The organism is Microbacterium halotolerans, from assembly GCF_003569805.1.
Taxonomy (GTDB): Bacteria; Actinomycetota; Actinomycetes; order Actinomycetales; family Microbacteriaceae; genus Microbacterium; species Microbacterium halotolerans.
Genome location: NZ_KZ984051.1, coordinates 1,931,895 through 1,988,942 on the forward strand (window position 1 = coordinate 1,931,895; position 57,048 = coordinate 1,988,942).

Here is a 57,048-nt window from a genome sequence, read left to right on the forward strand (position 1 = left end):
CGCCCTCAGTCCGCTGCTCGCTCTGCTCACCGGCTCCGGATGACCCAGGGCGGCGGCGACGGCGCGAGGACTGGCCGTCCTGACCGGCGGGGCGATCGGAGCCGCCCTGCGAACGGCCGCGGTTCTCACCGCTGCGGCGTCGAGGCTTGTCCGACTTCGGCGCGGACGAGATGCGGCCCTTCGTACCCTCGGGGATGTCGAGGTCCGTGTACAGGTGCGGGCTCGACGAGTACGTCTCGACCGGCTCCGGCTGGCCGAAGTCGAGCGCGCGGTTGATGAGTGCCCACTTGTGCAGATCGTCCCAGTCGACGAACGTGACGGCGATGCCCTCGTTGCCGGCACGACCCGTGCGGCCCGCCCTGTGTAGGTACGTCATATCGTCATCAGGGATCGTGTGATTGATCACGTGGGTGACGTCGTTGACGTCGATGCCGCGGGCGGCGACGTCGGTTGCGACCATGACGTCCTTCTTGCCCGCCTTGAACGCCGCCATCGAGCGCTCGCGCTGCTCCTGACCCATGTCGCCGTGCACGCCGCCCGTGCTGAAACCGCGGTCGCTCAGCTCATCGACGAGCCGCTGCGCCGCACGTTTCGTGCGAGTGAAGATGATCGTCTTGCCTCGACCGCGCGACTGCAGGATGCGGCCGATGACCTCGTCCTTGTCGAGCGAGTGTGCGCGGTAGATGACGTGCTTGATGTTCGCCTGCGTGAGTCCCTCATCCGGATCCGTCGCGCGGATGTGGATCGGCGACGACATGAATCTGCGAGCCAGCGACAGGATGGGGCCCGGCATCGTCGCGCTGAACAGCTGCGTGTGGCGCTTGGCCGACACCATCTGGAAGATCTTCTCGATGTCGGGCAGGAAGCCGAGATCGAGCATCTTGTCCGCCTCGTCGAGCACGACTTCGGTGGCGTTCGACAGGTTCAGAAGGCGCTGGTTCGCGAGGTCGATGAGGCGACCCGGCGTGCCGACGACGATCTGTGCGCCGGCCTTGAGCTGGTCGATCTGCCCCTCGTACGCCTTGCCGCCGTAGATCGCGACGACGCTCGTGGGCCGGTTCGAGGTGAGCATGTCCATGTCTTCGTACACCTGCACCGCGAGCTCGCGGGTCGGGACGACGATGAGGGCCTTCACACCGGGCTCCGGGTTCTCGCCGAGACGCTGCACGACGGGGATGCCGAAGCCGAAAGTCTTGCCGGTGCCCGTCTTGGCCTGGCCGATCACGTCCTGGCCTGGGAGCGAGAGCGGGATCGTCTGCTCCTGAATCGGGAAGGAATCCTCGATGCCCTTGGTGGTCAGGGCATCGAGGATGTCCTGATCGACGTTGAGATCTGCGAAACGTGTCACGTATGTACTGCCTGTCCGGCGGCCTCTGCCGCCTCGAAGTAAGGTTCCACGCCCTTGCTTCCCCAGGCGCGGTGGCCCGAACACTTCGCCAGGGCCGCCACCCAGACTACGGCACCTGCTGCGCCGGCCGCTGAGCGACCGTCCGCGGCGTTCTCCTCGTCGGAGTGCAGAGCATGCGATTGAGCAAGAGGCGAGAATGCTCCCATTCTTGAGGCGAACGATCGAGCGTCGCAGGGGCGCGGCCCTGAGCACGTCTCCTCTTCGGCCTTGCGGCCGGACGCTCATCGCCGATGCTCGCAGCTGAACCGCGTCTGCACCGGCCTCTGCGCCGGGCCCGTATGCTTGCGACGTGGTGAATTGGTTCTGGAGGCGACGGCCGCCGGCTCGCGTGCTGCGGCTGCGGTCCAGGGGCGAGCTCAGCGACGCCCGCCGGGTCGACTTCGCCGAGCTGGCGCCCGATGTGTCGACGTTCCTCGGCCAGGCGGCGTATCTGCAGCTGGGGTACTTCGAGACGCTCGGCCGTCTCGTCAGGGCCACTCCCGGTCTCGGCGAGAAGGAAGCGATCTCGCTCGCTGCGGGACGCGCGCTCGCCAAGCATCGCCAGCTGGTCGACCTGATCCGGGATCGCGTCGGCGACCCCACGGATGCGATGGAACCGTTCCGAGAGCAGCTCGACGAGTTCCGAGGCAAGACGATCGGTGCGCGCCCCCGAGAGACGATGCTCGCCGTGCACATCACGGCAGGGATGCTCGACGACTTCTACCTCGCGCTCTCGTCCGGCTACGGCGAGGTCGGGCGCCGCGTCGAGCGGATCCTGGGGGAGAGCAGCGATCGCGAACAGATCGAGGAGATTCTGGGCGAGACGATCTCGAGCGACGAGGAGTGGCGCGACCTGCTCTCGATGTGGGCGAGACGGCTGGTGGGCGACACGCTTCTGGTGGCGCGCAGTGCGCTGGTTCCGGAGCGGCTCGCCACCGACGAGAAACGCATCGAGCCCGTGTTCACAGCGCTCATGGCCGCGCACTCGCGCCGGATGGACGAACTCGGCCTCAACTCCTGAACGACCCGATGCCCCAGGCGCCGGATGCCGTCGGCGTCGGACAGCGGGCCGAGGCGATCAGGCGATGCCGAGTCGCTCCCGCTCTGCGGCGTCGAAGCGCGCTCGCCTGACACCGACGACGACGGTGACGGTGATCGAGGCGATGATCGCGGCCGCGAACGTCACGAGCCACAGCCACACGTTGCCCTCGCCCCATTGCAGCCAGGTCAGGAGCGCGTAGGCGGCAGCCGCCGTGGCAACAGCGACGCCGGGCGTCAGGACGACGCCCCGGTCGCTCCGGTGCGGGAGCAGGAAGTGCAGCCCGATGCCGAACGCGGCCGCGGTGATGAGAGCAAGCAGGATGTACATGATCGGTTACGAGACGAAGCCGACGGGGTTCTTCGTCTCCGCGCCCACCTCGACGTAGGCGATGTTCGCGGTCGGGACGAGGTAGCTGGCGCCCTTGGCATCGGTGAAGTCGATGTGCACGGTGCCCTTCGTCAGCGCGTCTGCGACGGTCTTCTTCACCTGCTCAGCAGTCTGAGTGGACTCGAAGCTGAGCTCGCGGGCGGTGTTCGTGAGGCCGATGCGGATGTCCACGGGGCTACCTTTCGTCACGTCGGGGCCGGCGCCTGCCGGTCCTCTCCTCAGCCTATGGCACGCCTCGGACACCGCGGCCCCGTGCACGCTGACGGCGAACGCCGAGGGAGTGTCCGAGGGTGCGGATAGCGTGGTCGCGTGATGAGATTTCAGCCGAGCGGCGATCAGCGCGAGGTGCTCGACCTGCCGACAGCAGCATCGGGAACGGTGATCGGGGCGTCCGGCACCGGCAAGACCTCGGTGCTGGTCGAACGCGTGGGCCGGATGCTCGGGGCCGGCGCGGTGGAGCCGGGCGAGATCGTCGTGCTCACGCCGACCCGAACGTCGGCGACCCGGCTGCGCGACGAGCTGGGGGTGCGCGTCGACGTCGCCACCCCTGGTCCGCTGGCGCGGTCGGTGGGCTCGCTGGCGTTCCAGATCGTGCGCGGAGACGCCGTGCGCCGCGGCGAGGCGCCGCCGCGGCTGCTGACGGGAGCCGACCAGGACCGCATCATCGCTGAGATTCTCGCGGGCGATGAGAACGACGAAGAGCGGGGGCTCGTCCGTTGGCCGTCACACCTGGGCCCGCTGGTGCGGCGTTCGGCGGGCTTCCGCTCCGAGCTGCGGGCTTTCCTCAGCGAGCTCACCGAAATGGGTGTCGAGCCGATGGAGCTCGAGTCGCTTGGCGACGAGACGTGGGCGGCGGTGGCGGGGTTCGTCCGCGACTATCGCAACGTGCTCGCAGGTATGCGCGAGGCGCATCGCGACAGCTCGGAGCTGTACGGCGAGGCCGCGGCGGCGCTCGGCGCCGACGGGCACGGTCCGCTCGGTGACATCGATCGGCTGCGCGTGGTCATGATCGATGACGCGCAGGAGCTCACCCGCGGTGGGATCGCCCTGGTCGAGGCGCTGCGTGCCCGCGGCGTCGCGGTGCTCGCCTTCGGCGACCCCGACATCGGGTCCGGCGCGTTCCGGGGCGTCACACCCGAGCTGTTCGCTCGGCTGGCAGGCGTTCTCGGCGGCGTGCAGGTTCTCGGCGAGGATCACCGCGGCCATCCGGCGATCTCGCGCCTCGCCCGCGTCGTCACGCAGCAGATCGGCGCCGCAGGTCGCGTCGACCATCGACGCCCGCCCGGCCAGGAGATCGACGCGCCCGCGGCAGTCGGGCGCCTCATCGCCGGTTCACCGCACGAGGAGATCGATCGCATCGCGTGGGCACTGCGCTCGTGGCATCTCGACGACGGGGTGCCATGGCAGAACATGGCGGTGATCGCGCACGACACCAGCCAGATCACGGTGCTCGAAGCGGAGCTCGCCGCCCGTGAGGTGCCGACGCGGGCGGCCGGAGTGCAGAAGCCGCTCGGCGAGGAGCGCGCGGTGCGAGAGCTCGTCGAGATCGTGCGCCTCGGGCTGCAGCATGCTCCGGCGCGCGACCCCGATGCGCTGGTCGCCGCTCTGCGCTCACCATACGGCGGTTTCGACGGGGTGGCCCTGCGCAGGCTGCGCGCGAGGCTGCGTCACCGCGAACTCGCGGACGGCGGCACGCGCTCGGCGAAGCAGCTTCTCGCTGAGGCGCTGAACGAGCCCGACCTGTTCGACGCGATCGACACCTCGGAGGCACGCGCGGCGAAGCGATTCGGCGCAACGCTGCGCAGAGTGGCCGAACTCGGCGAGGCGGGAGCAACGATCCACGAGCTTCTCTGGGAGGCATGGAGCGGCGCGCGCACCCTCGATGGTCGCACGCTGTCGAGGGCATGGCAGGAGCTGGCGACATCGTCGCGTCCCCTCGCGGCGGAGACGGGGCGCGCGCTCGACGGGCTCGTCGCGCTGTTCGCGGCCGCCAAGCGCTTCGTCGAGCGCTCACCGGGGGAGGGGCCGACCCCTTTCATCCACGGAATCCTCGACAGCGACGTTCCGGAGGACTCGCTGAACGCACCGGAGCGGCCGGGCACCGTGACGCTTCTCACTCCGGCGTCCGCCCTCGGGCGGGAGTTCGACGCCGTCGTCGTCGCCGGCCTGCAGGACGGCGTGTGGCCGAACGTGCGCCTGCGCGGAGGGATGCTCGACGCATGGCGTCTCGCAGATGCGGTCGGCTCTGCGCGGGCGGGCGGCACCGAACCGGAGCCGCCCAGCTCCCTCGACCGGCGCAGGTCGGCGCTGCACGACGAGCTCAGGCTGTTCGTGCGAGCGGTCGCCCGCGCCCGCTCGCGCGTGCTGCTCACTGCCGTGAGCGATGACGATCAGTCGCCGAGTCCGCTGCTCGACCTCGTACCGGAGCCGCCGACACAGGAGACGGCGCAGCCGGGTGGAGAGACGGGGCTCGATCATCCGCTCACCCTGCGCGGCCTGGTCGCCAGGCACCGCCGCGCACTGACGAGTTCGACCGCCGGGGCGACCGGACGACGGCACGCGGCGGAGCAGATCGCGGTGCTCGCGCGGGAGGGCGTCGCGGGCGCCGACCCCGCAGAATGGTACGGCGCGGCGGAGCCGACGACCCTCGAACCGCTGATCGACGCGCACGAACGGCCGGTGAGGGTCTCGCCGTCGATGATGCAGACTTTCGAAGACTGCGGGCTGGACTGGGCCATTCGGATGCTCGGCGGCGACACGTCGAAGTCGGCTTCGACGGGCATCGGCACCATCCTGCACGCCGCTCTCGAGGCCTCGCCCGGCGGCGACATCGACGAGATGCGCCGCGTCGTCGACGAGCGGTGGGGCGAGCTCGAGTTCGAAGCGGGCTGGCTCGAGAAGCAGAGTCGAGACCGCGTCGAACTCTCGCTGCAGAACCTGCACCGCTATGCCAGCGCCACAGCGTCAGACGGCGGGCGCGTGCTCCAGGTCGAGGCGCCGTTCGAGGTCGTGATCCCCTTCGACCCAGATGCCGAGACCTCCGATGGTTCGGAGCACACAGTGATCGGCGTACCGGAGGGTGGACGCCGCCCCGATGATGCGGGGCCGCTCGCCCTGATCAGGGGTGTGATCGACCGTGTGGAGGCCTACCCGCCAGGGCACGGTGACCACGGCGGTGCGCGCGGCCGCGCATGGGAACCCATCGCCCCGCGCGACCCCGCGGCGAGCGAGCAGATCGTGATCGCCGACCTGAAGACCGGGACTTTCGAGGACCGCCTGGGCGACGGCAAGGTGGCCGAAGACGCTCAGCTGGCCGCGTACCAGCTCGCCGTCGAGGCAGGGCTGATCCCTGACGCGTCTCCTGCGTCGCTGGCGGGGGCGAGGCTCGTGGTCGTCTCCAAAGCCACGGGCAAGGCGGCATACCGCGTAGCGCACCAGCGCGCGCACGGCACGGAGGAGCGGGCCGCCTTCCTTCAACGCGTGGTCGACGCCGCGCGGGGCATGTCGGCCGCGGGCTTCACCGCGAGCGTCGACGCGCACTGCCAGGGGTCGCATCGCCCCACCCTCTGCCGACTCCACACAGTGAAGGCGGTGAGCGCATCGTGAGCGCGCCGGAATGGTCGGGCCCGCTGCGGCTCGATGCAAGGACGATCGCGGCCGCCCTCGGGCTGCCGTCGCCGACGGACGCGCAGAGGGCCGTGATCGAGGCTCCCCCTGCGCCGGCGCTCGTCGTGGCCGGGGCGGGCAGCGGCAAGACGGAGACGATGTCCGGCAGGGTCGTGTGGCTCGTCGCCAACGGACATGTCGCGCCGAGCGAGATCCTCGGCCTCACCTTCACGCGCAAGGCCGCAGGCGAGCTGGCGGAGCGCATCGCCGCACGTCTCGAGCGCATCGGCGAGATCGCTGACCGCGGCCTGCTGCCTCATCTGACCAGTATCGTCGAATCCGGCGAACTGATGCGCGCGCACGCGGCGACGGAGCGCGGCGCCCACGCCGCGCGACGGGCGATGCTCGACGAACTGGCCGAACGGTACCGGACCGGATGGGATCCGACCACGGGGCAGCAGATGCGGGGTGTGCTCGATCGCCCGCGCGTGTCGACCTACAACGCCTTCGCCGACCAGATCGTGCGCGAGCACGCCGCACGGATCGGGCGCGACCCCGAGGCGGCGCTGCTGAGCGACTCCGCGTCGTGGCTGATCGTGCGCGATATCGTGATGGGCGCGGACGAGGCGGGCCTCGACGAGATCGACAACGGTCTGAACACGATCATCGAGCGCGTGAAGTCGCTCGCAGGCGACGTGCTCGACCACCGCGCGGACCTCGCCGCCGTGGCAGAGTACGCCGCCGGTCTCGGCGACGCTGTGGCGACGATCGCGACGAACGAGGATGCCCGCAGCGCCGCTGGCAACCTGCGCTCGCTCGGCCGGCTGCTGCAGCTCGTCGAGGAGTACGGAACGGAGAAGCAGCGCCGCGGCGTGCTCGACTTCGCCGATCAGGTGACAGGAGCGATCGAGGTCATCGAGCGAGCACCGCAGGTCGGCGTGGAACTCGCGCAGCAGTACCCCGTGGTGCTGCTCGACGAGTACCAGGATACCTCGGTGACGCAGACGGAGCTGCTCGCGATGGTGTTCCGCGATACGGCGGTGATGGCCGTCGGCGACCCGAACCAGTCGATCTACGGCTGGCGAGGCGCGAGCGCCGACAACCTGCCCGCCTTCTCCGGCGCGTTCTCACGCGGGGTGCCCGCCAGCCGCTACGACCTGATGACGAGCTGGCGCAATGATCGCAGGGTGCTGTCCGCGGCGAACCGCCTGCTGGCGCCCTTCCGTGCAGACGGCGGCTTCCGTGTCGAACCGCTCGAGGACCGCCCGGGCGTGGGCGAAGGGCACGTCGACGTGCGCTTCGAACTCACCATCGACGATGAGGCCGCCGCAGTCGCAGAATGGTTCGCCGACGCGCGCGCGGCGCATGCCGAGTCGAAGCCGCACACCGGGGCGATCCTGTTCCGCGCGAAGAAGCACATGCAGAAGTTCGCCGACGCGCTCGACCGGCTGGGCATCCCTCACCGCATCCTCGGCCTCGGCGGCCTGCTGGCCACCCCCGAGGTCGTCGACGTGATCTCGGCGCTCCGCGTGGTGCACGACCCCACCCAGGGCTCCGCCCTCATCCGGCTGCTGGTGGGTCCGCGCTTCGGCATCGGGGTGGCCGACATGGGTGCGCTCTACGATCTCGCCACGACGCTCTCGCAGCGCGACGAGACCCTTGCACCGCTGAGCGACGAGATGCGCGCGAAGATCCGCTCGTCCACAGGCGCCGACGAGCAGGTGTCGATCATCGACGCGCTGGACTTCCTGCGCCAGATGCCTGATGACTACCGATTGTTCGAGCAGATCAGCTCCGCCGGCAGAACCCGGATGCGCGAAGCCGCCGCGATGTTCGACCGACTCAGGGCCGCCGCAGGGCAGCCGGTGCCCGAGCTGATCCGGCTGATCGAGTCGGAGCTTCGGCTCGACATCGAGCTCGCGGCCAACGAGAGCCGCGGCCCGGCCCGCACCGCCGCGACGCAGCTGCGCGCTTTCTCCGACGAGGTGCGGAGGTTCCTCTCGGCCGACGAGCACGGCACAATCGGCAGTCTGCTGGCGTGGCTGAAGCACGCAGAGGACACCGACGAGCTGAAGCCGCGCAGCGAGCCTCCGGAGCCCGGTGTCGTACAGCTGCTCACGATCCACGGATCGAAGGGGCTGGAATGGGACGCCGTCGCTGTCGTCCGGATGGTCGAGGATGAGGTTCCCAAGAAGCCCCGCAGCACGCTGGGATGGCTCGGCTTCGGGCAGCTTCCGTACGCGTTCCGGGGCGACAGCAGGGCGCTGCCGCTGCTGGACTGGGAACCGGGCGAGGACGGCAGGACGCTCGCCAGGCAGATCAAAGCGTTCAAAGAGCTGAACAAGGAGCACGACCTCGCCGAGGAGCGAAGGCTCGCGTACGTGGCCGTCACCCGTGCGAAGTCGCATCTGCTGCTCACCGGCTCGTCCTGGTCTGGAGGGAAACGACCGCGCGCGGTCAGCGACTACCTGATCGACATCATCGACGAACTCGGGCTGGATGACATCGAACTCGACCCGGGAGAGGAGAACCCGTATGACGGTGAAGGGCGCACCGTGACCTGGCCGTTGGACCCGCTCGGCGCGCGCCGAGCGGTCGTCGACGGCGCCGTCCGCCTCGCCGGTGACGCGCTCGCCGCGGACCGAACCGCGCCGTTCGAGCCGAGCCCGCAGCTGCGCCGACTGCTGGAGGAGCGCCGCCTGCGTGAGGGAGGCCAGCCGCCGGCGCCCCCCACGCGACTGCCGGCATCGCGGTTCAAGGACTATGTCACCGACTATGCGGGCACCGTGAGCGAGATCGGGCGCCCGATGCCGGAGAAACCGTATCGCCAGACCCGGCTGGGAACCCTGTTCCATCAGTGGGTCGAGCAGCGCTCCGGCCTGGTGGGGAGCGGCCCCGCGCTCGACGACCCGCTCTGGGAGGAGGACGAGCTCATCGTCGCCTCACCCGCAGCGCCGGCGGAGCACCAGAACGGCGCTGAGGATGCATCCGCCGCCGATGAGGCAGATCTCGCCCGGCTTCGCGCGATCTTCGAACGCAGCGAGTGGGCGGAGCTGCAGCCGATCGAGGTCGAGACCGAGATCGACTTCGCCCTGCCGACGGCCGAGGGCGAGCCGCCTCACATCGTGATCTGCAAACTCGATGCCGTGTACGAGCGAGACGGGCGCGTCGAGATCGTCGACTGGAAGACGGGTCGCGCGCCCCGGACAGCCGCTGAGCGCGAAGACCGGATGATCCAGCTCGCGCTGTACCGGCTGGCCTATCACCGGCGGCACGGAATCCCGCTGGACAAGATCGACGTCGCACTGTTCTACGTCGCCGACGACCTCGTGCTGCGCGACGACACCGACGTGCCGGGCGAGGCGGACATCATCTCCCGTTGGAACGCGGCACGGGAGGGGTAGCGGTCGGCGCAGACCGCTCTCTACGAGCGGCCGGCGTCTTCCCGGTCGTCTGAATCGTGTTCGGCGTCGTCGGCGAGCACATCGCGCTCGAAGCCAGAGAACTCCACCGGCTCCGTCTGCTGGAACTCCTGCTGACGGCGATGCTCCGCGTCGTCCGCGTCATCGTCGTCCGTGTCGTCCCAGTTCGAGCCCTCGGCGAACGCGAGATCCTCGGGAGAATAAGCGTCGGTCTCCATCGCCGTCGGGGTGTGCTGCTGCTCGGCGCGCTCCGGCACGCGCCCGATGAGCGCAATCGCTTCGTTGACGTCGACTTCGCCGTCGCGGGGAAGGTCGTCGAGCAGGCCGTAGTCCCGGATGTCGTCGGCCAGCGTCTCGAGCAGGCCGGCGGCGTCGCTGACGACGTCATCGCGCCGCGCGTCCGCGCCGTGCAGCAGCCAGCGGGCGAACTCCATCTCGGCGTGCAGCCGAGCCCGCACGCGCAGCGCCGGGTCGGGAGCGCGGTGCGCGGCTTCCGTATAGGCGTCGATGACGTCGTCCTCCGCCGTCTGCGCCGTCGACAACCAGCGCAGATCGATGGCGGGATCGTCGACGGCGAGCCCGTGCCAGTCGTACACACCGGTCACGATGGGCGCGCCGCGCTCATCGTCGCCGAACAGGAACGCCGAGGCTCCGACCCCGCCGAGCACGATGGTCGGCTCGAACGACCAGAGCCTGTCATCGTCGATCGCCTCGCGCCAACGCACCGTGAGGCGCACAGGCACGTGGCCGCTGGCAGCCGCCCTGTCGAGCACATGCGCGGCATCGGCGCGTGCCTCCGCTGCACCGTGCTCCCGCAGGCCTGCGGCACGGACGACGGATGCGGGCAATGCGTGGATGGCGGCCAGCGCGCGGCCGATGGAGCGGGCAGCGCCCTCACCCGGTGGGATCTCACCGGCATCGATCTGATAGCCGGGAAGCATCGTGGTCACGACGGCGCGAGTGCCGTCGATCGAAGCCTGCCCGAGGAACTCCGGTCCGTCGATGCCGAGCAGGCCTCGCACACCGGGAGTCAGGGCTCGAAGCGCGACGACCTGCGAGGCGAGCTCATGCTCCGCCTCTTCGTCGACGGGAACCCGGATGACGACCTCGCGCCCGTCGCCGAGCGTGGCGATCGCCGAGTCGTAGCGCTCATCGCCCCCCGCGCTGAGCCGGCGCGCGCCGGCGATTCTCACGCCGGGAACTGCCGCCGTGACAGCCGCCGCTAGAGTGAGGGGAGAGCGTGCCATGCGATTCAGATTAGGTCGACCGGCCGCATTTGCTTCACGCCACGCCCGCAAGGAGAGGCACCGCATGTTCCAACCCGCCCCTGCAGGAATCGTCGATCGAGCGGCAGAGGAACGGGAGCAGGGCGACCTTCTCGAGAAGGCGCTGGCTGATCCGCGCACTCGCGTGCTGCTCATCCACGGCGACTCCGCCCCGCGAGCGACGGATGGACTGGGCTGGCTGTCGCCCGACGACGTCGCAGAGCTCGTGGGCTCGCCCGTCGATTGGGCGTTCCTCGGACGCGACGATGAGGGGAGCGCGGTGCTCCTCGCCGCAGCCCGTGGGCGAGAACGGCCGATCCCCGATCTCGGCGACGGCTGGGCATCGCTGCGCGAGACCGCCACGAGCCTGCCTGCACCGATCGCCGACCTGTTCACCGTCGCCGTCAGCCTGGGTCGATTCCTGGGCGAGCGGTTCTGCTCGCGATGCGGAACTCAGTCCCCGCTCGCGACGTCGGGCTGGTCGCGGTCCTGCCCGGAGTGCGGCGCCGAGCACTTCCCCCGAACCGATCCCGCCGTCATCGTCGCGACCGAGAGCCGCGACGGAGAACGACTGCTGCTCGGGGCGAACGCCGTCTGGAAGGGCCGGATGTACTCATGCTTCGCAGGTTTCGTCGAGGCCGGTGAGTCGCTCGAGACGGCGGTGCATCGCGAGCTGCTCGAGGAAGCGGGCGTGCGTCTGAAGGACGTGCGCTATGTCGCATCGCAGCCGTGGCCGTATCCGCGCTCGCTGATGCTGGGCTATCGTGCGACGGCGGCAGCCGAGCACGAGGTGCGTCCCGACGGCACCGAGATCATCGACGTGCGCTGGTTCACCCGGGACGAGATCCGCTCCGGCTTGGCGGGACGCGCCGATTTCGGCCTGCCGGGCCCGGTGTCGATCGCTCACCGACTCATCGCCGAATGGGCGCAGGAAGGTCGCGCGACCGACGAGGTCGGTGGCGCGTGAGCGCACTCGATGCGCTCGACGAGCAGCAGCGCGAGGCGGCGTCCATCCTGCGCGGCCCCGTCGCGATCCTCGCAGGAGCCGGCACGGGCAAGACCCGTGCGATCACGCATCGCATCGCGCACGGCGTCGACACCGGCGCGTACACGCCGAGTCGGCTGCTCGCGCTCACCTTCACGACGAAGGCGGCGGGAGAGCTGCGAGGGCGGCTGCGGGACCTCGGTGTGCAGGGCGTGGTCGCACGGACGTTCCACGCCGCCGCACTGAGCCAGCTGAACTACTTCTGGCCGACTGTCGCCGGCGACGTCGCACCGAAGATCATCGACAACAAGGTGCGTCTGCTTGCGCACGCCGCCGACGGCGTCGGTCTCAGACCCGACACTGCGACGCTGCGCGACGTCGCATCGCAGATCGAATGGCGCAAGGTCACGATGCGATCGATAGACGCATACGCCGGGCTCGGACGCCGAGTCGGGCAGCTCAGCCCGGATGCGCTGGTCGCGATGATGAAGTCGTACGAGGAGCTGAAGGACCAGCGTCGCCAGCTCGACTTCGAGGACGTGCTGCTGGCATGCGCCGGGATGCTCGAGGGCGAACCGAAGGTCGCCGCCGCGGTGCGAGAGCAGTACCGGCACTTCACGGTCGACGAGTACCAGGACGTCTCTCCGCTGCAGAACCGGCTGCTCGAACTGTGGCTCGGCAACCGCCGCGACCTGTGCGTCGTCGGCGATGCCAGCCAGACCATCTACTCGTTCACCGGCGCCGACGCGAAGTTCCTGCTCGACTTCTCTCGGCGCTACCCCGACGCGAAGGTGGTCCGACTCGAGCGCAACTACCGCTCCGATCGCACGATCGTCGATGTCGCCAACGCGCTGGTGAAAGGGCGCCCGGGCGCGCTCAGACTCGTCGCCCGTGACACGGATGCCCACGCCCCGACACCGATGGTCTCGGCGTACGACGACGAACGGCGCGAGGCGGAGGGGATCGCCGAGGCGATCGAACGGCAGCTGACAGCGGGCGCCGCACCGGACGCGATCGCGGTGCTGTATCGCGTGCACGCGCAATCGGCGGCGATCCAGCAGGCCATCGCGGCACGGGGCATCGCCACGACCGTGCTCGGCGGCAAGCGCTTCTTCGATCTCCCCGAGGTGCGCCAGGCGATCCTCGGTCTGCGTGCCGCGGCCGTCGCCCCATCGACGGCGTCGATCGCCGGGGACTTCGAGTCGGGGCGCACGCGAGAGGATGCGGTGCGCATCGCCAACGTCCGCGACGTGCTGCGCAGTCTCGGCCACAGCGAGGATCCGCCGGAGGCGGGTGGTGCGCTGCGCGACACATGGGAGGCGCGTCAGGCCATCATGCGGCTCGCCGAAGAGGCGCCCAGCGGCACGACGGTGCGTGCGTTCGCCGACGCGATGCTGGCCAGGGCCAAGGACCAGCATGAGCCGGCGCTGAAGACGGTGACGCTCGCGACCGTGCACGCCGCCAAGGGCCTCGAATGGGCGCACGTGCACCTCGCAGGCGTCGCCGAGGGACTGATGCCGATCTCCTATGCGACGACTCTCGAGCAGATCGACGAGGAGCGTCGTCTCGCCTATGTCGCCATCACCCGCGCGGCGCGCACGCTGTCGGTGACGTGGGCACGGGGAACGGGGAGGAACGAGCGCACGCCATCGCGGTTCATCGGCGAGATCGTCGGTCCCAAAGCCCTGCGCGCGGGGTCGGGGTCCGTCGCGCTGCGCCCGCTCGAGGACTGACAGCTGCGCACGAACGCTTCGGTCGCGAGAAGCGGAAGCCGGATCTCTCAGGCTGCGTGCACCGGCACGGTGACCGCCGTGCGCTCGGCCGAGCGGCAGAGGCATTCGGGGTGCGGGCGATGCGTCAGCCATCGGCGGGGCAGGCCCCACTCCGGTGCGGCCGGGCCCGTCGGTGCGTGTTCGATCATCGCCGAGCGGGTGGCGAGCGGTTCGTCAGCGGCGGGCTCGGGCTGCTCGGCGACGAGGCCGTCATGGAGCAGGCGGGCGGTGAGACTCGCCGCTCCGACGGCGAGCGACAGCGGGACGGTGGGAGCGGATCGCAGCAGCAGCTGAGAGGCGAGAACGGGCCACGCGGAATCCGCGGCGGTGCGATGCGCGTCGAGGCACGCCAGGCACGCCGATCGACCAGGCAGCACGAGAGGGCCGACCTCGGCGCCGGACGTGGTGAACACGAGCGGGAGATGCGGTGCGTCGTCGCGGGCGCACCGTGCACCGAGATGGGGCGGGACGACATGCGCGGCCAGGAGCACGACGGGTGTGGCAGGGTCGACGGGCTCCTCATCGGGGGCCAGCCAGGCGGCGGGCCAGCCGTCGTCCGTCAGCGCGTCGATCACCGCCGTTGCGACGACGGGTGAGACGGCGTCGGTCGCGCGGACGACCACGCCGTGCTCGTCAGGCACGATCGTCTCGAGAACCGGCGTCAGCATGCGCAGCAGCTCGCCGACCGCGGCGGCCGGACCGTCTGCGCTGCGGGCGAGCGGCGCAGGGTCGGCGGCGAGCTGCTCCGCACCCGCGCCAGGGAAGCCGAGCTCGAGCTGCGCGATCGCACGCTCCTGCCACGGCGCGGGGTCGCGCAGGGACAGGGCTCCGTCGAGCCCGAACTGCATCGTGTGCGCGTCGCGCCACAGCGGACCATGGCGGGGATCGATGCGAACGAGGCTCATGAGCCGATTCTCGCGGCTGCGCCCCCGGCACGGCGCCTTGTCCACAGACCGGTCCGACAGATCCGGTCATCTCGCGCCCTGTGGAGGGCGCCGCGCGAGGCGCGCGCTACTCCTTCTCTTCTCCCGAGCCCGGTTCGTCGCCCGTGCCGTCGTCGGGTGCATCAGCCGTATCGCCCGACTCTTCCGACAGCAGCTGCGCCAGCGCCTGATCGAAATCGTCCGGCGCCGGCTCTTCGCCGCGGGCCCGCGCCTGGAGCCTCGAGATGAGCCCGCTCGGGTCGTCGATGTCGGCGGAATCCGGCATCAGGTCGGGGTAGTCCCACAGTGAATCACGAGCGGACATACCGACGGCATCCGTCACGGCCCGCCACATGTCGGCGGCCTCGCGCAGTCGGCGCGGTCTCAGCCGCAGCCCGACGAGCGCTTCCAGCGCGTCCTCCGCAGGTCCTCCCGCCGCGCGCCTGCGTCTGATCACCTCGGCGATCCGGTCGCCGCCAGGCATCCGGTTCGTCGCATCGGACGTGACGACGTCGACCCAGCCCTCGATCAGCGCGAGCAGTGTCTCGAGCCGCTCCAGAGCACGTCGCTGCGCCTCCGACTGCTCGGGCAGCAGCGATCCGGACTCGAGAGCCGCGCGCAGCTCATCCGGGTTCTGCGGATCGAAGCGGCTCGCGAGGTCTTCCAGCCGCTCGACATCGATGTCCACGCCGCGGGCGAAGTCGGTGACCTGTCCGATCGCCTGCAGCCTCAGCCATTTCGCGTGGCGGAACAGGCGTGCGTGCGCCAGTTCCCGTGCCGCGATGTACAGCGCAAGCTGATCATCCGGAATCTCCAGCCCGCGGCCCAGATCCTCGAAGTTCTGCGGCACGATCGCCGCAGCTCCCGCAGGCATCACGGGAATGCCGACGTCGCCGCCGGACACCACCTCGCGTGAGAGCTTGCCGATCACATGGCCCAGCTGGCCGGCGAACATCTGCCCGCCGATTCCGCGCAGCATCCTGCCCGCGCCGTCGAGCATCTGCTGCATGTCGTCGGGCGACTGTGCGCGCAGCGCGTCGATCAGCCCGTCCGCCATGCTCGTGGCGACCGGTTCGGCGAGCTCCTGCCACACGGGCAGTGTCAGTTCGACCCACTCACCGCGCGTGATCGGGCGTGCGGGCTCCGCGAGCTCGGAGATCGTCGTCGCCTCGCTCAGCCACAGATCGGCGAGTGCGAACGCCTGTTCGTGGTCGGTCTTCTCACCGGTCGTGATCGCGTGGCCGTCCTGATTGGCGAGATGCAAGGCCTGTTGCTTCGCCGCGTCCCACGAGATGCCGCCGTCACCGGCGGTCGCGAACGCCTGCTGCATGCTCTGCATCAGCGGCTGCAGCATGGCGGGGTCGATGCCGGCCGCGCCCATCTGCTCCGACAGTCGCTTCAGCTGCTCGGGGTCGAGTCCGCCGCCGGCGAGCGGGTTGCCGCCGGAGCCCGCGTCCTCGAACAGCTTGCGCAGGAACTCGGGGAAGTCGTCGTCGGGGCGGGGGGAGTCATCGCTGGTCACGTCAGCCGCCTTTCGTGCGCCGCTGTCAGCGTGCGGAGAGGTTGTCACGTTCTACGCTAGTGCTCGCGGCACGTCGACCGGCCGGCGATCCGTACGCCGCCCGCGAACGGGCTGCAGCGGCGAGACGGGAATGCCTCGCGGGGCGAGTGCGACAGGAGACTGAGTGAACACGAGCAAGCGGACCACGGTCGGCACTGCTGCGCTGGCGGTCGCGCTCGTCGGCCTGTTCGGCATGTCGTTCCTGCCGACCTCGTTCGTGGTGCAGCAGCCGGGCCCGGTCTACAACACCATCGGCACAGCAGAATCGGCGGACGGCGAGGAGATGCCGCTCATCGAGGTGCATGACGCCGAGTCGTACGAGACCACCGGCAGCCTCGACCTCACCACCGTCCAGGTGCTCGGCGACCGCGAGCGCACACCGAGCTGGTTCGAGTTGGCGATGGCCTGGTTCGACCGGTCCAAGGCGGTCGTGCCGCTGGACTCCGTGTATCCGGAGGGCGTCACGACAGAGGACCGCGAAGAGCAGAACGCCGCGATGATGGTCGATTCGCAGGCCGAGGCGACCGCCGCCGCGCTGACGGAGCTCGGCTACGACGTCGGTGGTGAGACGGAGATCTCCGTCGTCGACGTCACAGAAGGCGCGCCCGCAACGGGCAGGCTCGAACCCGGCGACATCGTGCTGACCGCCGACGGGGAGCCGATCGCCGACACCGACGACCTCCGGCTCGCCATCGCCGCGGGCGACGGCGAGTCCGTCGAGATCACCTACGAGCGCGACGGCGAGCAGGGCACGACGTCGATCACGCCCACCCGCGCATCGATCGACGGTGAGGACAGCTGGGCGATCGGTGTGCTCCTGACGCCGATGACGACGTTCGACTTCCCGATCGACGTGACGATCCAGCTCGACGACGTCGGCGGCCCCAGCGCCGGCACGATGTTCGCGTTGGGCATCATCGATACGCTCACCGAGGAGGACATGACGGGCGGCGAGAATATCGCGGGGACCGGCACGATCGATGCGGAGGGCACTGTCGGCGCGATCGGCGGCATCCGACAGAAGCTATACGGCGCGCGTGACGCGGGCGCCGAGTGGTTCCTCGCTCCCGCCGACAACTGCGAAGACGTCGTCGGGCACGTTCCGGATGGCCTGAGCGTCTTCGCCGTCGCGACTCTGTCGCAGGCAGAGGACGCAGTGCAGGCGATCGCATCCGGTCAGACCGATGAGCTGGCCACCTGCGAAAGCCCCTGATTCGGGGCGTTGTCAGCCCAGTCATTGATTCCACTCATAGGATGGACAGGTGACCTCGACGACAGCGCCGACGCCCAAATCACCGCCCAGCCCGATGCGGAGAGTGATCACGATCGCGGTGATCGTGATCGCAGCCCTTGTCGCGGCCTTCTTCCTGTTCGCGAATCTGTACGCGGACTTCCTCTGGTACGACCAGCTCGGCTTCGACAGCGTGCTGCTCACCCAGTGGGGCGCGCGGGGGCTGATGTTCGTCATCGGCTTCGTCGCGATGGCGGTGCCGCTCTGGCTGTCGATCCACCTGGCGCACCGGTTGCGACCGGTGTACGCGCAGCTGAGCTCGCAGCTGGACCGCTACCAGGAGGTCATCGAGCCGCTGAGGCGTCTGGCCACCTGGGGCATCCCGATCTTCTTCGGCTTCTTCGCCGGCTTCTCGGCTGCGACGAACTGGGAGACGGCGGCCCTGTGGCTGAACGGCGGCGCGGTCGGTGAAGCCGACCCCGAGTTCGGCCTCGACCTCGGCTTCTACATGTTCAGTCTGCCGTTCTTCCAGGGAGTGCTCGCGTTCGCGTCCGCCGTGGTGCTGCTCGGCCTCGTGCTCACGCTCGTCGTGTCGTACCTGTACGGTTCGGTGCGCATCGGGCAGGGCGAGCTGCGCATCTCGAAAGCCGCGCGCTTCCAGATCGCGATCACCGCAGCGGTGTACATCCTGCTGCAGGCCGTGAGCCTGTGGCTCGATCGCTACAGCAAGCTCGTCGAGCCCGGCGATCGGATCACGGGCCCCGGTTACGTGGGCACGCACGCCGAGATCCCCGGCCTGACGATTCTGTCGATCGCCGCCGTGCTCGTCGCGGTGCTCTTCCTCATCACCGCGTTCATCGGGCGCTGGCGCCTGCCGCTGGTCGGCACCGGCCTGCTGCTGGTCACGGCGATCGTGGTGAACCTCGCGTACCCGGCCATCATCAACACCCTGCAGGTGCAGCCGAACCAGTTCGCCTACGAGAGCGACTACTATCAGCGCAACGTCGACGGCACGCGCACCGCATACGACATCGACAACATCGAGGTGGAGTCGTACTCTCCCTCGACCGCCACGGAGGCCGGTCAGCTCCGCGACGACGCTGCGACGACCGCGTCGCTGCGCCTGATGGACCCCGCGGTGATCAGCCCGACGATGCGTCAGCTGCAGCAGCACTTCCCGTACTACAGCTTCGAGCAGACGCTCGACGTCGACCGCTACGAGATCGACGGCGAGACGCAGGACACCGTCGTGGCGGTGCGCGAGCTGAACCAGGAGAATCTGGAGAGCCAGTCCTGGCAGAACACCGCCGTGGTCTACACCCACGGCTACGGCCTCGTCGCCGCCAAGGGCAACGAGCGCACGACCGACGGATGGCCGGTGTTCCTCGAGAGCGGCATCCCGACCAGCGGCATCTTCAGCGAGATGGACTACGAGCCGCGGATCTACTTCGGCGAGAACTCACCGGAGTACTCGGTGGTGGGGCAGCCGGAGGGTGCAGATCCGCTCGAGCTCGACTACGCCCGCGGCGAGGATGGTGCGAGCGAGACCCGCACCACGTTCACCGGCGACGGCGGTCCGAGCGTCGGCAGCTTCCTCAACAAACTGGTCTACTCGCTGAAGTTCCAGTCGGAGCAGATCTTCCTGTCGCAGTACGTGAACGAGGAATCGCAGATCCTCTACGACCGCAACCCGGTCGATCGCGTGCAGAAGGCGGCGCCGTACCTGACCATCGACAGCGACCCGTACCCCACGGTCGTCGACGGGAAGGTGAAGTGGGTCGTCGACGGCTACACGACCAGCGCGACGTACCCGTACTCGACGCCCGTCGGCCTGGGAGATGCGATCAGCGACTCCAACGTGCCTCAGCCGCAGGTGCGTCTGGACGAGATCAACTACATCCGGAACTCGGTCAAGGCCACCGTCGACGCCTACGACGGATCGGTCACGCTCTACGCGTGGGACGACGAGGACCCGGTGCTGAAGGCGTGGCAGAACGTGTACCCGTCGACCATCGAGCCGATCAGTGAGATGTCAGGCGAGCTGATGAGTCACGTGCGCTACCCGACGGACCTGTTCAAGGTGCAGCGCGAGATGCTCGGCGTCTACCACGTCGATGACGCCAACAGCTTCTACCAGCGCGACAACGTATGGAACACACCGGACGACCCGCAGAACTCGAGCGTCAAGCAGCCGCCGTACTACCTCACGATGCAGATGCCGAATCAGGATGATCCGTCGTACTCGCTGTACACGACCTTCATCCCGCCGGGGGAGGGCGAGGACAGCCGCAACGTGCTGCTCGGCTATCTCTCCGCCGACGCGGACGCAGGGTCGACCGATGGCGAAGTGCGCGACGACTACGGCACGCTGAGGCTGTTGCAGATCTCGTCGAATACCACGGTTGCCGGCCCCGGACAGGTGCAGAACACCTTCGACTCCGATCCGTCGATCGCCGACGAGAGGAACGTCCTGCAGCTGGGCGATTCGGAGCTGGAACTCGGAAACCTGCTCACCGTGCCGGTCGGCGGCGGATTCCTCTACGTACAGCCCGTGTACGTGCAGTCGACCGCAGGCACCTCATACCCGCTGCTCCAGCGTGTGTTCGTCTCGTTCGGCGACCAGCTCGCATTCACTGACACGCTCGCCGAAGGCCTTGACGAGATCTTCGGCGGCGACTCGGGCACCGAGACCGGTGACTCCGAGGTGGCGGAGAACCCGGACGAGGCGGAGGACGTGCCGACGCCGGATACTCCGGACGCTCCGGATGACTCCGAAGGGAGCGGTGACGAGGACCCAGGCGACGAGGGCACCGAAGACGGAGCCGACACGGGCGGCAGCGACGCCGGGTCGGCCGAACGGCAGCAGGCCCTCGCCGACGCCCAGGACGCCATTGCGGAGCGCAACGAGGCTCTTGAAAGCGGCGACCAGGTTGCGATCGCCGAAGCCAACGAGCGGCTCGGCGAGGCCGTTCAGAAGCTCCTCGAGCTGGAGGGCGACACGCCATAGGGCGTGTCGGAAGGGGCTCGATTCGACGGCTGTTCACCCGCGTGTTAGGCTATTACATGTGCCGCGGGGTGGAGCAGTTCGGTAGCTCGCCGGGCTCATAACCCGGAGGCCGCAGGTTCAAATCCTGCCCCCGCAACAAAACAAAGAACGAAGGCCCGGATCTCAGTCGAGATCCGGGCCTTCGTCGTTCTCATGCAACCCCGTCCGGCTCGACGCAGTTCTTGCCGGACATTCGCCGGGTCAAGGGTGTGGCGGGGCGGTCCCCAAGTGGATACGGGGAATCTGGTTCAGGGCTCGATCACGATCTTGCCGCGGGCGGCGCCCGCCGCCATGCGGGCGAGCATCTCCGGCGCCGCGTCGAGACGGTGCACGCCGTCGGGGATCCGTCGCAGCGCCGTCGCAGGGACGACGACGCGTTCGGCGAGCGCCGAATGCCCGTAGCTGAACAGGTCGGCCCATACCCGGTCCCGCGGGCGGAGATCCTGTACCCCGGAGCCCGTCTCGACCACCTCGCCGGCCAGGTCCACCCCCAGGCCGGGGAACTTCGGAGCGGACATGCCGTAGTAGGCACGCGCGATCCGGGGTCGCCCGAAGAGGACGTCGAGGTCGGCCATGTTGAGCGAGCTGGCGCGCACCCGCACGATGACCTCGCCCGGGCCCGGCGACGGATCCGGAACCTCGTCGACTCGCAGAACCTCGGGGCCGCCGTACCCGTCTCGCACGAGAGCTCTCATGCGCTCGCCGTCGGCGCGTCCTCGAGGAGGAGGCACTCGTCGACTCCGAAGAGGTGCGCGACGACCCGATCACCCGTGCCGAGGAGGTGCATCACGTCGTGGCGGGGGACGACACGCGGCGCCGTGACGGCGCGGACCTCGCCTTCCGTCTCGACCTCGGCTGACCCGGCGGCGAGGAGATTCTTCAGCCAATCGGGCGTCGTCCCGTACGGCAGCGTCACGATCCATCCGCTCTGCGTCCGCCGCAGCCCGATGGGTGTGCGATAAGGGCGGCCGGATCGTCGACCGACCGTGCGGATCACCTGCGCGGACGCCCCGGGCGTTCCGGCCGTGCGCATCGCCCCACGGTTGAAGCGGTCGCGTCCGAGACGCCGCACCAACGCCACGCCGGGCTCCCACTTCGTGCGCAGCGCGAGGACGAGCGCGGCGAGAGGAGCCACGACGATGACGATGGTCGTACCCAGTGCGATGAGGGCCCTGCGCCGCATTGTTCCCCTTACGTTGTAAGTCGTACGTTGTAAGGTAACGTAGCGCCACGTTCCCGTCAACAGATGAGTCGGAGAGTCAAGAGGAGATGCCGAATCTCGATGCCGCCGCTCCGAGCGCTCGCGGATCCCTGTCTCGTGAGCGGGTGCTCGAGGTCGCGCTCGCGCTTGCGGACCGCAAGGGGATCGATGCGCTGACGATGCGTGCGCTTGCCAAGGAACTCGGCATCGAGGCGATGTCGCTCTATCACTACGTCGCAGGCAAGAACGACCTGCTCGATGGGTTGGCCGAGGCTGTCGCAATGGAGGTCGAGTCCGCGGTCGCGGACCAGAATCCGGGATCCCCCAGAGAATGGAAGCGCACGCTGCGCCGACGGATCCTCACGTCCCGCGAGGTGATGCTGCGCCACCGCTGGGCCCCCGGCGTGTTCGAGGGGCGCGCGAGCCCCAGCGCCGCCATCGTCCGCTACTTCGACGCATCGATCGCGCTCATGCGCTTCGGCGGCCTGTCGTACGACCTCGTGCACCATGCTCTGCACGCTCTCGGAAGTCGCCTCCTCGGCTTCTCTCAAGAGCTGTTCGACCCGGCCGGATCCGCGGACGAGGACGCGTCGCAGGGGATGCCTGCGCAGATGGTGGCGGATGCTCCCCACATCGTCGAGATGGTCGCGAATATCGCTCACGATGACGGGGAGACGACCCTCGGGCGGTGCGACGATCAGGCTGAGTTCGAGTTCGGGCTCGATCTTGTGCTCGACGGGCTGGAGCGTGTGGCCGCGGGCCGCTGAGCTGACGAGTCGACGAGTCCGACTGCGACGACGTGGATTGCGAACCCGGACTCAGCGATGTGCCGGATGACGGCATCCTGCGGGCAGCCACCATCCAGCATGCTCACCGACCTAGTGGACGGGCAGCGGGGCCCTGTTGTTCCAACCGGACCTTTGCGGAGCACGGACGGTTCCGCGGCCAGGTCGTTCTGGCTACAACCAGCCCAGCAGCGACGCGATCAGCATCGCGACGGGGACGAACAGCGCGGCCAGGGCGAGGCCGAGCGCCGATGACGCGCCCGTCGTCTTTCCGAGCTCCATCGCACGTGCGGTGCCGATCGCGTGGGCCGACAGCCCGATCGCGAGCCCCTGCGACACGGGATCCCTTCGGCGCAGCAGACGGAGCATCGGCGGCCCTGCGACGGCGCCGAGGATCCCGGTGAGGATCGAGAACACCGCCGCGAGTGAGACGTCGACGCCGAGCACACCCGCGACGGCCGCTGAGACCGCCGAAGTCGCGTGCTTGGGGGCGAGTGCCAGCAGAACGTCATGCGGAACGCCGAGCAGCCACGCCACGAGCGTGGTGGCCGCGATGCCGACGATCGTGCCGACCAGGCCGGCGATCAGCAGCGGGGGCATCAGCCGTCCGAGCTCACGCCCGTGGCGCCGGATGGGCAGTGCCAGCGCGACGATCGCGGGGGCGAGCAGCGCTGTCAGGGGCACAGTTCCCTCCTGGTATTCGGCCAGCGGCGTCCGCGTGATCAGCAGCACCGCCGCGATCACGATCGTGCTCACGAGCACGGGGTTGACCCACCCGTGTCCGAATCGCGCCAGCCATGCCGCGCCGGTCCAGACCAGCAGTGTGAGCGCGAGAGCCCACATCATGAGCGGCGCACCCGTCGCATCAGCAGGTCCGCGGTGAACGCCGCGGCGAGGAACGTTGCGAGCCAGCCGACCACGAGCGCCGCAATGATCGCCATGGCGTGCTCCGCGAGCGGTCCGAAGGCAGCGATCACACCGACCGCCAACGGCACCAGCAGAAGCGGCAGCACCGCGATGAGTGTGTCTGCAGCAGGTGCGACGATGAGCGTCAGGCGGCGGCCGAGGGGAAGCAACAGCACCGCCAGCAGCAGAATCATGCCCAGCGTCGATCCGGGGACGGGCAGGTGGGCCAGCGCGCGGAGCGCCTCGCCTGCGGCGGCGAAGCCCACCAGGACTCCCGCCCCCAGCAGCCATCGGGCCAGCCTCGGCACGCTTCCCGGCGCCGGCGTACGTTCTGCGTCTGCTTCGTCCACGGTCGTCTCCTTCGGCGTCACCTGGGAGCATTCTGTCAGCCGAACGGCATGAACCTGCTCAGCTGCGACCGGGACATCCGGATGATCCGGAGCCGGCCCGCGAGATGCGCACCTATTCGCCGAAACCACGTCAGAAGCGGCGCATCTCGGCGATAGGTGCGCATCTCGGCAGCGGCGCGCGGGTGTGGTTAGGTGGGGGCATGACCCTGGTTGCTGTTGCTCAGTTCGCCCCCACAGGCGACAAGGGGGCGAACCTCGGCGAGATCGAGCGGCTTGCGCGCGTGGCGGCGGAACGCGGCGCACGGCTGGTCGTGTTCCCGGAGTACGCGAGCTATTTCGTCAATCCGATCGACGTCACGTTCGCCGACAACGCGGAATCGCTTGACGGGCCGTTCACCGCACGGTTGCGCGAGCTCGCGGCCGATCTCGACGTGGTCGTCGTCGCCGGCCTCGTGGAGCAGGGCACGACGACGCGCGTGCGCAACGCCGCCGTCGCGGTCGACGCGACCGGCGTCATCGCCGTCTACCGTAAGCAGCACCTGTATGACGCGTTCGGGCAGCGGGAATCGGCGTGGATCGAACCCGGGGCGACAGGCGAGCCGCAGACGTTCGTGCTCGACGGGCTCACCTTCGGCATGATGACCTGCTACGACCTGCGGTTCCCCGAGGTCGCGCGCACCCTCGCCGACGCCGACGTCGACGTCGCGGTCGTTCCCGCGGAGTGGGTGCGCGGCCCACTCAAGGAGCACCATTGGTCGACCCTGCTGACGGCTCGCGCGATCGAGAACACCATGTACCTGGCCGCAGCAGACCACCCGGCACCCATAGGGATCGGTGCGTCAGCCGTCGTCGATCCGCAGGGTGTGCCGGTGGCGCAGCTGGCGCTCGGCACCGACGTCGCCGTCGCCGACATCGACCCGGCACGCATCGCCGCCACGCGGCGGGAGAACCCCGCCCTGGCACTGCGTCGGTACCGGGTGCTGCCGGAAGCATAGCCGCTCAGCTCGTGCTGAGTCGGCCCAGCCGTGCGGCGGCCTCCTCGAGCACTTCCACCCGCTTGCACGCTGCGAACCGCACCAGGCTCGCGTAGTCGGCACGGTTCTCGTCCGTGACGAATGCCGTCAGGGGCACGCCGACGACGCCGACGCGCTGCGGCAGCTGACGGCACAGCTCTGCCGCGTCGGAGAAGCCCAGCGACGCGCCGTCGGCGACGGTGAAGTACGTGCCTGCTGGCTGGGAGATCCCGAAGCCTGCGGCACGGAGCCCGGCACCCAGCAGGTCCTTCTTACGGCGCATATCCTCGCGGAGATCGGCGAAGAAGGTGTCGGGCAGTCGCAGCCCCGCGGCGATGGCTGGTTGGAACGGCGAGCCGTTGACGAAGGTGAGGAACTGCTTCACGGTGAGCACCGCCGTGATGAGCTCAGCGGGGCCGGACACCCAGCCGATCTTCCATCCGGTCGCCCGGAACGTCTTGCCAGCCGAGGAGATCGTGAGCGTGCGGGCGGCGGCCTGTGGAAGCGTCGCGATCGGTACGTGCGGCTCGTCGAAGACGAGGTGCTCGTACACCTCGTCGGTGACGATGATGGCCTCGTGCCGTTCGGCGAGCTCAGCGATCTGCTGCCGGATCTCGGCGGAGAACACCGCTCCCGTCGGGTTGTGTGGGTCGTTGAGCAGGATCACCCTGGTCCGGTCGGTGACCGCGGCGGCCAGCTCATCCGGATCGGGCTGGAAGTCGGGCCGACGCAGCGGCACCGTGCGCAGCCGACCGCCGGCGAGCGCGACGCAGGCGGCGTAGGAGTCGTAGTACGGTTCGAACACCACGACCTCATCCTCAGGGGAGTCGATCAGCGCCAGCAGCGTCGCCGACAGGGCCTCGGTCGCCCCTGTCGTCGCGAGGACCTCGGTGGCGGGGTCGACGCTGAGCCCGTAGAACCGGTTCTGGTGCTCGCTGATCGCCTCGAGCAGCTCCGGAACGCCGCGCCCCGGCGTGTACTGGTTGTGCCCGTCCGCGATCGCCCGCTGCGCGGCCTCGAGCACTTCGGCAGGACCGTCCTCGTCGGGGAAGCCCTGCCCGAGATTGATCGATTTCGTCACGGCCGCCAGATGCGACATCTCTGCGAAAATGGTGGGAGCGATGGATCCGTCGTCTCCGAGCAGACCAGCGCCGGATGCGGTGCGCCGCCAGGCGCCGGGCACGGTTGGCATGTCATCACGGTACGTCATCGACTCATTCCCAGATCTGAACCGGGTCATAGGTTCTGCAAAGGATTCGGGATCAGTCTTAAGGGGAATCGTCAGAAGGAGCACACGATGGACAACTCGTTCTCGAACCAGGAGCCGGACAACGGCTCACCCGCTGCCGGCCCGACGTCCGGTGGCGGAGCAGGCTCCGTCCCGCCGCGCCCCGCGATGTCGGCGGCCGACGCTGCGGCGCAGCGGCCCGCCGCGGGCGCTGATCCCCAGCGCACCGAGGTGCTGCCGCCGATGCCGCCTGCAGGACAGCAGTCGACAGAGCCGCTGCCGCCGTACAGCCCGCCGGCTCAGGTCCAGTCCGGCAGCCCATTCGGCCCTGCGGCAGGTGAGAGGAAGGAACAGGGGCCGTCGCGCAAGCGGGGCACCGCCGTCGCGGGCCTCCTCGTCGCCGCGGCGCTGATCGGCGGTGCAGCCGGCCTGGGTGGTTCCTACGCGGGGAACGCGATCTGGGGCGGCGGGCCGTCGAGCACGGCCGCATCCGACGGCCCGTCGACGATCACCGTGAACAACCCCGGCTCCGTCAACGAGGCGACCGCGGTCGCGACCGAGGCGATGCCGAGCACCGTGACGATCACCGTCACGAACGGGCAGGAATCGGGAAACGGCACCGGCGTCGTGCTCAGCGAGGACGGCTATGTGCTCACCAACACGCACGTGGTGACCCTCGGCGGATCGGCTTCGAACGGCACCATCCGGGTCACCGGCTCTGACGGTACGATCTATGACGCCGAGATCGTCGGGACCGATCCCGTCTACGACCTCGCCGTGATCAAGCTCAAGGACGCCTCCGACCTCACTCCGATCGAGTTCGCCGACTCCGACAAGCTCAACGTGGGGGACACGACCGTTGCGATCGGTGCACCGCTCGGCCTGCCCAACACGGTCACGACCGGCATTGTGAGCGCTCTCGACCGCAGCATCCAGATCCAGTCCTCTGCGGCACCGGACTCGCCCGATACGGAGGAGGATGAGGGCCCACAAGAGGAGTCGCCCTGGTTCTTCGACCTGCCGGGCCAGGAGGAGGAGCAGCAGAACGCACAGCAGCAGTCGATCTCGCTCAGCGTCATCCAGACCGACGCATCGATCAACCCGGGGAACTCCGGCGGCCCGCTCGTGAACAGCGAGGGTCAGCTGATCGGGATCAACGTCGCGATCGCGACCGCGAACGGCAGCTCGGAGAACGAGTCCGGATCGGTCGGCATCGGCTTCTCGATCCCGTCGAACGTGGCCCAGCGGGTGTCGCAGGAGATCATCGACAGCGGTGAGGCCACGCACGGACTGCTGGGCGCGAGCGTCACGACTGCATCGGCCTACGAGGACGCGACCGTCGAGGGCGCGGCGATCGTCGAGCTGACAGACGGCGCGGCGAAGGGCGCCGGCCTGCAGAAGGGCGACATCGTCACGGAGTTCAACGGCAAGCAGATCCGCAGTTCGACGGACCTGACGGCGCAGGTGCGCGCTGCCGCTGGCGGCAGCGAGGCATCCCTCACATATGTGCGAGACGGCGAGAGCCACACGGTCGACCTGACTCTCGGCACCCTCTGATCGAAGTCGGCAGGCACCGCCTGAGGCGCCGCCCCGCGAGATCCGGATAGGCTCGCGGGGTGGCGTCCTTCTCGTTCCGCGCCGGAAACGCGGCCAAGCTGCTCCGCGCACCGCTGTACGCGCTCGGCCGGCTCATCACACTCCTCGTTCCCAGGGGCGAGCGCTGGGTGTTCGGATGCGGTGCAGGCATCGGCGACGGACCGCTTGAAGTGTGGCGCGTCGCGCAGGAGGACGGCGTCGGAGCGGTCTGGCTCGTCGCAGACGATGCGGAGGAGCGGGAAGCCGCAGCCGTCGGCATCCCCACGATCCGCCGTGATTCGTGGCGAGGCTTCTGGGCGACCGTCCGCGCACGCGTCATCGTGGTCGCCTTCGGGCTCGGCGATGTGAACCCGTACGGCGCGTCTGGCGCGTTCGTGGTGCAGCTGTGGCATGGGATCCCGCTCAAACGCATCGGTATGGACTCACCGGAGACCACACGAAGCCCCGTCCCGTTCGCGCGGGGCCTGGTCAGTGCGCTGCTGGCGTTCGCCTATGCACGCTCCGCACGGCGCATCGATCTGATGCCCGCATCGCACCATCTCATCCGGGGGCGTCTCGAGTCCGCCTTCGAGCTCCCGCACGGCCGCGTTCTGGTCACGGGGGAGCCGCGCGCCGATCCGCTCAGCACGGGTGACGCGCAGGAGAGGCGTGCACGGGCACGACGCGACATCGCCGAGGCGACGGGGGATATCCCGGATGACGCGCCTGTCGTGCTGTACGCCCCGACGTGGCGAGACGGCGCGGCCGATCCCGCCGTGCCGTCCGTGCATGAGTGGACGCTCATCCGGGCCGTGCTCGAGCGTCACGGCGCGATTCTGCTCGTCCGCTCGCATCGGCTGGGCGCCGGCAGCTACGAGCCGCCGTTCGAGACACCGTTCGTCCGCGACCTCGGCGCGGAGCGTCTGCGCGACATCACCCCGGCACTGGCAGGATGCGACGCGCTGATCACGGACTACTCGTCGCTCGCGTTCGACGCGGCGCTCGTGCCGCTTCCCGTCATCTTCTTCGCTCCGGATGCCGAGGAGTACGCGGCCACGCGCGGGCTGTACGGACGGTACGAGGCCGTCGCAGGTGACGACTACGCGCATGACTGGTCCGCGGCCGCCGAGCGCCTCGACCGTGTGCTGGGCGATTCCGGCGAGCGAGACGCGCTCGTGGCGCGGTCGGAGGCGCTGAGCGAGCGCGTGCACGCGTATTGTGACGGAGGGAACGCGCGGCGCGTCTACGACGCGGTACGCGCCCGAGTCGATCAGGACGAACACGGGCGACGCAATGCGGCGCGAGCAGAGGGGACGAGCCACGGATGACGAGAGCGCGGTTCGACAACGGCGGAGCATCGCTCATCGTCTCCGGCTCCGGCTCCCCGCCGCAGCGTGCGAGCCTCAACGGAGCGCGTGCGCGCGTTGCCGGAGAGATCACCGCCGATGAGGGGGAGTGGAGCGTGCGCTTCCGGCTTCTCGTCTCGCGCTGGGGAGGCCCAGCGCTTCCCATGCCCAGCGGCGCATACCGGATGTCGCTGACCGCCGAAGGGGGAGCCGAGCTCGGCGCCGATGCTTCCGTCGGCCGAGAGACGTTCGAACTCTTCCACGCAGAGCTGGTCTCCGGCGAGCTGCTGGTCCGGCCGCCGATCGACCCGGCGTACGAGTCTGGCGAGGGCAGCCGCGCGCTCGAGCTGCGCTATACGGGAGGGAACACCGGTGCGCGTCGGCTCGAGAACGCCGTGTTCTTCGAGAGCTTCTACGGACGTGTCGCCGGATGCAACCCGCTGGCGATCGACCGTGAGATCGCGCGCATCGCCCCGCACGTGACGCGCTACTGGAGCGTCGTCGACCGCTCAGTGCCGGTGCCGGACGGCGCGATCGCCGTGGTCGATGGGAGCCCCGAATGGTGGCGGGCGCGGGCCGATGCACGTCTGCTCGTCGTGAACGATTGGCTGCGGCGTCCGTTCGTGCGCCGCGATGGCCAGCACGTGCTGCAGACGTGGCACGGTACCCCGCTGAAGCGGCTCGCGCTGCATCGCCGAGGCTTCCAGCCCAGACGGTGGGCCGCGGTCGTGCGAGAATCGCTGCGCTGGAACGTGCTGCTTGCGCAGAACGGATATGCCTCGCGGGTGCTGCGGAAGGCATATGCCTACCTCGGCGGGCGGCCGCTGCTCGACAGGCAGCTGTGGGTCGAGGGATATCCCCGCAACGACGTGCTCACCACCGGCGACGGCGCAGCGGTGCGCGCGCGGCTCGGTATCGCGCCGGAGGAGGAGGTGCTGCTGTACGCCCCGACGTGGCGCGACGATCGCGAGGAGATCGTGGACTTCGTCGATCCGGAGCGCCTCGCTGCCGATCGGGGTGCCGTCGTCCTCGTGAGAGGCCACTCTCGCACGCTGCTGCCCGGCCACGACGTGACGGCGCCGCGCGTGATCGACGTGACCGCCTACTCCGACACCGCAGAGCTGATGCTCGCGGCCGACGCGCTGATCACGGACTACTCCTCGGTGATGTTCGACTTCTCGGTCACGGGAAAGCCGATGCACTTCCTGGTGCCCGACCTCGAGCACTACAGGGGAGCCCTGCGCGGGTTCTACTTCGATCTGCTCAAGCGAGCCCCCGGCCCCGTCGCCCGCTCTCACGAAGAGCTGCTGACCGCACTCGACCAGGATCCTGCGGAGTATGCCGAGAGATACGCGACGTGGCGGGCCGCGTTCAACCGCCTCGACGACGGGCACGCCTCAGAGCGCGTCGTGGCGCGACTGATCGATGCCGGGATGATCACGCCGTAGGCGTCAGATCGCGAGATGCCCTACGGCAGGGGCGTGTTGCGGCCGGACAGCCTCGATGTGTCGACGTTGTCGCGCGCACCAGTGACTGCGCCGCGCAGGAAGCCGAACCCCCATGACAGGTGCATCGTGGGCGGCACAGCGGCGCTCCACAGCTTGTCCCGCCATCCGGAGCCTCCGCCGCGGCCGGACGCGACCGCGAGGATCAGCAGCACGTATGCCGCCAGCGGCACATAGACGATGGACGCGAGCGCGGACCAGGGCCCGGCCAGCACCCCCGTCACCTGAAGCGCGCCGATGACGAGCGCGAGGAACGCGACGACGACGAGCGCAGGCGGTGCGAAGAAGCGCAACGAGTTGCGGGTGCCGTACCGCCGCACGAGCTCGCCGCGCCAGGTGCCCGTCGAGAAGAACTGGCGCACCAGCCGCGCCCAGCTCTCGCGCGGCCAGTATGTGGCCGACAGCTCCGGGTCGAACCAGACCCGGTAGCCGGCGGTGCGCAAGCGCAGGTTCAGCTCCCAGTCCTCTCCGCGCCGGATCGACTCGTCGAACAGCCCGATCTCTTCGAGAGGCTCACGACGCATCACGCCGAGATAGGCGGATTCTGCCTCGCCCTCGCCGCCGCCTGAATGGTATGCCCCGCCACCGAGCCCGATGCGGGAGTTGTACGCGCGGGCAACGGCGCGCTGGAAGGGCGTGCGGCCGGAGGCGCGCATCACGCCGCCCACGTTCGCCGCGCCGGTGCGGTCGAGAGTGTCGAGCGCGCGGGCCGTGTAGCCGGCGGCGAGCTCCGAGTGCGCGTCCACCCGCACGATCGTGGGGTAGCGGCTGGCGCGGATCGCGGCATTGAGACCGACGGGGATGTCGGCGGCCGGGTTCTCGACGAGTCGCACGCGCGCATCGTCCGCTGCGATGCTCTCCGCGAGTTCGGTGGTGCCGTCGGTGGAGGGGCCGAGGGCGAGCACGAGCTCGATGGGGCCCGGGACGTCCTGCGCGAGCACCGTCTCGACCGCGCGTGCGAGATACTCGTGCTCGTTGAGCACGGGCATGATGAACGACACACCGGCGCCTGTGGGAACCCTGGGGGCACTGCGGTGGGGGCGCGGCGCGATGCCCTCACCACGATCGTTACCCATTCGACGATCATCCCATGCCTTCCCGGTGATCTTCCCGACTTAACCTGGAACGCGTGTCTGTTGTGAGTGATGTCCGCAAAGCCGTTGCCCTGGTACAGAAGGCGGCGCGAATGCGACTCATGCATCGCAGCGTCGTCCGCGACCTGAAGGCCAGGGGCGCGCTGGAACGAAGCAGGTTCACCGTTGCGGTCTACTTCGCCGACAGCGAAGTGAACATGTATCAGATGCGCCAGTGGTACGCGCCGCTGAAAGAGATCGCACGGGAACGGCCCGTCGTGGTGATCGCGCGCAATCCGGGCGGTGCGCGGGCGCTGATCGACGACGGCGAGCTGCCCGTGACCTTCCAGCCCGAGGTGCGCGGCATCGAGAAGTTCCTGGAGCACCAGGACATCCGCATCGTCCTCTACGTGAACCAGAACGCGCGCAACTTCCAGATGTTCCGGTACGGTCGCCGCTGGCACGTGTACATCAATCACGGCGAGTCGGACAAGATGTACATGACCACGAACCAGTTCAAGGCGTACGACTATGCGCTGGTCGCGGGGGCGGCGGCCCGTGAGCGGCTGTCGCGAACGCTGTGGGCTTACGACCTCGACGAGCGCACCATCGAGATCGGCCGCCCGCAGGCGGACCACTACACGGGGGAGCCGCCGTACGAACCGGACGGGCGCACCGTCGTCCTGTACGCGCCGACCTGGGAGGGCGACCGGCCGGCCGCGCACTACGGATCGATCGTCAGCCATGGGGAGAAGCTCGTGGGCGCCCTGCTCGCCGACGACCGGTTCCGGCTGGTGTACCGGCCGCACCCGCGCAGCGGCGTGCTCGATCGGGCATTCGGCGATGCCAACCGCCGCATCATCCGTGCCATCGCCGAGGCGAACAAGAACGACGCGACGGCGCAGCATGTGTTCGACGACGGGCCGTCGCTCGGCTGGCAGCTCGCGGGCGCCGATGTAGCCGTGACCGACATCTCGGCGATGGTGTACGACAGGCTCGCCGTCGGCAAGCCACTCCTCATCACCAGGCCGGCGGACGAGCGGGCCAGCATCGACGAGGACGGATACCTCGGGGCATGCGAGTGGCTCGCCGCAGAAGACGCCGCGGACATCGTCACGCACGTCGAGCGGGTGCAGAACGACCCTGAGACGTTCCAACGCCTCGAGACCTGGTCGCAGCGCTACTTCGGCGATACCAGCACGGGGGCGCCGACCCGCCGCTTCCGTGAGGCGATCGAGCGTCTCATGCGCGAGTGGGAGACGTGGAACGCTCGCTCCTGAGGATCGGGAGGCAGACCGCAGTCACAGGACGAAGCGCCACAGGAACTCCTCGTCGGTTCCCGGTCGATACCAGGCGAGGGTCACGATGGTGCTGGGGAGATCGGCGCGGCACAGGCACAGCTGCACCGCGTCGCCCGATCGCAGCGATCCGAATCGGTCGGTGCGCGCGCGGCCGTGCCGATCGCCGACGAAGCAGCGTACGGTGTCGAGCACTTCAGTCGAGACGTTCGTCATGACGGGGTGCCGAGGGTCGGCGCGATCGACCTTCCACGGCACGGCGTAGACGCCGCAGGGCGGCTCTCCTGCGGAGGCGGAGGTGGTCATGCCCCGACGCTATGGACGACCTGCGACGCTCAGGCCGAGAAACGGTTCCGATGCATCCGGATGTGGACAACTCGTCGTGATGAGCGGCCTGGTGAGGAAACGACGCGCCCCGCCGGCGACGCATGAGCATCACCGGCGGGGCGCCGGGTCGAGTAAGGGGCTACACGAACTCGTTTGCGCGTTCGAGGTCTTCAGCGAAGTCGACCTCGACGGCGTACAGATCCGAGATGTCCATCGGCAGCACGCGGACGCCTTCGTCGGCGATCGCGAGCTCGAGACCGCCCTCGAAGTACTCCTGGTCGTCGACGCGCTGCAAGCCGCGGATCAGTGCCTTCTTGTCGGCACGCGAGATGTAGTTGATGCCGACAGCCTCGCCGATGCCGCCGACGACCTGCTTCGACAACTCGTCGATGTGGCCTGCGCGCGAGACCGTGTACTTGACCTCTTCGTCGCTGACCTTCGCCGTGTTCACGGCGACGAACGACTGGTCGGCCTCGATATGCGCGATCGCTCGGCCGAGGACGCGCGGGTCGAAGACGACGTCGCCGTTCATCCACAGCACGCCGTTGCGGCCCGTGGCCTGAAGGGCGCGCAGAAGGCTCTTCGAGGTGTTGGTCTGGTCGTAGCGCTCGTTGTAGACGTAGTCCGCCTGGGGAAAACGCTCGACGATCTCCTCGGCGCGGTACCCGACGACTGCTGTCACGTGCGCGTCGTCGCCGAATGCGGCGCGGATGTTGTCATGCTGCTGCTGCATGATCGAGCGGCCGTCGTTCAGAGTCGTGAGCGACTTCGGCAGCGCGCGACCCAGCCGCGTGCCCATGCCGGCGGCGAGAATGACGATCTGAGTGCTCATGGTTCTCAAGCTTTCATGTGTTTGCACGGTGCTCGTCGGTGCGTGTTCACTGCACGTTCCCGCATCGTTCACCGTACTGCGTGCCACTCAGGGTACCGGTGAACGCTGGACAACGGCAGGACATTCGCCGGATTGGCGGATCTTCCTGCTCGACAGGCCACATTCTGATGACGACTCTGCGATCTCACGGCGACGCCTGGATGAAGTGACCGAGTCGGATGGGTACTGTTTTCTCGTGACCTCCGAATCCCGCGACGAATCTCGCACAACCGTTCCGTCGAACGCACACTTGTCCGACGAACAGGCGAGTGCGCGCAGCGGTCGGGGAGCCGGTGCCTCGGAGCTGTCGGTCGACACTCGGGAGAATCCGGTCGTGGCCGCCCCGCTGCCGCCGTTGCCGGAAACCGATGCGGCCGAGGCCGCGGCGCGACCGGTCGCCGGTCCGCCGTTGGAGATCGATGCTGACCAGGAGTCCGCTCTGCAGTCGCCGGAGGGGGCAGAGCCTGCGTCCGCGCCCTCCGCGCTGCGGTTGACTCAGGTGACGAAATCGTACGGCGGCACCGATGCCGTAACCGAAATCGATCTCACGGTGCCGAGCGGCGCGTTCTACGGACTCGTCGGCCCGAACGGCGCGGGCAAGACCACGCTGCTGTCGATGATCGCCGGGCTGCTGAGCCCGACGGCGGGCACCCTCGAGGTGTGCGGCGTCGACCTGCGCAAGCATCCGCGCGAGGCCAAGAAGCTGATGGGCGTGCTGCCGGACCGCCTGCGCACCTTCGATCGCCTCACCGGGCGGCAGCTTCTCTACTATGTCGGCGTGCTGCGCGGTCTGAAGCCGGGCGTCATCGCCGATCGCACGAACGACCTCGCCAGAGTGCTCGAGCTGACCGACGCGCTCGGCCGCGTCGTCTCCGACTATTCGGCCGGTATGACGAAGAAGATCATGCTCGCCGCGGCGATGATCCACTCGCCGCGACTGCTGGTTCTCGACGAGCCCTTCGAAGCTGTCGATCCGGTCTCGTCCGAGACGATTCTCGGCATTCTCAGCGAGTACGTGCGAGGGGGAGGCACCGTTGTGCTGTCGAGCCACGGCATGGACCTCGTCGAGCAGGTATGCAGTCGTCTGGCAGTGATCGTGTCGGGACAGGTGCTCGCAGAGGGAACGGTCGAAGAAGTGAAGGGCAGCGCGACGCTCACAGAGCGATTCGTCGAGCTCTCCGGCGCTACCGGCGATGTGGGGGGCCTCGAGTGGTTGCACGCGTCCTCCAACTGAGGCTCGCACTGTTCCTCGGTACGTTCCGAGGTTCGGCCTGGCACGTCATCCGTCAGGTCGTCGGCCTGGTCGTCGTCGGCAGTCTCGTCGCGGCGGCATGCGTCGGCGCACTGAGTCTCGACGATGACCACCTCGATGTGGCATCCGCGGTCCTGACGCTCGTCGGCTCAGCGCTGCTCATCGGCTTCGCCGTCGGACCTTTCCTCGCGGGGGCGACCGATCAACTTGATCCGAGGCGATTCGCCGTGCTCGGCGCCGAACCGACGCCGCTGGCGGGGACGCTCCTGCTCGGCTCGCTCATCAGCGTGCCGTCCATCGCGCTGCTCGCGATCGACGTCTCCGCAGCGGTCGTCTGGGTCGGACTGGGTGTGCCGGTGCTGGTCGCCGTCGTCTCTGCGCTTCTGCACGCTGTCGCGTGCGTGGTCCTCGCCCGCATCGCGATGGGCCTCGCATCGACTCTGATGCGGGGCCGCCGCACCAGGGAGCTGTCGAGCCTGTTCGTGCTCGGGGTCATCGTGGTGGTCTTCCCTGTCGCCGTGTTCCTCTCCTCATTGGAATGGGAAGGTCGCGTGCCGGAGCAGATCCGGCTCGTGGTCGAGATCCTGGCGCTGACACCGTTCGGCGCGGCCGCGGGCGCGCCGGGAGCGATCGCGATGGGCAACGGCTTCGTCAGCTGGTGGGCGAGCATCGTCGGTGCGCTGACCGCCGGGCTGGTCGTGTGGCTGTGGTTCTGGTTCGTCCGTCACCTGCTCTCGACCGTCGAGAACCCCGTCGAGGTCCGGCAGCGAGGCGGGCTCGGCTGGTTCGCCCTCGTTCCAGGCGTCGCTGCGGGCGCCATCGCCGCGCGCAGCATCATCTACTGGTTCAGTGACATGCGCTACATGGCGAACCTCGTGATCATTCCGATCGCGGGTCTGCTTCCGGTCGTCCCGCTGCTCATCGCCGGCGTGCCCGCCGAGATCACCGCGCTCGTGCCCGTGCCGATCATGGCGCTGTTCTTCGGCTGGGTCGCGCACAACGACACGGCGTACGACTCCTCAGCAGTATGGCTGCACATCGTCACAGGTGTCGGCGGGATCTCCGATCGGCTGGGACGCACTGTGCCCGTGCTGCTCACAGCGGTTCCCGTGCTCGCCGTCACGATCCCCGTTTCCGTGGCGCTCTACGGGCGCTGGGCGCTCCTGCCCGGCATGGTCGGAGTCGCCGCGTCGCTGTTCCTGTGCGGCCTCGGTCTGTCGTGCATCTCCTCTGCCGTCGCACCCTACGCGGTGCCGACGCCCGGAGACGGCCCGTTCCAACAGCCTCAGCGCAGCGGTTCGATCGGTGTCTGGTCTCAGGCGCTCGTCATGGGCATCGCGCTGGTGGCGAGCGGTCCCACGCTGTGGTTCATGTGGCTGGCGCTCACCGACGACATCGCGAACGCGATGACCGCGCAGTGGGTCGGTGTCGGCACCGGCCTCTCGGTGCTCGCGCTCGGCGTCGTAGTGGGCGGACTGCTGTTCCAGCACCGCGAATCGCGCATCATGGAGTTCGCCGGCACGACCTGACCGGCCCGATTCCTCCGGCTGTTCCGACCCGGAATCGGGTCTCGCTGCGATCAGCCTCCCCAGTCATCCGGATCCGGAATAGAATGGCCGTATGAGTACGCCGCTTGATGCACCCGACCAGGGCGGAACCGCGCTCCTCGACCGAGAACTCGAGGAGCTGCTCGAAGAAGAGCTGCAGGAACCCGGTGATCACGAGCGTTTCTCGCACTACGTCAAGAAGGACAAGATCCTCGAATCGGCCATCACCGGCAAGCCGGTGCGTGCGCTGTGCGGCAAGAAGTGGACGCCGGGGCGCGACCCCGAGAAGTTCCCCGTGTGCCCGGAGTGCAAGAAGATCTACGAGCAGCTGAACAGATAGCGCATCTGCCGCGGGCGGCGTCAGCTCTCGACGTAGGTCGTCGGGACAGCGGGGTCGGACTTGCTCAGAGCGAGCCCTCTGACGGGGAGCTCCTCGCGCGCAGCGAAGTGGTGGGCACGGGCGGCGGCGACGCCGGCCGGCCCCTCGTGGGCCGTATCGATGTCGCCGGATGCGACGAGGCTCGTCTGCAGATGCCGCACGCCCGATTCCGGCAGGGCGGGAACATCATCGAACCCGTCGCCGACGTGGACGAGCTCCTCCACCGCCGTGCCGTTCTCGATGCGACGCGCCGCTGCCTTCTGCCCGCCCTGCGACCCCTTGCCGCTGGCAGTCTTGGCGACCGACACCCATTCGCCGTTCCGTCCCTCGCGTGCGACCAGCTTGTAGACCATGCCGGCCGTCGGGTATCCGGATCCGGTCACAACAGATGTGCCGACGCCGTACGCGTCGACGGGAGACGCACCGAGTGCGGCGATCGCGAACTCGTCGAGGTCGCTCGTCACGGTGATGCGCGTCGCGCTCGCCCCCAGCGAATCGAGGATGTCGCGGACCTCCCCGGCGACGATGGGCAGGTCGCCTGAGTCGATGCGCACCCCGCCGAGGGAGCCGCCGCGCTCGGAGGCCATGCGCACCGCGGTGCGCACTCCCTGCTCGATGTCGTAGGTGTCGACGAGCAGCGCGGTGCCGGTGCCGAGTGCGTCGAGCTGCGCGCGGAACGCGTCCTCTTCGCTGTCGTGCAGCAGCGTCCAGGCGTGGGCTGCTGTGCCCATCGTCGGCACGCCCCACGTGCGCCCGGCCTCGAGGTTGCTCGTCGCGCCGAAGCCGACGATGTATGCGGCACGGCTGGCGGCGACGGCGGAGTGCTCAGCAGAGCGGCGCGCACCCATCTCCGCGAGCGGACGCCCGTTCGCGGCGATCGACATCCTGGCGGCCGCCGTGGCGATGGCCGAATCATGGTTCAGGATGCTCAGCGCGATCGTCTCGAGGATCACGGCGTCGGCGAAGGTGCCGGTGACGGTCAGAACGGGGGAGCCGGGGAAGTACAGTTCGCCCTCGCGGTAGCCGGAGATGGAGCCCGTGAAGCGGTAGCCCTCGAGGTAGGCGAGTGCCTCGGGACCGACGATGTTCTCATCGCGCAGGAAGCGCAGCTCGTCCTCGCCGAACCGGAAGCTGCGCAGCTGCCCGAGCAGGCGGCCGGTTCCCGCGACGACGCCGAACCTGCGCCCGCCGGAGAGTCGGCGTGCGAACACTTCGAACACGCACTTCCGGTGGGCCGTGCCGTCGCGAAGAGCCGCGTCCAGCATGGTCAGTTCGTAGCGGTCCGTCAGAAAGGCCGTCGATGCGCTCACCCGCACGACTTTACCTCTGTCCGGCCGCATGTTCCCGCGAGCATCTGTGCGACAGTGCAGGCGATCGCGGAGAACACGGGCACTCGCGAGGGGCAGGCGGGATGAGCCGGACCGCGTAGGCTGAGAGGCGTGAATGACGCGCCGATCGGGATCTTCGACTCCGGGGTGGGCGGTCTCACCGTCGCCAGGGCGGTCGGCGATCAGCTGCCGCGCGAGTCGATCCTCTACATCGGGGACACGGTGCACTCGCCCTACGGCCCGAAGCCCATCGCCGACGTGCGCCGCTACTCGCTCGAGGTGCTCGACACGCTCGTCGAGCAGGGAGTGAAGATGCTCGTGATCGCGTGCAACACGGCGTCGGCCGCGGTGCTGCACGACGCCCGCGAACGGTACGACGTGCCCGTCGTCGAGGTGATCGGCCCGGCGGTGCGCACGGCGATCGCGACCACGCGACGCGGCCGGATCGGCGTGATCGGCACCGAGGGCACGATCGGCTCGGGCGCCTATCAGGATATGCTCGCGGTCGCCCCGGGCGTCGACGTCTTCACCGCCGCGTGTCCGCGATTCGTCGAATTCGTCGAGGCGGGCGTCACCGACAGCGCGGAGCTGCTGGCAGCGGCCGACGAGTACCTGGCACCGCTGCGCGACGCGGGCGTCGACACGCTCGTTCTCGGATGCACGCATTATCCTTTCCTCAAGGGCGCGATCAGCTACGTGATGGGGCCGGATGTGTCGCTCGTCTCGAGCGACAGCGAGACCGCCAAGGACGTCTACCGCGAGCTGGTCGGCCGCGAGCTGCTGGCGAGCCCGGATGCCGCGCCGACGCTGGCGTACGAGGCCACAGGAGCCGACACGTCCGCCTTCACGACGCTCGCGAACCGACTCCTGGGGCGCGAGGTGCGCGACGTGCGCCTCGTGCGCACCGGAGCGATCGACCTTCCCGCAGACTGAACCACCCCATCCGGATGCTCCGGGCGTACGTGCCCGCAGCATCCGGTGCGACTCAAGGAGACGAGATGACCGACATCACCCGCGCGGACGGCCGCGCCCTGGACGAGCTGCGCCCCGTCACCATCGAACGCGGCTGGAGCTCGCAGGCCGAGGGCTCAGCGCTGATCTCGTTCGGCGGCACGAAGGTGCTCTGCACTGCGTCGTTCACATCCGGCGTGCCGCGCTGGCTGACGGGCAAGGGCACCGGATGGGTGACCGCCGAGTACGCGATGCTGCCGCGTGCGACGAACGACCGCTCCACACGCGAGAGCGTGAAGGGGAAGCTCGGCGGCCGCACGCACGAGATCTCGCGCCTGATCGGCCGCGCGCTGCGCGCCGTCGTAGACACCAAGGCTCTCGGTGAGAACACGATCGTGCTCGACTGCGACGTGCTGCAGGCAGACGGCGGCACGCGCACCGCCTCGATCACCGGCGCCTACGTGGCGCTCGTCGATGCGATCGAGTGGGGCCGGGAGAAGGGGTTCGTGGCCAAGAATGCGAAGCCGCTCTCCGACAGCATCAGCGCGATCTCGGTCGGCATCATCGACGGCGAGCCGATGCTCGACCTGCCGTACGAGGAGGACTCCCGAGCCGAGACCGATATGAACATCGTGATGACGGGGGCCGGGAAGTTCGTCGAGGTGCAGGGCACGGCGGAGGGTGCGCCCTTCGACAAGTCGGAGCTCGATCGGCTGCTCGACCTCGGCGCGAAGGGCTGCGCCGATCTGACGCGCCTGCAGAACGACGCGCTGGGCCGATGACGCAGATCGTTCTGGCCACGCACAACCCGCACAAGATCGCGGAGTTCCAGCAGATCGTCCTGCGTGTGCGCCCCGACTTCGAGGTCATCGGCTACGACGGGCCGGAGCCGGTGGAGGACGGTGTCACCTTCGCGCAGAACGCACTGATCAAGGCGCGCGCTGCTGCGGCGCACACGGGACTGACGGCGCTCGCCGACGACTCCGGCATCTGCGTCGACGTGCTGGGCGGATCGCCCGGTGTGTTCTCGGCATACTGGGCGGGGCACAAGAAGGACGACGCCGCGAACCTCGATCTGCTGCTCGACCAGATCGGCGACGTCACAGACCCGCACCGCGGCGCTCACTACACGTCCGTCATCGCGGTCGTGACGCCGGAGGGCGAGGAGCGCACGGTCGAGGGCATCTGGCCCGGCCGGGTGGCAACCGAACCCCGCGGCGACGGAGGCTTCGGCTACGACCCCGTCTTCGTGCCGGACGACGACACCCGTTCGGCCGCCGAGCTGGCCGCCGAGGAGAAGAACGCCGTTTCGCACCGCGCCCGCGCCTTCGAGCACCTCCAGCCGATCCTCGCCGCCCTCTGACGCCCCGTGCCCCGCTGCCGAGATGCGCACTTCTCGTCGAGATGCGCCGGTTTCTACGTGGTTTCGTCGAAAACGTGCGCATCTCGTGGGCCGGGAGGGCGTCAGGGCACGAGGAACACAGCGTCGAGCACGCCCGGGTTGTGAGCGTGCACGAGTGCGGCGAACACGACGGCGTCGAACAGCAGATGCACCGTGACGATGTAGCCGAGTGAGCGTGTGCGCAGGAAGATGATGCCCTGCAGCAGCGCGAACGGGATGGTGAACGCCGGTGCCCATTCGCGGTAGCCGAGTTCCCACAGGAACGACACGAACACGATCGCCTGCAGCGCGTTGGCCGCCCAGTCCGGCAGGTGTCGGCGCAGCAGCACGAACGTGATGCAGATGAAGAACAGCTCGTCCCAGATGCCGACGGCCCCGACGCCGACGAAGAGCCGCGTGATGAGGTCGGGTGAGTCGACGACGGGCCAGTTCTGATAGGCGCCGCTGGTGATGAAGTAGAACGGCAGGATCAACCAGCCGAGCACGAGAACCGCCACGAGCCACACCCATTGCGCCGCGCGCCAGCGGCCGCCTGCGCGCCACGGGAACCGGATGGCGCGGTCGCGGTAGGCGAATCGCGACACGAGGTACGGCAGCACAACGGCGCCACCGAGCGCCAGGGTGAACCGCACCATGGCGGTGTCGTGGAGCTCGGCCGCCAGCGGAACGGCGCTGACGATCATCAGCCCGAGCGCGATGAGTGACAGGTCGCGCAGCAGGCTCGGAGCGCCGCCCCGCCGGAACGAGGTGACGCCGGTGCGACGATCGACGATCCAGGCTAGAACGAGCGCCACGGCGGCGAGGATCCAACCCAGCCAGGCGATCTCGAAGACGAACAGGGCGGGAGCGGCGAGGCAGAGGATCAGCGCCGGCGCCGCAGCCGCGGCCGGCGCAGAGTGGGCGGTCGCGCGGCTCGATGGATGCGCATCGGTGTCTTCGATCACGACAGGCTGCTCCTTCGGTTGGCCTTGTAAGGACGAACCGGCCATTCGGAACTACGCAACCCGGCCGTAGCGCCGTTCACCCGATCGCGACATGTATCGGAGGGACCCACGCGAGTCCTCTGACAATCGAGGGCTGGTTGTCGCTTCAGCCTATCGGTGCCGTGGTCCGCGCTGTACTCGGTCGACCCGTGCGACTCGGCCGGGCGAAGAAAGGCATGTCCGACGCATGCACAACGTGACATCGCAGCGCCTCGTGCCGTGCCACATCGCTCCGTTGACCGTGCTCATCAGATGCCCCCGTGCTGGCGTCCGATACGCCCTGATCCGTTGACATCCTTCGTGATCCTAGAATGTTCACTTCCTATAAGCCTAGGCACGACTATGACCGAACCCATAGATTCGCCCCTTCTGGCTTCGGTTGGGAGGGGCGCTCCTCGTCGTTCACATTGCGTCGGGTGCGGTCAGACGCAGCGTCGGGTGGGGAGCGTTGCCCCGGAGAGAGGCGCCGAGGTGAATGAGCTTCCTTGCACCTGGCCGTCTCCTGCCCTGAGCTGTGAATGGGCAGGAGACGGCTGGCGGTTGCTACTGCTTGGCGCGGCGGCGCAGTGTCATCAGGAGTGCCCCGCCGAGGAGCGACAGCATTGCCGCTCCCGTCAGAGGAGTCGCGATGTCCGTGCCCGTTGCCGCGAGCTCGTCTGACTCGTCACTCGGCTCCGGCGACGGCTCTGGAATCTCCGTGATTGGGTTCGTCACCGTCACGTGCACGATCTCGTCGCGATCGACCGTGAGCGTCTCTGGCGACACTTCCGGGGTTCCCCAGGTCGCTCCGTCGACTTCACTCGGGGCCGCCTCCGTGAGCGCGAGCTCCGCTCCCACCGGGAGCGGGTCTGAGCCGACGACCGTACCGTCGGCGGGAAGCACGAGAGTTCCGGATCCTGCTTCGAATCCTTCGCCGGCCGCATATCTGTACTCAAGGGTGAACTCAGCGTTCTCAGGCACCAGCTCTGCCCCGTCGCCGGTGATCTCCTTGGACGCCGAGAACGAGCCCATTGCGAGGGTGGCTTCGTTGGTGAGCGTGACCTCGACAGTTGCCCCACCCTCGATGGCGAAGTCATTTTCGGAGAGACTCGGTTCGGCCCAGTCGATGTTCGCCGGTTGTGTCGGAAGGATCTCTTCGACATGCACGAGCGAACCTTCCTCGAACTCTGGGCTGGTCCACGTTGCACCGTCCGCGATCGTGAACTCTCCTTCGGTGACGACTTCGTCCGGCGAGGTCACCGTGTAGGTTCCGTCGAACGTGATGTCGTCGATCGGCATGCTGTTCCAGATCACCTCCTTTGTGATCTGGAAGTCACCCACTCCGTCACCTGATCCGTCGGCCCCGCCGCCCTGATGGGTGACCTCGTTCTCTACGAGGACCGTTTCGGTGCCCTCGATCTCGATCGTCGCCTCGTTCGTGTAGGTGCCGGCCTTTCCGCCGTCGGTCACGCGCGTGTAGAAGACTCCGACGTAGACCCACCCCTCCTGAGTGGTGAAGTCGATCGTCGAGCCGTCATCGGAGACGGTGTAGCTGTCACGAGGAACGCCGTTGGCCGACCAGTCCGGGTAGCCGCTCTCGTCGAACTCGTTCGTGCCTCCCAGGTAGGTGTCCTCTGAGATGAGCTCGAGGTTTTCTCCGCCCAGATCAGTGATCGTGACCGCAAGGTCACCGTCCATCCCCTCGGGTGGTGTCTCCACCTCGACGTGCCATTCGACGATGCCTGACTCGCGGTCGTACATGCCGAACTTGTAGTTGTCGTACCCGCTCCACTCGCAAGTCGGGCATGGGCCGTTGTCGGGAGGCGACACCGTCACGGAAGTCCTGAGGTCGTCGATCTCATACGTCACCTCAGTGTTCTCAGTGACCTCCGTGGTCACCTCGACCCAGAAGTTGAACGAGCCCTGGAGATTCCGAGGATGTGCCTCCAGGTACGCGCTATCGAAATCGCAGTACAGCTGCGTGGCCGTGACGGTGCACTGCCCCATCGGCTCGCCTTCCGGATCGAGCAGCGGGAACGAGTCCGTCAGTCCCTGCAACTCCGCAGGGAGATCGATGGCGAACCCGGCAGGCGTCGCCGGGTGGTCTGGAAGGCTCCACGTCCCCCGCAGCTCCGCGGAAGTCCCCGATTCGACTTCCTCTTCTATGAAGTCGATCGACGTGATGTCAGCGTCCTGCACGTACGGCGGAGCAGCCGTTGCCGGCGCTGCGCCCACAAGAGCGCCGAGCAGCACAGCGACGAGCGCGGTGAGCGCCGTCACCGTCCTCGACTGTTTCTGGCTTCTCATTCGGTTCCTGTCTCTCGGTTGGAGCTTGTGCTTACGAGTCGGGCGCAGAGGGAGGAGAAGCGGTTTGCCTCTGACTTCAGATACAGCACCGATTCGCCACCCGCCGTTCCCCGAGCGCAGTGACTACGCCCCGAGCGTCGAGTACGCCCTATTTGGTGAGACCACGGGAAGTCGGTTTCATCACGCGATTTCACGAAAGTCGTCCTTGCGAGAACTTGTGCGGCAATTACAGGGCGACCCACGCTCAGCGCCAGTCGTCGAGTTCCAGGATCCCCTTGCTGTCCCCAGGAGGCTCACCGGCGGGCCATTCGATCCGGTACCCGCACTCCCGGCATTCGTCACCCTCGCTTTCGGGGTGCATGGTCACACCGCAGGCCGGGCGAAGGGGATGGGCGCCGTCGTCGGGCCCATCGTCACCGATCATGCGTGGCTCCTACTTTCATCGGGTCATCGACCGCACACCGGTGAGGACGATGAGGCCGACCGTAGATGCAGCGGCGATCGCAACGAACGCGTCTTGCACCATCGACACGACTTCCTTGAGCGGGAACGCATCAGGACCGTCGCGCAGGATCGACGGCGGGTCGATGGACACGGCCCAGACGCCGAGCAGAAGCGTTCCTATTCGAAGCTACCCACACGCGCCACTCTGGGGCGAAGGAAGATCTCATCCGCAACGACCTCGGACTAGCGTCGGCGAGGTACTACGTATTACTGCATCGTGCCGCGACATCGGGCGAAGGGATGGGGCACGACCCGATCACGGCCAGGCGCGTCCGGGAACGCATCCGAGCAGGGGCGCCTCAGAATAGTGTGTCCAAAGTGCGTCTAGTGCGTCATACTTGACGGCGCGTGGCTACAGTCAAATGCCTTGTGATCCCAGTGTTTTCTAAGTGAGTGCGGGCGGCGGGACTCGAACCCGCACGCCGTGAGGCACAGGAACCTAAATCCTGCGTGTCTACCAGTTCCACCACGCCCGCGCGGGTCCATTCTATGGGGCCGTTCACGGCACCAACCGGGTGTCCCGCACTCGTAGGCTGGTGCACGTGAGCATTTCGAAGGTCGTCGTGGTCTGCACAGGAAACATCTGCCGTTCGCCGATGGGAGAGGTCGTACTGCGCGAGCGCCTGGCTGCGAGCGGGATCGACTCCGACGTCGTCTCGTCCGGAATCAGCTCGGAGGAATCGGGCAACCCGATCGACCCGCGTGCCGCTGAGGCGCTGGCCGCTCGAGGGTACGAGGTGCCGCGGCGGACGGCACGCTGGGTCGGTGGCACGGATGACGTCGCCGGCGACCTGATCCTGGCGATGACCAGGCAGCACCGCGACGCCCTGATCCGCCGCGGCGCGGACCCAGCGCGGACACGGCTCTGGATGGTGTTCGTGCCGGATGCGGGAGACGCCGACGTCTCAGACCCGTGGTTCGGCGACCGCGCCGGCTTCGAAGAGACCCTCGATCTCATCGAAGCCGGCGCTGCGCACATCGTCGATGCGATCCGCGCTTCACGGGCATAGAACGGTCACCGCAGGCCGCGCCACAGGGTCGCCCAGTGCTCGGGGCGCAGATCGCGCGGGCGTCCGTCGCCGTGCACTCCCGCGTCGCGCAGCACGCGTTCGGCGCGGTTCCGGTCGACACGGGCCGCGCGTGAGACGAGCGTCCCGAGCGAACCGCCCCTGCCCGTGAACACGCTCCGGACGAAGAACGTGTACGCGCTGCGTTCGTGGTCGGGCACCAGCGGTTCGTCGCGTCTGGAGATCCGGATGATGCCGCCGTCCACGCTCGGCTGAGGTGCGAATCCCCACGACGGCACTCGTCCGGCGAGGTCGAATGCGAACCACGGCGCGGACTGCGCCGTCATCATCGTGCCTCCGCCGACTCCTGCGCGCTTGCGAGCGACCTCCCACTGCGTCAGCAGGATCGCCGTTCGCCACGACCGGCGGCCGAGCAATCGGCGGAAGATCGGTGTCGTCAGATGGAACGGCAGGTTCCCGACGATCACCGGGTCGGCGAGCGGGTGCGCGAGCACGTCGGCGTGGTCGACACGGACGCCCGGCAGCGACCTGCGCAACCTGGCAACGCGATGCTCATCGATGTCGATCGCCGTGACGGGGCGGTTCAGCTGCGCGAGGCGCGCGGTGAGCGCGCCGTCACCTGCGCCGAGTTCGAGTATGGCACCGGAGGTGTCGGAGACCAGCGATGTGATGCGGTGCAGGGTTGGGCGGTGGTGAAGGAAGTTCTGGCCGAGTTCGTGTCGGCCGCCAGAGGCAGAACGAGGCATGTCGCGCTCCAAGAAGAGAAGTCGGAGCGCCTCGAGACGGGGCGAGCGCAGAATGCGAGAAGTCGCCGATCCGAGGCGCAGTGGAATCTCGGATGGACGGCGCGCGAAATGCGGAGTAGGCGAGCGCGCCGTCAGGCGCGGCGGTCGCGAACCATGCGGTCACACGCCATCAGCGACGTGATGATCAGACTTCCCATGCGGGCAGAGTATCACGTGGCCTCACCATGACCGTGGGGCGAAAGGCGCACGACCTGCCTGTGGATAACTTCTGCACGGTCGACGCGATCTGAAGTAGACAGGATGGCGTGAGCGCCGTTCCTGCTGACCTGACCGATCGCATCCGGGCGCGTCTGCGTGCCGAGAGCATCGATCCGTCGCGCGACGGGGATTCGACCAGGCGTCTGGTCCGCGTCGAAGTGCGCCGCCACAATGACATCGCCTCGGCACGCGGATTCGCGCCCATCGACGACGAGACGGAATGCGAACGGGAAGTGCTCGCGGCGCTGTCGGGCTATGGGCCCCTCGAGCCCTATCTCACCGACGACACGGTCGAGGAGCTTTGGATCAACGCGGCAGACCGGATCTACGTGGCGCGCGACGGGCGCAGCGAGCGCCTGCCGCTGCGCCTGAGCGAGAGCGAGGTGCGCGAACTCGTCGAACGCATGCTGCATTCCGCCGGTCGACGGGTCGATCTCAGCCAGCCTCTCGTCGACGCATCACTTCCGGATGGATCACGATTGCACGTGGTCATCCCGGACGTATCCAGGAAGAACTGGCTGGTGAACATCCGGCGTTTCCTGCCGTCCTACCGCAGCCTCGAGGATCTCGCGCACGCAGGCTCGGTCGACATCGAAGCCGCGTCGCTGCTGCGTGAGGCCATGGCCTCAGGCCGCAGCATCATCGTGTCCGGTGCGACACACGCAGGGAAGACCACGATGCTCGCGGCGCTGCTCGACGCCTGCCCTTCGGAGCATCGGATCGTCACCGTCGAGGAGACCTTCGAGCTGGCCGTCGACGCACCCGACCTGGTCGCCATGCAGGGGCGCCAGCCCAGCCTGGAGGGCACGGGGGAGATCACGCTGCGCCGACTCGTGCGCGAGGCACTCCGGATGAGGCCCGACCGGATCGTCGTCGGCGAGGTGCGCGACGCAGAGGCGCTCGATCTGGTGCTCGCCTTGAACACGGGCGTGCCGTGCGCTGCCACAGTGCACGCTAACTCGGCCGCCGACGCGCTCGGCAAGCTCGCGATGCTGCCGCTGCTGGCCGGGCGCAACATCGACCGCGAGTTCATCGCACCGGCGATCGCGCAGAGCGTCGACCTCGTCGTGCACTGCGAGCGCCTCGCCGACGGGTCGAGGCGCGTCGCGGAGATCGTCGCTCCGACGGGAAAGCACGGACTCGACAGAATCGAGACCGAGCACGTCTGGCGAGCGCCGCGGCGGCGTCCGCGACCGGCCGCTCGTGCCCGGCGCGGTTCACATCCGTACGAGGCGGACCGAGCAGACGACATATGGCACGAACCGATGTCGAGGGACGCGGCGGTATGACGATCGTGCTCGGCGTCGTGCTGGCAGCGGGGGTGCTGCTGGTCGCAGCACCGTGGTTGTGGCCGCCCGGCGATCGCGTCCCACAGCGGACGGAAGACTCCAGCGCAGTACGTCTGCTCGAGTCGGCAGGCTTCTCCCGGACGGCGCCGCGGGTGCTGTACCTCGGCTGCGCATCGGCAGGCATCGTCTCGGCGGCGATCGCCTGGCTGGTCACGACGATCCCTGTGCTTGCGGCACTGGCGCTGATCGCGGGCGGTCTCGCTCCTGTGGTCTGGCTCCGTGGGCGCCGCGCCTCGCTCATCCGGGCACGACGCGGTCTCTGGCCGGATGTGTGCGACCTGCTGATCGCGTCGGTGCGTGCCGGTATGGCACTGCCGGATGCCGTGTCTAGTCTCGCGGAGTCGGCGCCGCACACGCTGCGTCCCGCGTTCGCGCAGTTCGCACGCGACATGGCCGCATCCGGGCACTTCGAATCGAGCGTGGATCGGCTGAAGTCCGCCCTCGCCGACCCGCTCGCCGACCGGATCGTCGAGACGCTGCGGATGTCGAGGCAGGTCGGCGGCACCGAGCTCGTTCCCGTGCTGCGTGCGCTGTCCGCGTCGGTGCGGGCTGACGTCGCTGTGCGCGGCGAAGTCGAATCGCGCCAATCGTGGACGAAGGGCGCCGCCGTGCTGGGCGTGATCGCGCCGTGGGCGATCCTCGGAATGCTCGCCCTCCGCCCGGAAGGTGCTGAGGCGTACTCCAGCAGTCTCGGCATCGTGGTGATCGTCGTCGGCGCCGTGGTCTCGGTTGTCGCCTACCGCCTGATGATCCGCGTAGGGCGCCTGCCGGAACCGAAGCGGTGGTTCGCATGACGGCGTGGACGGCCATCGCCCTCGCGGTGCTGCTGGGAGGAGCCTTCGGCGCCGGCCTGTGGACGCTCCTGGCGGTGATGCCCCGGTGGGGCGCAGCGCCCCTCGACCGCCGCATCGCCCCGTACATCCGCGATGTCACGGACCCGGCCGGCACGACACTCGCCGGAGGGGCAAGCGACCCGGGAACGGCGCTCGCCGGAGTGCTGCACATGCTCTGGCAGGCAGCACAGACGCGCGCGTCCGCGCTGTGGGGAGGCACCGACACGATCGCGCGCAGGCTCGAACGCGCAGGCCTTGCCGGCGATGTCGCGGCGTTCCGGGGCCGCCAGCTCGCGTGGGGTCTCGTCGGCGGCGCGGTCGGAGGGCTCATCGTCGTCGCGCTGGCGGTGGCAGGACGCTTCGCGCCGCCGTCGATCCTGCTCCCGCTTCTGGGCGCCGCGACGGGCGCGCTGGGCTGCGACGCGCTTCTGACAGCGAGGGCCCGCTCGCGCTCGGCCCGCATCGCGGAGGAGCTGCCGACCGTGCTGGAATTCCTCGCCCTCTGCCTCGCCGCTGGCGAGGGGATCCTGGACAGCATCCGGCGAGTGTCCGATCTGGGAGGCGGGGAACTCGCCGCGGAGCTGCGTCGCGTGGTCGTCGAGGTCGGCACCGGCGCCCCGCTCGCGCTGGCACTGACGGATCTGGCCCGTCGCACGGACGTGCCAGCGCTCGGTCGCACCGTGGACCATCTGGTGGCCGCGATCGATCGCGGCGCGCCGCTCGCGCAGGCGCTGCAAGCGCAGGCGAGCGATTCGCGCGAAGAGGCGAAACGGTCGCTGATCGAGCAGGCGGGCAAGCGCGAGATCGGCATGCTCGTGGTGCTGGTCTTCGCGATCCTGCCGCTCAGCGTCGTCTTCGCGCTGGTACCCGGCATCACCATGCTGCGAGTGGGGTTCTGAACGGACGCGAACCGGATGAAGGCACACGATTCGAGGAGAAGAACAATGACGGACTGGGTTGGGATGCGGGAACGAGAGAGCGTGATCGATGATGAGACGGGGGACGTGCCGGGCTGGGTTCTCGTGACGCTGATGACCGCGGGCCTCGTGGTGACCATCTGGGTGCTCGCGGGGCCCGCGCTGTCGGCGCTGTTCGAGCGCGCGATCTCGAGCGTCGGCGTGATCTGAGGCCGTGAACGGGGTATGGACCGAGGAGCGGGGCTCGGCTGTGACGGAGTTCATCCTCGTCGGCGCCCTGCTCACGACCCTCACACTCGCCGTGCTGCAGCTCGGCTTCGCGCTCTACGTGCGGAATGTCGCGCACGACGCGGCGGTGGAAGGCGCCTACTACGCGGCTCTCGCCGACACCGAGCTGGGATCGGGCGCGGACCGCGCCGCTGAGCTGATCAGCCGTGGGGTCGGTGGCGCGTACGACCACGAGGTCAGCGCGAGCACGGTCGTCGTCTCCGGCGTCGACTCAGCGGTCGTCACGGTGACGGCGACGCTGCCGCTTGTCGGTCTTCTCGGTGCACCGAACGGATTGGAGGTGACGGCGCATGCGCCCTTGGAATCGTTCGAATGAGGATCGCGATCCGCTCTCCGCTTCGGAACAGGGCTCCGCGTCGCTCGAGTTCGTCGCCGTGGGCGTGCTGATGCTCGTGCCTCTCGCGTATCTCGTGATCGCGCTCGCAACGGTGCAGTCGCAGACGCTCGGAGCGGAGGCGGCGGCGCGATTCGCGGCACGCACGATCGCGAGCGGGCCGGACACCGACCCCGCAGCGGCCGTGGCGCAGGTCGCCCAGCAGTACGACATCGACGCGGCGACGCTCGATGTGTCGATGAGCTGCCTGCCCGAAACCGGCGTGTGTCCGGACGCAGGTTCGATTGTGCTGCTCACCGTTCGAGCGGAGGTGGACCTGCCGTTCGTCCCCTCCGTACTGGGCTTCGACTCCCTCACGAGCATCCCCGTCGAGGCGACAGCCGCGCATAAGGTCTCCCGCTTCTGGACAGGCAGATGAACCGCCGGATCACCCGCGACGAGCAGGGCAGCACACTGCTGCTCACGCTGGGATACGTCCTGCTGGCGCTGGCGGTCATCCTTGTCTGCGCAAACGCATCATCGCTCTATCTTGCGCAGAAGCGACTCGACTCTCTCGCCGACTCCGCCGCGCTCGCCGGCGCAGACGGCTTCCGGATCGAGTTGGTCGGAGACGAGCCGCGCGCCGTTCTCATAGATGCCTCGGTCACGGATCAGGCAACGGCGGTCGTCGCCGCGTCGGGCGGGGGAGCGGAGCTGGTCTCATCGGGAACTCCCGACGGCGTCTCCGCCAGAGTGACGGTGGCCGACGTCTGGCACCCGATCCTGGTCTCGCCGTTCGTGCCGGGCGGCGTTCAGATCGAGGCGACGGCCACGAGCCGCACAGTGCTGAACTGATTCACGCAGGATCCGTGCCCGGGGCGGTGCCGCCCGGCGCATAGCGCGGTACCCAGCGCACGAATGCGAATGCGCCGAGCAGACCGATCGCTCCGACGATCGCGGTGGCGAAGGAGAGGGACGCCACGGCAGTGATTCCCGAGACGATCAGCGGTGTCGACGCGCCGCCGGCGTCGGACAGCGTGCGCCACGATCCGAGGAAGGCCGCTGGGTCCTCCGCAGGAGCGACGTCGGCGCCCAACGTGAGCAGGATGCCGCTGGAGAGACCGTTGCCGACGCCGACGACGATGGCGAAGACGCCGAACCAGAGCGCGGCGCTGTCGAGATCGTGCGTCAGCGACAGGCACACCAGCGCGGCCCCCATCAGGAGGGAGGAGGGAACGACGGCCCACAGCCGCCCGAAGCGATCGGTGATGTGGCCGCTGACATAGAACAGCGCGAAGTCGAGAGCCCCGGCGACGCCGACGACCAGAGCGATCGTCTGCGAATCGAGGCCGATCGAGACGCCCCACAGCGGGAGCACCGACTGGCGAGCCGCGCGCACGGCGGCGAGACAGGCCGCGGCGGCACCGAGGCGCGACAGCACGGCGCGATACCGCCACATCGTCCGCCACACGCCCGTGCGCTCCGGTACCGTGATCGATCCGGTGACGGGTTCGCCCGTGTCCTCGACTTCTCGGGAAGCGCCGCGCCTGCCGTTTCGCCCTGACGCGAAGCGGGCCTCCGGGTCCGGTCCGAACGTGACGAGCAGGCCGACGAACACCAGCACGATCGCGAAGAACCAGATGCTCGACTGCTCCGCGCCGAACAGCGCGAGCAGACCGGCCGCGACGAACGGGCCGGAGAACGCGCCCAGCCGGAACGCGCCGCCGAGGGTGGCCAGCGCGCGCGCTCTGAACCTGATCGGCACGCGCGTGGTCATGAACGTGTGCCTGGCGAGCGCGAACGCCGCGGCGAAGAAGCCGACGGCCAGAGCGCCGAGCGCGAGCACGCTCCATACGGGTGCGAGCAGCATCACGACGCAGCCGAGGATCGAGCCGAGCGCGGCGAGCACCATCGTGCGGCGCTCTCCTGCACGCGAGACCAACCACCCTGCGGGGATGTTGCCGCACAGCTGACCGACGACGATGCCGGCTGGTACGAGAGCGGCGACTGCGAGGGACGCGCCGAGATCGACCGCGATGACGGGCAGCAGAGGAAGGACAGCGCCCTGTCCGAAGGAGTACAGCGCGGTCGGCCCGTAGATCATGGGCGCGAACCTCATCAGAATCGAACGGCCGTCCGGATCGGGGACGGACGTTCCGGAAGCGCTCACCGATCTCACATTACCCTCAGCGGATGCAGGGCCGAGGGCGCAACGTCGACCGCCGGAATAGCGGGGTAGGCTGGGGAAGCCATGATTGAACTTGATCTGTCCGCCGAGATTCAGGCGCTGCGCTCCACGTTCGCGAACATCCGAGAGGTCGTGAACCCCGACGCCCTTCGCGCGGAGATCGGACGGCTCGAGGACCGGGCCGCGGATCCGGATCTGTGGAGCGACCAGGAGAACGCGCAGAAGGTCACCAGCGCCCTCAGCCACTCCAAGGCGCAGCTCGGCAAGATCGAGCGGGCGGAGTCGCGCATCGATGACCTGGAGGTCATGGTCGAACTCGCCGTCGAGATGGACGACGCGGAGACCGCAGACGAGGCTCGGCGTGAACTCACCGCGCTGGAGAAGACGATCAGCGATCTTGAGGTGCAGACGCTGCTCGACGGCGAGTTCGACAATCGCGGCGCGGTCGTGACGATCCGCTCCGGCGCAGGCGGCGACGACGCCACCGACTTCGCCGAGATCCTGATGCGCATGTACCTGCGCTGGGCCGAGCGCCGCGGGTACTCCGCCAAGGTGCTCGACACGTCGTACGCCGAGGGAGCCGGAATCAAGTCGGCGACGTTCGAGATCGATGCCCCCTACGTGTACGGAACGCTCTCCGTCGAGGCAGGGACGCACCGCCTCGCGCGCATCAGCCCCTTCGGCTCGGCCGACAAGCGGCAGACATCGTTCGCGGCCGTCGAGGTCATTCCGGTGATGGAGGAGGCACAAGAAGTCGACATCCCGGAGAACGACATCCGCGTGGACGTCTTCCGCTCGTCAGGGCCCGGCGGTCAGTCCGTCAACACGACCGACTCCGCCGTGCGCATCACTCACATGCCGACCGGCATCGTCATCTCGATGCAGAACGAGAAGTCGCAGATCCAGAACCGCGCGGCCGCTATGCGACTGCTCCAGACGCGCCTGCTCCTGCTGCAGAAGGAGGAAGAGGCTGCCAAGAAGAAGGAACTCGCCGGAACCATCACGGCGAGCTGGGGCGATCAGATGCGCTCCTACTTCCTCTACGGCCAGCAGCTCGTCAAGGACCTGCGCACCGGACACGAATCGGGCAATCCCTCCAACGTCTTCGACGGCGACATCGACGCCTTCATCAACGCGGGCATCCGCTGGCGCAAACGCCCCACAGACGACTGAGCAGTCGTTTCGAAGGCGTCGATCTCCTCGGAGGTCGACGCCTTCCTGCTGTCTGGGGCGGCAGGAGGAGTCCGCTCGCGGGAACGGTCGAGACGCAAGCTTCGGACGGGATAAGGAGCAGCGTCCGTCGGCTCCGGACAGGAGGGTCCGGAGGACATTCCCCCGTCGCTCGCTGCGCTCGCTCCTCCCGCCAAACCCGATGCCAGCCTCCGAACCCTCCTGTCCTGCGCCGCCTCCCAGCGCCGGATCAGAGCCAGCGTGGTTGCGCTCCGAATCCTTCCTGAGCTGCGCTTCGCGCAATGCACCGGCGCCCGTGCCAACGCGACGCACGCTGGAAGCGGGCGCAGGATGTGACGTTTCGGAGGCTGGCATCGGGTTTGGCGTGAGCTCGCGAAGCGAGCGAGGGAATGTCCTCCGAGGCGTCACATCCGGAGCCCGCGTCGCGAGCGTCACATCCCGTTCCCGCGCCGTAGGTACTCCGTCTCGGGAACGCAGAAGGGCGCCCGCTCTCGAACGAGAACGGGCGCCCTTCGTGCTTCGGGCTACTTCTTGTCGTCGCCTTCGGTGATCTCGGGCTGACCGTGACGGAAGTGCGGGGTGTCCGTCGGGTCTGCGCCGTACTCGGCCAGCGCGTGGTGCTGGTGCTCGTCGGCGTGCTCGAGCTCCGTCTGGGTGAGCGGGGCGAGGCGGTCCTCGAAGAACCAGCGCGACAGCGCCGCACGGAACCTCTGGCTGCCGCGGATCCTGCCCTGGTCATCCGGACGCACGATGAGGGGCTCGTACTCGGAATCCGGGATGAGCTTCCAGCGCTCGTACTCGTCGACGGGCTTGTGCACCTCGCGGAACTCACCGCCAGGCAGACGCACGATGCGGCCGGACTCGTAGCCGTGCAGAACGATCTCTCGATCCTTCTTCAGCAGCGCGAGGCAGATGCGCTTCGTGATCCAGTACACGATGATCGTGCCGAGGATCAGCGCGGCCTGCAGGCCGTGGATGACGCCTTCCATCGTGAGCTTGAAGTGCGTGGCGATGATGTCCGAGGACGCCGCCGCCCACAGGACCGCGTAGAACCAGACGCCGGCGGCGCCGATCGCGGTGCGAGTCGGAGCGTGGCGCGGGCGCTGGGCGATGTGGTGCTCGCGCTTGTCGCCTGTGACCCAGCCTTCGATGAAGGGGTAGACCGCAACGAGCACGATGAACACGCCGAGCACGATCACGGGCGCGAGAACGCCCATTGCGAGCGTGAAGTCGCCGACCTGGATGTCCCAGTGCGGCGGCGCGAGACGCAGCGCACCGTCGGCGAAGCCGATGTACCAGTCGGGCTGCGTGCCGGCGGACACGGGGGAGGGGTCGTATGGGCCGTAGTTCCAGATCGGGTTGATCTGCACAAGTGAGGCGATCAGGACGATCGCGCCGAAGACGATGAAGAAGAACCCTCCCATCTTGGCCATGTACACCGGCATCATCGGGTAGCCGACGACGTTCTTGTTGGAACGGCCGGGGCCCGCGAACTGCGTGTGCTTGTTGACGATCATCAGCAGCAGATGCAGAGCGACGAGCGCGATCAGGATCAGCGGCAGGATCAGGATGTGCAGCGCGTACAGGCGCCCCACGATCGCGTCGCCGGGGAACTCGCCGCCGAACAGCAGATACGAGGTCCATGTGCCGATCAGCGGGAAGGCCTTGATCATGCCGTCGATGATGCGCAGGCCGTTGCCCGAGAGGACGTCGTCGGGGAGCGAGTAGCCGGTGAAGCCGAGCGCCATCGCGAGGATGAAAAGAATGAAGCCGATCACCCAGTTCAGCTCGCGCGGCTTGCGGAACGCACCGGTGAAGAAGATGCGAAGCATGTGAACGCCGATACCTGCGACGAAGACGAGCGCGCCCCAGTGGTGGATCTGACGGACCAGCAGGCCGCCGCGCAGGTCGAAGCTGATGGCGAGGGTCGACTCCATCGCGGCCGACATCTCGACGCCGTTCATCAGCGGGTAAGCGCCGTGGTAGGTCGTCTCGGCCATCGAGGCGTCGAAGAAGAAGGTCAGGAAGGTGCCGGACAGCAGCACCACGACGAACGACCACAGCGCGATCTCGCCGAGCATGAACGACCAGTGGTCGGGGAAGACCTTGCGGCCGAGCGCCTTGACGAGGCCGGACAGGCTGGTGCGCTCATCGAGGTAGTTCGCGACGCCGCCGACGACGCGGCCGCCCAGCGGCTTCTCATCCGGCTTTCGCGTTTCTTCGTGAACGGTGGCGGTACTCAATGGCGCTCCCAGAAGGTCGGGCCCACGGGCTCTTCGAAGTCGCTGCGTGCGACGAGGTAGCCCTCGTCGTCGACGGCGATGGGCAGCTGCGGCAGCGGGCGCGAGGCCGGGCCGAAGATGACCTTCGCCTCGTGCGACACGTCGAACTGCGACTGGTGGCAGGGGCAGAGAAGGTGGTGCGTCTGCTGCTCGTAGAGAGCGACGGGGCAGCCGACGTGGGTGCAGACCTTGGAGTACGCGACGATGCCGTCGTACGACCAGTCCTTGCGCTCCTCGCGCTCGGTCAGCTGTTCGGGGAGCAGGCGGACGAGGAGGACCATCGCCTTGGCCTTCTCGTTGAGCTTGCCGTCGTGGTGGTCGAGCTCCGTGAGACTCTCGGGGATGACGTGGAACGCGGAGCCGAGGGTGACTTCTGAGGCCTTGATGGGCGTGCCGTCCGGGTCGCGTGCGAGCCGGACGCCCTCATCCCACAGGGTGTGGTGCAGCAGCGCGACCGGGTCGCCGGCCTCCGGGTGATCGGGCGACGAGTGCGGTGCGAGCCCGCGGAAGAGCGTGATGCCCGGCAGGATCGACGCGCCGAGCGCGACGAACAGCGAGTTGCGGATCATCTTGCGACGGCCGAAGCCCGACTCGTCGTCGGCGGTCTTGAAGGACTCGACGACAGCGGCGCGTGTCTCCTCGGTGCCGCGCGTGTCGTGGCGCTCCTCGACGTACTCCTTGTCGTTCATCAGCGTCTTGGACCAGTGGATGGCCGCAATGCCGATCGACAGCAGCGCAAGTGCGATGCCGAGCCCGATGAACATGTTGTTGTAGTGGATCGAGGACATCTCCTGGTCCTCGATCGGGAACAGCATGTAGGCGGCCATCGCCCACAGGCTGCCGGCGGCCGACAGGTAGAACAGGGCATATACCGTGCGGACCGCGCGCTTCTCCGCCTTCGGGTCCTTGTCCGTCATC

General features: G+C 68.5%; 51 protein-coding genes, 2 tRNA genes and 1 pseudogene (1 of these 54 cut by a window edge). 30 read left to right on the top strand and 24 right to left on the bottom strand.

Translation table 11 applies throughout. The annotated features are described in order from the left end of the window. Positions 1-1,348 (bottom strand): DEAD/DEAH box helicase (locus DZG09_RS08965; RefSeq protein ID WP_162893242.1); only part of this gene is annotated, 1,348 nt, incomplete at its 3' end. 349 nt (positions 1,349-1,697) lie between these two features. Here DZG09_RS08965 and DZG09_RS08970 point away from each other — a divergent pair. After that, positions 1,698-2,408: a ferritin-like fold-containing protein gene (locus DZG09_RS08970; protein WP_119697235.1), complete on the top strand. Its 711-nt coding sequence runs from the start codon at positions 1,698-1,700 to the stop codon at positions 2,406-2,408. Positions 2,409-2,465: 57 nt separating this feature from the next. Here DZG09_RS08970 and DZG09_RS08975 read toward each other — a convergent pair whose 3' ends face one another. Then, on the bottom strand, positions 2,466-2,756 hold the full coding sequence (locus DZG09_RS08975; protein WP_119697236.1) for a hypothetical protein: 291 nt from the start codon (positions 2,754-2,756) through the stop codon (positions 2,466-2,468). Between the two features lie 6 nt (positions 2,757-2,762). Continuing rightward, complete coding sequence (locus DZG09_RS08980) at positions 2,763-2,987, bottom strand: DUF3107 domain-containing protein (RefSeq protein WP_119697237.1); 225 nt, start codon at positions 2,985-2,987, stop codon at positions 2,763-2,765. Positions 2,988-3,128: 141 nt separating this feature from the next. Here DZG09_RS08980 and DZG09_RS08985 point away from each other — a divergent pair, with 141 nt between their 5' ends. Both DZG09_RS08985 and DZG09_RS08990 read left to right on the top strand, forming a co-directional pair. Then, a complete protein-coding gene (locus tag DZG09_RS08985; RefSeq protein ID WP_119697238.1) occupies positions 3,129-6,422 on the top strand; it encodes an ATP-dependent helicase in 3,294 nt (1,097 codons plus the stop codon). Continuing rightward, on the top strand, positions 6,419-9,826 hold the full coding sequence (locus tag DZG09_RS08990) for an ATP-dependent DNA helicase (RefSeq protein WP_240423799.1): 3,408 nt from the start codon (positions 6,419-6,421) through the stop codon (positions 9,824-9,826). Before DZG09_RS08985 ends, DZG09_RS08990 begins: the two co-directional genes overlap by 4 nt. 20 nt (positions 9,827-9,846) lie before the next feature. Here DZG09_RS08990 and DZG09_RS08995 read toward each other — a convergent pair whose 3' ends face one another. Beyond that, on the bottom strand, positions 9,847-11,091 hold the full coding sequence (locus DZG09_RS08995) for a protein kinase family protein (RefSeq protein ID WP_119697239.1): 1,245 nt from the start codon (positions 11,089-11,091) through the stop codon (positions 9,847-9,849). A 64-nt stretch (positions 11,092-11,155) separates the two neighbouring features. Here DZG09_RS08995 and nudC point away from each other — a divergent pair, with 64 nt between their 5' ends. After that, entirely contained in the window at positions 11,156-12,076 is a 921-nt protein-coding gene (gene nudC / locus DZG09_RS09000) for an NAD(+) diphosphatase (protein ID WP_119697240.1), read from the top strand. Continuing rightward, positions 12,031-13,827 (top strand): ATP-dependent helicase, encoded by a 1,797-nt coding sequence (locus tag DZG09_RS09005; RefSeq protein ID WP_119697241.1) that lies wholly within the window; start codon positions 12,031-12,033, stop codon positions 13,825-13,827. The genes nudC and DZG09_RS09005 overlap by 46 nt, the downstream gene beginning before the upstream one ends. Positions 13,828-13,874: 47 nt before the next feature. Here DZG09_RS09005 and DZG09_RS09010 read toward each other — a convergent pair whose 3' ends face one another. After that, entirely contained in the window at positions 13,875-14,771 is an 897-nt protein-coding gene (locus DZG09_RS09010) for a hypothetical protein (protein WP_119697242.1), read from the bottom strand. A 106-nt stretch (positions 14,772-14,877) separates the two neighbouring features. Beyond that, positions 14,878-16,311, bottom strand: a complete 1,434-nt coding sequence (locus DZG09_RS09015; protein ID WP_205529109.1) for a zinc-dependent metalloprotease — start codon at positions 16,309-16,311, stop codon at positions 14,878-14,880. A 163-nt stretch (positions 16,312-16,474) separates the two neighbouring features. Between DZG09_RS09015 and DZG09_RS09020 the strand changes: the two genes are divergently transcribed. The 3 genes from DZG09_RS09020 to DZG09_RS09030 all read left to right on the top strand — a co-directional run bounded on the left by DZG09_RS09020 (position 16,475) and on the right by DZG09_RS09030 (position 20,724). Next, positions 16,475-17,563, top strand: coding sequence for a YlbL family protein (locus DZG09_RS09020; protein WP_240423803.1), 1,089 nt, complete (start codon positions 16,475-16,477; stop codon positions 17,561-17,563). Positions 17,564-17,612: 49 nt separating this feature from the next. After that, positions 17,613-20,588 (top strand): UPF0182 family membrane protein, encoded by a 2,976-nt coding sequence (locus DZG09_RS09025; RefSeq protein ID WP_119697244.1) that lies wholly within the window; start codon positions 17,613-17,615, stop codon positions 20,586-20,588. 62 nt (positions 20,589-20,650) lie between these two features. Then, positions 20,651-20,724: transfer RNA gene (locus tag DZG09_RS09030), tRNA-Met, on the top strand. A gap of 151 nt (positions 20,725-20,875) precedes the next feature. On the opposite strand, the gene DZG09_RS09035 is transcribed toward DZG09_RS09030, so the two are convergent. Beyond that, a complete protein-coding gene (locus tag DZG09_RS09035) occupies positions 20,876-21,322 on the bottom strand; it encodes an alcohol dehydrogenase catalytic domain-containing protein (RefSeq protein ID WP_119697245.1) in 447 nt (148 codons plus the stop codon). After that, entirely contained in the window at positions 21,319-21,810 is a 492-nt protein-coding gene (locus DZG09_RS09040) for a nitroreductase family deazaflavin-dependent oxidoreductase (protein WP_119697246.1), read from the bottom strand. The genes DZG09_RS09035 and DZG09_RS09040 overlap by 4 nt, the downstream gene beginning before the upstream one ends. 86 nt (positions 21,811-21,896) lie before the next feature. On the opposite strand from DZG09_RS09040, the gene DZG09_RS09045 reads away from it, so the two are divergent. Then, positions 21,897-22,595: a TetR/AcrR family transcriptional regulator C-terminal domain-containing protein gene (locus DZG09_RS09045; RefSeq protein WP_119697247.1), complete on the top strand. Its 699-nt coding sequence runs from the start codon at positions 21,897-21,899 to the stop codon at positions 22,593-22,595. 192 nt (positions 22,596-22,787) lie between these two features. On the opposite strand, the gene DZG09_RS09050 is transcribed toward DZG09_RS09045, so the two are convergent. Both DZG09_RS09050 and DZG09_RS16580 read right to left on the bottom strand, forming a co-directional pair. Continuing rightward, on the bottom strand, positions 22,788-23,459 hold the full coding sequence (locus tag DZG09_RS09050; RefSeq protein ID WP_119697248.1) for an LrgB family protein: 672 nt from the start codon (positions 23,457-23,459) through the stop codon (positions 22,788-22,790). Further along, entirely contained in the window at positions 23,456-23,869 is a 414-nt protein-coding gene (locus tag DZG09_RS16580) for a CidA/LrgA family protein (protein WP_162893243.1), read from the bottom strand. Before DZG09_RS16580 ends, DZG09_RS09050 begins: the two co-directional genes overlap by 4 nt. A gap of 200 nt (positions 23,870-24,069) precedes the next feature. Between DZG09_RS16580 and DZG09_RS09060 the strand changes: the two genes are divergently transcribed. Continuing rightward, positions 24,070-24,864 carry a carbon-nitrogen hydrolase family protein gene (locus DZG09_RS09060; RefSeq protein ID WP_119697475.1) on the top strand — a complete coding sequence of 265 codons (795 nt, stop codon included), beginning with the start codon at positions 24,070-24,072 and terminating at the stop codon, positions 24,862-24,864. Between the two features lie 4 nt (positions 24,865-24,868). On the opposite strand, the gene DZG09_RS09065 is transcribed toward DZG09_RS09060, so the two are convergent. Further along, positions 24,869-26,074 (bottom strand): aminotransferase class I/II-fold pyridoxal phosphate-dependent enzyme, encoded by a 1,206-nt coding sequence (locus DZG09_RS09065; protein ID WP_119697476.1) that lies wholly within the window; start codon positions 26,072-26,074, stop codon positions 24,869-24,871. A gap of 105 nt (positions 26,075-26,179) precedes the next feature. Between DZG09_RS09065 and DZG09_RS09070 the strand changes: the two genes are divergently transcribed. The 3 genes from DZG09_RS09070 to DZG09_RS09080 are packed head-to-tail and all read left to right on the top strand — an operon-like array spanning position 26,180 to position 30,479. Continuing rightward, positions 26,180-27,667, top strand: coding sequence for a S1C family serine protease (locus DZG09_RS09070; RefSeq protein ID WP_240423805.1), 1,488 nt, complete (start codon positions 26,180-26,182; stop codon positions 27,665-27,667). Between the two features lie 59 nt (positions 27,668-27,726). Continuing rightward, on the top strand, positions 27,727-29,013 hold the full coding sequence (locus tag DZG09_RS09075) for a CDP-glycerol glycerophosphotransferase family protein (RefSeq protein ID WP_119697250.1): 1,287 nt from the start codon (positions 27,727-27,729) through the stop codon (positions 29,011-29,013). Continuing rightward, complete coding sequence (locus tag DZG09_RS09080; RefSeq protein ID WP_119697251.1) at positions 29,010-30,479, top strand: CDP-glycerol glycerophosphotransferase family protein; 1,470 nt, start codon at positions 29,010-29,012, stop codon at positions 30,477-30,479. The genes DZG09_RS09075 and DZG09_RS09080 overlap by 4 nt, the downstream gene beginning before the upstream one ends. Positions 30,480-30,499: 20 nt before the next feature. Here the strand turns inward: DZG09_RS09080 and DZG09_RS09085 are convergent, their stop codons facing one another. Continuing rightward, the gene (locus DZG09_RS09085) at positions 30,500-31,612 is read right to left on the bottom strand and encodes a glycosyltransferase family 2 protein (protein ID WP_119697252.1); all 1,113 of its coding nucleotides are present in this window, start codon (positions 31,610-31,612) and stop codon (positions 30,500-30,502) included. 53 nt (positions 31,613-31,665) lie between these two features. Between DZG09_RS09085 and DZG09_RS09090 the strand changes: the two genes are divergently transcribed. Next, positions 31,666-32,889 (top strand): CDP-glycerol glycerophosphotransferase family protein, encoded by a 1,224-nt coding sequence (locus DZG09_RS09090; protein ID WP_420845896.1) that lies wholly within the window; start codon positions 31,666-31,668, stop codon positions 32,887-32,889. 21 nt (positions 32,890-32,910) lie between these two features. Here the strand turns inward: DZG09_RS09090 and DZG09_RS09095 are convergent, their stop codons facing one another. Both DZG09_RS09095 and DZG09_RS09100 read right to left on the bottom strand, forming a co-directional pair. After that, the gene (locus DZG09_RS09095; RefSeq protein WP_119697254.1) at positions 32,911-33,213 is read right to left on the bottom strand and encodes a hypothetical protein; all 303 of its coding nucleotides are present in this window, start codon (positions 33,211-33,213) and stop codon (positions 32,911-32,913) included. Between the two features lie 160 nt (positions 33,214-33,373). Next, entirely contained in the window at positions 33,374-34,066 is a 693-nt protein-coding gene (locus tag DZG09_RS09100) for a phosphocholine cytidylyltransferase family protein (RefSeq protein ID WP_119697255.1), read from the bottom strand. Positions 34,067-34,301: 235 nt separating this feature from the next. Between DZG09_RS09100 and DZG09_RS09105 the strand changes: the two genes are divergently transcribed. From DZG09_RS09105 to DZG09_RS09115, 3 genes are all read left to right on the top strand, one after another. Next, positions 34,302-35,339, top strand: coding sequence for an ABC transporter ATP-binding protein (locus DZG09_RS09105; protein WP_240423807.1), 1,038 nt, complete (start codon positions 34,302-34,304; stop codon positions 35,337-35,339). After that, the gene (locus DZG09_RS09110) at positions 35,315-36,886 is read left to right on the top strand and encodes a hypothetical protein (protein WP_119697256.1); all 1,572 of its coding nucleotides are present in this window, start codon (positions 35,315-35,317) and stop codon (positions 36,884-36,886) included. The genes DZG09_RS09105 and DZG09_RS09110 overlap by 25 nt, the downstream gene beginning before the upstream one ends. 91 nt (positions 36,887-36,977) lie before the next feature. Further along, positions 36,978-37,244, top strand: coding sequence for a DUF3039 domain-containing protein (locus DZG09_RS09115; RefSeq protein ID WP_119697257.1), 267 nt, complete (start codon positions 36,978-36,980; stop codon positions 37,242-37,244). Between the two features lie 20 nt (positions 37,245-37,264). Here DZG09_RS09115 and DZG09_RS09120 read toward each other — a convergent pair whose 3' ends face one another. Continuing rightward, positions 37,265-38,593 carry a nicotinate phosphoribosyltransferase gene (locus tag DZG09_RS09120; protein WP_119697258.1) on the bottom strand — a complete coding sequence of 443 codons (1,329 nt, stop codon included), beginning with the start codon at positions 38,591-38,593 and terminating at the stop codon, positions 37,265-37,267. Positions 38,594-38,722: 129 nt separating this feature from the next. On the opposite strand from DZG09_RS09120, the gene murI reads away from it, so the two are divergent. The 3 genes from murI to rdgB all read left to right on the top strand — a co-directional run bounded on the left by murI (position 38,723) and on the right by rdgB (position 40,925). After that, positions 38,723-39,544, top strand: a complete 822-nt coding sequence (murI, locus tag DZG09_RS09125) for a glutamate racemase (protein ID WP_119697259.1) — start codon at positions 38,723-38,725, stop codon at positions 39,542-39,544. 65 nt (positions 39,545-39,609) lie between these two features. Next, positions 39,610-40,344: a ribonuclease PH gene (rph, locus tag DZG09_RS09130; protein WP_119697260.1), complete on the top strand. Its 735-nt coding sequence runs from the start codon at positions 39,610-39,612 to the stop codon at positions 40,342-40,344. Beyond that, a complete protein-coding gene (gene rdgB, locus DZG09_RS09135) occupies positions 40,341-40,925 on the top strand; it encodes an RdgB/HAM1 family non-canonical purine NTP pyrophosphatase (RefSeq protein ID WP_119697261.1) in 585 nt (194 codons plus the stop codon). Before rph ends, rdgB begins: the two co-directional genes overlap by 4 nt. A 101-nt stretch (positions 40,926-41,026) precedes the next feature. Here rdgB and DZG09_RS09140 read toward each other — a convergent pair whose 3' ends face one another. The 4 genes from DZG09_RS09140 to DZG09_RS16585 form a co-directional block, all read right to left on the bottom strand. Further along, complete coding sequence (locus tag DZG09_RS09140) at positions 41,027-41,908, bottom strand: CPBP family intramembrane glutamic endopeptidase (RefSeq protein WP_420845897.1); 882 nt, start codon at positions 41,906-41,908, stop codon at positions 41,027-41,029. A 582-nt stretch (positions 41,909-42,490) separates the two neighbouring features. Then, positions 42,491-44,233: a DUF5979 domain-containing protein gene (locus DZG09_RS09145; RefSeq protein WP_119697480.1), complete on the bottom strand. Its 1,743-nt coding sequence runs from the start codon at positions 44,231-44,233 to the stop codon at positions 42,491-42,493. Positions 44,234-44,477: 244 nt separating this feature from the next. Next, on the bottom strand, positions 44,478-44,657 hold the full coding sequence (locus DZG09_RS09150; RefSeq protein ID WP_119697262.1) for a hypothetical protein: 180 nt from the start codon (positions 44,655-44,657) through the stop codon (positions 44,478-44,480). Positions 44,658-44,672: 15 nt separating this feature from the next. Next, positions 44,673-44,828 carry a hypothetical protein gene (locus tag DZG09_RS16585; RefSeq protein WP_162893244.1) on the bottom strand — a complete coding sequence of 52 codons (156 nt, stop codon included), beginning with the start codon at positions 44,826-44,828 and terminating at the stop codon, positions 44,673-44,675. A gap of 20 nt (positions 44,829-44,848) precedes the next feature. Between DZG09_RS16585 and DZG09_RS09155 the strand changes: the two are divergent. Beyond that, positions 44,849-45,079: pseudogene (locus DZG09_RS09155) on the top strand (DUF3263 domain-containing protein); the annotation flags it as partial. Between the two features lie 52 nt (positions 45,080-45,131). On the opposite strand, the gene DZG09_RS09160 reads toward DZG09_RS09155, so the two are convergent. Then, a tRNA-Leu gene (locus DZG09_RS09160) sits at positions 45,132-45,213 on the bottom strand. A 66-nt stretch (positions 45,214-45,279) separates the two neighbouring features. Between DZG09_RS09160 and DZG09_RS09165 the strand changes: the two genes are divergently transcribed. Further along, entirely contained in the window at positions 45,280-45,747 is a 468-nt protein-coding gene (locus tag DZG09_RS09165; protein ID WP_240423809.1) for an arsenate reductase/protein-tyrosine-phosphatase family protein, read from the top strand. Between the two features lie 5 nt (positions 45,748-45,752). On the opposite strand, the gene erm is transcribed toward DZG09_RS09165, so the two are convergent. Next, complete coding sequence (erm, locus tag DZG09_RS09170) at positions 45,753-46,511, bottom strand: 23S ribosomal RNA methyltransferase Erm (RefSeq protein ID WP_119697263.1); 759 nt, start codon at positions 46,509-46,511, stop codon at positions 45,753-45,755. Positions 46,512-46,816: 305 nt separating this feature from the next. Here erm and DZG09_RS09175 point away from each other — a divergent pair, with 305 nt between their 5' ends. Genes DZG09_RS09175 through DZG09_RS09205 form a run of 7 tightly spaced genes read left to right on the top strand, consistent with a single transcriptional unit; the run spans position 46,817 to position 51,324 of the window. Then, positions 46,817-48,058, top strand: a complete 1,242-nt coding sequence (locus tag DZG09_RS09175; RefSeq protein WP_240423811.1) for a TadA family conjugal transfer-associated ATPase — start codon at positions 46,817-46,819, stop codon at positions 48,056-48,058. Beyond that, positions 48,022-48,912: a type II secretion system F family protein gene (locus DZG09_RS09180; RefSeq protein WP_338039991.1), complete on the top strand. Its 891-nt coding sequence runs from the start codon at positions 48,022-48,024 to the stop codon at positions 48,910-48,912. Before DZG09_RS09175 ends, DZG09_RS09180 begins: the two co-directional genes overlap by 37 nt. After that, the gene (locus DZG09_RS09185; RefSeq protein ID WP_119697264.1) at positions 48,909-49,850 is read left to right on the top strand and encodes a type II secretion system F family protein; all 942 of its coding nucleotides are present in this window, start codon (positions 48,909-48,911) and stop codon (positions 49,848-49,850) included. The genes DZG09_RS09180 and DZG09_RS09185 overlap by 4 nt, the downstream gene beginning before the upstream one ends. Positions 49,851-49,895: 45 nt before the next feature. Then, complete coding sequence (locus tag DZG09_RS09190) at positions 49,896-50,078, top strand: hypothetical protein (RefSeq protein WP_119697265.1); 183 nt, start codon at positions 49,896-49,898, stop codon at positions 50,076-50,078. Between the two features lie 40 nt (positions 50,079-50,118). Next, positions 50,119-50,472 (top strand): TadE/TadG family type IV pilus assembly protein, encoded by a 354-nt coding sequence (locus DZG09_RS09195; RefSeq protein WP_240423813.1) that lies wholly within the window; start codon positions 50,119-50,121, stop codon positions 50,470-50,472. After that, the gene (locus tag DZG09_RS09200; protein WP_119697267.1) at positions 50,447-50,908 is read left to right on the top strand and encodes a TadE family protein; all 462 of its coding nucleotides are present in this window, start codon (positions 50,447-50,449) and stop codon (positions 50,906-50,908) included. The genes DZG09_RS09195 and DZG09_RS09200 overlap by 26 nt, the downstream gene beginning before the upstream one ends. Beyond that, positions 50,905-51,324: a pilus assembly protein TadG-related protein gene (locus DZG09_RS09205; protein ID WP_119697268.1), complete on the top strand. Its 420-nt coding sequence runs from the start codon at positions 50,905-50,907 to the stop codon at positions 51,322-51,324. Before DZG09_RS09200 ends, DZG09_RS09205 begins: the two co-directional genes overlap by 4 nt. A gap of 1 nt (position 51,325) precedes the next feature. Here DZG09_RS09205 and DZG09_RS09210 read toward each other — a convergent pair whose 3' ends face one another. After that, positions 51,326-52,573, bottom strand: coding sequence for an MFS transporter (locus DZG09_RS09210; protein ID WP_119697484.1), 1,248 nt, complete (start codon positions 52,571-52,573; stop codon positions 51,326-51,328). Between the two features lie 147 nt (positions 52,574-52,720). Between DZG09_RS09210 and prfB the strand changes: the two genes are divergently transcribed. Further along, complete coding sequence (gene prfB, locus DZG09_RS09215) at positions 52,721-53,830, top strand: peptide chain release factor 2 (protein WP_119697269.1); 1,110 nt, start codon at positions 52,721-52,723, stop codon at positions 53,828-53,830. Positions 53,831-54,372: 542 nt separating this feature from the next. Here the strand turns inward: prfB and qcrB are convergent. Both qcrB and qcrA read right to left on the bottom strand, forming a co-directional pair. Then, positions 54,373-56,091, bottom strand: a complete 1,719-nt coding sequence (qcrB, locus tag DZG09_RS09220) for a cytochrome bc1 complex cytochrome b subunit (RefSeq protein ID WP_119697270.1) — start codon at positions 56,089-56,091, stop codon at positions 54,373-54,375. Beyond that, positions 56,088-57,048: the 3' portion of a cytochrome bc1 complex Rieske iron-sulfur subunit gene (gene qcrA / locus DZG09_RS09225; RefSeq protein WP_119697271.1), read on the bottom strand. Its footprint extends 113 nt past the window's final position; the window shows 961 of its 1,074 coding nt (coding positions 114-1,074); the start codon falls outside the window, past its right edge — the gene reads right to left on this strand; it ends in the stop codon at positions 56,088-56,090. Before qcrA ends, qcrB begins: the two co-directional genes overlap by 4 nt.

What these genes read in the sequence shown, in the direction of transcription:
- DZG09_RS09050 (WP_119697248.1), bottom strand. Translation starts at nt 23,459, where the DNA reads ATGATGTGGGCTCTCGCGCTCACACTGCTGGTCTGGACCGGCGCGGCA.
- DZG09_RS09080 (WP_119697251.1), top strand. Translation starts at nt 29,010, where the DNA reads ATGACGAGAGCGCGGTTCGACAACGGCGGAGCATCGCTCATCGTCTCC.
- erm (WP_119697263.1), bottom strand. Translation starts at nt 46,511, where the DNA reads ATGCCTCGTTCTGCCTCTGGCGGCCGACACGAACTCGGCCAGAACTTC.
- DZG09_RS09100 (WP_119697255.1), bottom strand. Translation starts at nt 34,066, where the DNA reads ATGAGCACTCAGATCGTCATTCTCGCCGCCGGCATGGGCACGCGGCTG.
- DZG09_RS09145 (WP_119697480.1), bottom strand. Translation starts at nt 44,233, where the DNA reads ATGAGAAGCCAGAAACAGTCGAGGACGGTGACGGCGCTCACCGCGCTC.
- DZG09_RS09065 (WP_119697476.1), bottom strand. Translation starts at nt 26,074, where the DNA reads ATGCCAACCGTGCCCGGCGCCTGGCGGCGCACCGCATCCGGCGCTGGT.
- DZG09_RS09070 (WP_240423805.1), top strand. Translation starts at nt 26,180, where the DNA reads ATGGACAACTCGTTCTCGAACCAGGAGCCGGACAACGGCTCACCCGCT.
- prfB (WP_119697269.1), top strand. Translation starts at nt 52,721, where the DNA reads ATGATTGAACTTGATCTGTCCGCCGAGATTCAGGCGCTGCGCTCCACG.
- DZG09_RS08975 (WP_119697236.1), bottom strand. Translation starts at nt 2,756, where the DNA reads ATGTACATCCTGCTTGCTCTCATCACCGCGGCCGCGTTCGGCATCGGG.
- DZG09_RS09085 (WP_119697252.1), bottom strand. Translation starts at nt 31,612, where the DNA reads ATGGGTAACGATCGTGGTGAGGGCATCGCGCCGCGCCCCCACCGCAGT.
- DZG09_RS09035 (WP_119697245.1), bottom strand. Translation starts at nt 21,322, where the DNA reads ATGAGAGCTCTCGTGCGAGACGGGTACGGCGGCCCCGAGGTTCTGCGA.
- DZG09_RS09190 (WP_119697265.1), top strand. Translation starts at nt 49,896, where the DNA reads ATGACGGACTGGGTTGGGATGCGGGAACGAGAGAGCGTGATCGATGAT.
- rph (WP_119697260.1), top strand. Translation starts at nt 39,610, where the DNA reads ATGACCGACATCACCCGCGCGGACGGCCGCGCCCTGGACGAGCTGCGC.
- DZG09_RS09205 (WP_119697268.1), top strand. Translation starts at nt 50,905, where the DNA reads ATGAACCGCCGGATCACCCGCGACGAGCAGGGCAGCACACTGCTGCTC.
- rdgB (WP_119697261.1), top strand. Translation starts at nt 40,341, where the DNA reads ATGACGCAGATCGTTCTGGCCACGCACAACCCGCACAAGATCGCGGAG.
- DZG09_RS09010 (WP_119697242.1), bottom strand. Translation starts at nt 14,771, where the DNA reads ATGAGCCTCGTTCGCATCGATCCCCGCCATGGTCCGCTGTGGCGCGAC.
- DZG09_RS09045 (WP_119697247.1), top strand. Translation starts at nt 21,897, where the DNA reads ATGCCGAATCTCGATGCCGCCGCTCCGAGCGCTCGCGGATCCCTGTCT.
- DZG09_RS08985 (WP_119697238.1), top strand. Translation starts at nt 3,129, where the DNA reads ATGAGATTTCAGCCGAGCGGCGATCAGCGCGAGGTGCTCGACCTGCCG.
- nudC (WP_119697240.1), top strand. Translation starts at nt 11,156, where the DNA reads ATGTTCCAACCCGCCCCTGCAGGAATCGTCGATCGAGCGGCAGAGGAA.
- DZG09_RS09115 (WP_119697257.1), top strand. Translation starts at nt 36,978, where the DNA reads ATGAGTACGCCGCTTGATGCACCCGACCAGGGCGGAACCGCGCTCCTC.
- DZG09_RS09180 (WP_338039991.1), top strand. Translation starts at nt 48,022, where the DNA reads ATGGCACGAACCGATGTCGAGGGACGCGGCGGTATGACGATCGTGCTC.
- DZG09_RS09200 (WP_119697267.1), top strand. Translation starts at nt 50,447, where the DNA reads ATGCGCCCTTGGAATCGTTCGAATGAGGATCGCGATCCGCTCTCCGCT.
- DZG09_RS09150 (WP_119697262.1), bottom strand. Translation starts at nt 44,657, where the DNA reads ATGATCGGTGACGATGGGCCCGACGACGGCGCCCATCCCCTTCGCCCG.
- DZG09_RS09185 (WP_119697264.1), top strand. Translation starts at nt 48,909, where the DNA reads ATGACGGCGTGGACGGCCATCGCCCTCGCGGTGCTGCTGGGAGGAGCC.
- DZG09_RS08995 (WP_119697239.1), bottom strand. Translation starts at nt 11,091, where the DNA reads ATGGCACGCTCTCCCCTCACTCTAGCGGCGGCTGTCACGGCGGCAGTT.
- DZG09_RS09210 (WP_119697484.1), bottom strand. Translation starts at nt 52,573, where the DNA reads ATGATCTACGGGCCGACCGCGCTGTACTCCTTCGGACAGGGCGCTGTC.
- DZG09_RS09095 (WP_119697254.1), bottom strand. Translation starts at nt 33,213, where the DNA reads ATGACCACCTCCGCCTCCGCAGGAGAGCCGCCCTGCGGCGTCTACGCC.
- DZG09_RS09040 (WP_119697246.1), bottom strand. Translation starts at nt 21,810, where the DNA reads ATGCGGCGCAGGGCCCTCATCGCACTGGGTACGACCATCGTCATCGTC.
- DZG09_RS09005 (WP_119697241.1), top strand. Translation starts at nt 12,031, where the DNA reads ATGGGCGCAGGAAGGTCGCGCGACCGACGAGGTCGGTGGCGCGTGAGC.
- DZG09_RS09060 (WP_119697475.1), top strand. Translation starts at nt 24,070, where the DNA reads ATGACCCTGGTTGCTGTTGCTCAGTTCGCCCCCACAGGCGACAAGGGG.